We start from the raw sequence: 57671 nt of genomic DNA on the forward strand, positions 1-57671 counted from the left end.
GATGAGACACCAGGCTTGGCCGTTGCAGTCCCGACTGATGTGACCGATGCAGTCCAAGTTCGCCATCTAGTCGACGAAGCGGTTTCAGCATTCGGCCGTGTCGACGGCATCTTGAATAACGCCGGCGTGATGCCGCTGTCTCCCTTGGACCGCTACAAGGTCGAAGAATGGGACGGAACGATCGATGTCAACATCAAAGGTGTGCTCTATGGGATCGCTGCGGCTCTTCCGCATATGCAGGCGCAGAAAAGTGGCCACATCATCAATGTTGCATCAGTCGCTGGACACACGTGGTTTCCGACAGGCACCGTTACTGCGGCACGAAGTGGGCCGTTTGGGGCAATTTCGGAGGGGGGCCGCCAAGAAGTAAAGCCGTACGACATTCGCACTACCATCAGTTGGCCTAGAGCAGTGGCGACGGAACTGCTCGAATCGATAAGCGAGGCGGACGTATTGGAGGCAACCCGGAAAGCCACCTCCATAGCGATCCCCGCCGACTCGTTCGCGCGAATGGTCGCATTTGCAATTAGCCAGCCGGACGATGTCGACGTGAATGAAATCCTGTTCCGGCCGACGCGTCAGCAGGGCTGGGCACGCGCGCGTGTCCAGTTTCTCGTGTTCAGGAAGGACAGGGCAGCCACTAATAGGAGCTTAAAAGTAGTGCAGTATGCCGCAGTTCCAAAAGCCGTCATTGCGCGACGGCCGAATTGAGGCGCAACCTACTCGATGTCAGCTATCGTCGCCGGTCTAATCGTATGTGAACTGCTCTCGATAAGTCTTCTCACTCCTATCGCAAAGAACCTTCACGTCACCGAAGGGATAGCGGGGCAGGCGGTTTCCGCAGCGGCTCTGATGAGCGCGATGGTCGCTTGCATCCTGTCCGGACCACTGTGCCGGCGATTCGATCGCCGACTGGTCTTTCGTGCGTTCGGCGTCTTCCTCGTCCTAACGTGCTTGCTAGCTTCCTTCGCAACGAAATATGAGATGTTCCTCGCCGCGCGGTTCGCCTTGGGCTTAGGCCTTGGCGGATTCTGGTCGATGGCAGCGTCAGTGGCGATGCGGCTGGTTCCTCCAGCCTCTGTTCCGAAGGCTCTCGCCTTCATGTATGGCGGCACGTCGGTCGCGATGCTAATCGCCGGCCCGCTTGGTAGCTATCTGGGTGTCTCCATGGGGTGAAGAGGCGTGTTCTCTCTGGCGCTTATAGCCTGTGTCGCCAGTTCGTCTGGATGTGGCGCGCGGTTCCCGCAATTCCACCGAGCGCGTCGGCGCGATTGAGCACGACCTTTGCACTCCTGCTGCTATCGCAGGTCCGACTCGGTATTCTCGCGACTGTGCTGTTCTTTTGTGGTCACTTCGCGTTCTTCACTTGCTGCCGGCCATACCTCGAGAAAGTGGAGCATTCCGATGCCGCAGAGGCGTCGTTAAGTCTGCTTGGCTTTGGACTTGCCAACATAGCCGGCACCTTCCTATCGGCGTCCATGCTGCGGCGGAATATGAAGCGCTCGCTGGGGGGCGTGCCGCTGGTCATGGCGTTGCTTCCCCTAGGAATGGCAATCTATGGCACCTACACGCTTGTTTCCGCGACCTCGATGTTAGGTTGGAGATTGCTGTTTGGCTTTGTGCCAGTCGCTTGGACCACCTGGCTGACGTGGGGCGTTCCTGACCAGATCGAGAGCGCCGGAGGCTTGCAGATCGCATGTACGCAACTCGCGATCACTTCGGGTTCGGGCGTCGGCGGCATTCTTTTCGACGTCGGCGGAATCAAGGAAGTTTTGATTGGAAGTGGAATCGTTTTTGTCGCTATCGGCGCTGGTGGTTTTGCTCGGTTTGAAGACGACGACCACAGCCACAGCCACAGCCATTAGGTCTGTCCAGCACGAATCCTCTCGTTAACCCGATGAAATTTTCGGCCCTCGCTTTCCTTCTGTTAAGGGACGAGCATCCGCTGGGACGAGCGGGCTGGAGAATAAACAATAAACTCGTCGACACCGGGTTTTTACCGATTTGAAAGCAGAGTTTTCTGACTTAGTGCAGAGGCGGTTAGCTTAGCTTACCCAAAAGACAAGAATAATCAACTGTACGCAGTGCGGGCGACGGCGCAAACTGGCCTTACAAGATGCCCACCATTAGTCGAATAACCACGGAGACGACCCGCCACAAATCCGCACATCCAATCGTCACAGGCACCCACGCCACGCACGGTTTCCCGCATGTTGAATGCAAAACCGAGCGATCTAATTGACCGCGTGTCGGCAACGGTAATCCGGCATTGGACGGCATCGGACGTGGACTGGGTGCCCATTGCGCGATTTGTTTCGGGCGCAGCCAGTCGCATACTCCGCGAGGATTCCGTGATTTGTTCATTTCCGGTCCGCATCGCTAGCTGCACGGAGTTCGGCTGCGGCCCAGCATGTTTTCTTGATGTTATGAGAAATCTTGCGCAGAGAGCGAACACCGCCTGTACGGTGCCGTGAAGCCGCCACGGTAAGTAGATAGTTGAAGCCATTAATAGGGGACTTTAATGAGTAATAGAGTAAATGCCGGTGCGCGACTTGATCGCTTACCTATCGGACCATTCCATACGCGAGTTCTGTGGTTGGTCGGTTTGGGTATGTTCTTCGATTCGTTCGACAATACTCTATCGAGCTCAGTGCTCGCCGCGATGCTAAAGAGCGGCTGGTCGACGTTGCAGTTGAATTCGATCTTCATGTCGTCCACCTTTGTGGGGCTAACCATCGGCGCTGCACTCGCCGGATTGCTGAGCGACAAGTTCGGGCGTCGCTTCGCGTATCAATTTAATCTTGCGATTTTCGGCGGGATGGCTCTTGTGTCTGCCCTGGCGCCCTCTATGCCCTGGCTCATCGCGGCTCGGTTCATTATGGGGATCGGGATGGGAGCAGAGTATGTGATGGGATATGGCCTCATCATTGAATTCGTCCCGCCGTCCCATCGTGGCCGCTATTTGGGCAAGCTCGCGCTGATCGGGGGTTCCGGAGTTTTTGTTACCGCCGTCGTCGCAACGCTCGTCATTCCGTGGATCGGTTGGCGTCCAATGTTCGTGATTGGCGGTATCGGGACCCTTTGGGTCTGGTGGATGCGCCGTCATCTGCCTGAGTCGCCACGGTGGTTGGAGCGCGTCGGGCGCCATGCTGAGGCGGAACAGATCATGCAGGCGATCGAGAGAGATGCAGGCGTCTCTACGCCGCTGCCGTCTTCCTCCGGAGTGCCTGTAAGAGAGCCGCACTGGGTACCGCTCTCAACTCTCTTCTCTCGGCCGGTTATTCGCCGCACCCTGCTTGCGATCGTGATCAATGTTGTCTGTCTGTTCGGATCGTATAGCCTTACCGGTTGGATGCCTACATTCTTTGTTAAGCAGGGCATGAGCGTTACGCATTCGCTCGGCTTTACTGCAGCAATGATGGGTGGCTGGGTCGCAGGACCCCTGTTCCTCTCATATATTTCGGACAGGATCGGACGACGTACCGCGATCATGTCGTTTGCGGCGGTATGCGCGTGTTTGGGATCCATATACCCGTTCCTTACGTCCGCGACAGAGATTATCTTTTGCGGCTTCCTGCTTGTGTCTTCGGTTGCAATTTTCTTGACACTCGGATTGGGGATGACCCCCGAAATGTTTCCGACGGAATACAGATTCCGCGGGGGCGGCGTGGCGCAGATGTTCGGGCGGCTCGGTCTGATCGGTTCGCCTTTCATCGTGCTCGAGTTGTTTAATCGCTTCGGGATCACCGGTGTCGTCTTTGCCATCTCTGGCGCATATATTTTTATCGCGATTTTGATCATGGCGGCTGGCATCGAGACCAACCAGCAATCCCTCGAAGCATTGGAACCCGAGGAGGTGCCGGATACGGATCGTGTGCTCGCGTCGACTGCGACTCGACGCTGACTTTCGGCCGGACCTGAAAGGTGGATGATTGCAGGCGGTCAGCGTGCCAAAGAATGGCCCTCGCAAGAACCTACCGAGAGGTATCGCGTGGGCCGTCTGCGATTGATGGATTAACACAGAAGAGGAAATTGGGATGCGCGGTATTGTCTTTCGCGGTGACTGTACTCTCGAACTTGCTACGTTTCCGGATCCGACTCCTGGCGTCGGAGAAGTTGTCCTGGAAATCAAGGCTTCTGGAATGTGCGGAAGCGATCTGCATTGGTACCGTCGACCAGCGGGCGAGGTTCCCGCCTTCATCGCCGGCCACGAACCGTGCGGTGTGGTCGTCGCGGTGGGGCCCGGCGCGGTCGGACCGCATGCGCGCCTTGGTGCGCGCGTGATGGTGCACCACTACAAGGGTTGCATGGGATGTCCAGACTGCCGTTCCGGTTGGCCACAGATGTGCAGAACAGCGCCGATTGTTGTCTACAGCGCAGATGCTCACGGCGCTCACGCTCCGTACATGAAGGTTTCTGCAGACACCTTGGTACCTTTGGACGAGCGGCTCAGCTTTGAAGCCGGAGCTGCCATCTCGTGCGGAACAGGTACAGCGTGGGGGGCCTTCGAACGCGTCGGTTTGACGGGACGAGACACTGTCGCGGTCTTTGGTCAAGGACCCGTAGGCCTCTCTGCAACGATGCTTGCAAAAGCGCAGGGCGCGCGCGTCATTGCACTCGACATCGATGAAAGTCGTCGCAAAACTGCCAAAGAGTTTGGGGCTGATGCGGTAATCAATCCGCTCGATGGATCAGTTCCTGAGGCAATTGGGGAGCTCACTGGTGGGAAAGGGGTGAGCATTTCGTTGGAGACCTCTGGCGCTGCTGCCGCAAACCGGGATGCCCTTGACTCAGTGAGCCCATGGGGCACCGTTTGTCTGGTGGGGATCGGCTCGGAATTCAACTTTTCGCTGGCAAAGTACCTGCGCACGCAGGTTCGCATCTTGACCTCCTGGACGATGTCGGTCCAAGCGCAGCGTGCTTGTGCCGACTTCGTTGTAGACCGGGGACTGAACCTAGATGCGTTGTTCACTGATCGGTGGCGTCTTGAGCAGGCGGAAGAAGCTTATCAAGCCTTCAATCGTCAAAGCGGCGGTAAGGGCGTGTTCTTGATGTAGTAGCGACGATCAAACCTTTAGGTCGCTCCACAGGAATATGGACACAAGGAATCAGATGAGCATTACCAGAGAAAAAGCGGCCGAGCGATATCCCAGGCTGGGCCAGCTCATCGCAGGTGAGATGAAATATGACGGCGGGTGGTCGACCATAGACGTCATCGATCCCACGACCGGCTCAGTTCTTGGTGCCGTGTCGATGGCGACAGAGGCCGACGTAGATGAGGCCCTTGCGGCGGCGAGCAAGGGATTCGATATCTGGCGAAACACATCGGCCTTTGAGCGCAGCAAGCTTATGCGTAAGGTTGCCGAGCGTATGCGGGAGAGCGCGGAAGCCCTCGCTGAGCTTTTGGTGCTGGAGCTAGGCAAGCCGTGGAATGAGGCGCTTGGTGAAGTGGAAGTTGCCGCCGGTATGTGGGAGTGGGCAGCCGAGGAGGGCAAGCGGGCGTACGGTCGCGTCATCCCGTCCAGGGAGTCAAACGCCCGCCAGATGGTACTCGTTGAGCCGGTGGGTCCTGTCGCCGCGTTTGTCACCTGGAATGGCCCGCTGGTCACACCGTCGCGCAAAATGTCAGGTGCTCTCGGCGCGGGTTGCTCGATCGTTCTTCGCGCATCTGAGGAAGTACCCGCGTGCGCTTTTGCGTTGGGTCAGATTGTCTACGAATGCGGTTTGCCTGCTGGGGCCCTATCGGTTCTGACGGGGGATCCGGTGATGATGTCGAGGAACCTGCTCGAGAGTCCCATCACCCGCGCCGTGACATTCACCGGTTCGACCAACGTAGGCAAGCAACTGTCGCAACTCGCGGTGTCTCATATGAAGAGACCCATTATGGAATTGGGCGGTCATGCGCCGGTATTGGTGTTTGACGGCATCAACATACAGGATTTCGCCAAACGAGCTGTCGCCGCCAAGTTTGCCAACTGTGGACAGGTCTGCTTCGCGCCGACCAGATTCTACGTGCAACGTTCGATATACCCCGACATCGTAGATGCCATGACTGAGGAGGCAAAACGGATCGTCGTTGGTTGTGGGTTTGACCCGAAGACGCAGATGGGGCCGCTTAAAAGTGAGCGCCGTCTTCAGGCGATTGAGCGACTCGTCGACGACGCGCGACAGCGCGGACTTCGCGTCACAACGGGAGGCAGAAGTCTTGATCGTCCCGGGTTTTTCTTTGAGCCAACGGTCGTCGCGGACGTGACTACGGAGCCGAAACTTTCGAATGAAGAACCTTTCGGTCCAATAGCCGCGCTCACTCCGTTTGATACGTACGAGGAAGCAATTGCTCTGGCGAACCGCCTCCCGTACGGTCTGAGCGCCTTCGTGCACGCTCGCGACTTCGAGACGCTTCATCGAGCGACCAACGACGTTGAGGCGGGCAACGTCATCTGTAATGGATGGCGAGTCACATATCCGGAAACGCCCTTCGGTGGTCACAAGGAAAGCGGAATGCTCTCCGAAGGCGGAATTGAAGGCCTCAGAGCTTTTCAGAATGTGAAATACGCTGTTTTGTCTTGACGCCACCGCGCTCTTAGTCTCGGATCTCGGGTCTGCACGGCTAGCTGGAGATGAAGGGATTGAGTGGCTGCGGCCTGAGGTCGACATGCGCCGGGCGGGTCGGCGGCCACGACTCGGCGGCGTGCGATTTAAAAGGGCGGTGCTTACCGAATCTCCGAAGACTTTGCGTTCGCTTTTCGAGGCGTTGAAACCTCGATGCCGTTAGCGCAGCTTACCAGGCTGTCGACGAAAACGAACTGTACTAAAAAGGAGTGCACGCGCAGAATTAATGGGACGATTAAGCGCAGCCGGAAGAACATCGGCGCGGACTTCAATCGAAAGCACACGTTGCAGCACAGTATTCTGAGCAAAAATCTCTTCATGAACGACGACCTGGACATCTGCCATCACTTCGCTAAGTTTGTAGCCGAAACGCGCTACGAGGACTTGCCCGCAGACGCAATCGAAGCCGCAAAGAAGACGATTCTCGACACATTGGGCGTGACACTGGCCGCGAGTGGTATGGAACCGGCGGTCCGGGCGCTGGTGGAGTTGCTGCAGCAGGGCGGTGGCAGCGCCGAGAGCACTGTCCTCGGTTTTGGGGGGAAGCTTCCAGCAATCTCTGCGGCCTTTGCGAACGGCTCAATGGCTCACTGTTTGGACTTCGATGACCAGACGCCGTGGGGCGCACACGCAGCGAGCTCGATTGTCCCGTCCGTCTTTGCGATTGCCGAGCGCATGGGCGGTGTGTCGGGGCGCAGGCTCATCACGGCCGTCGCCATCGGTCAGGATCTGTTTGCACGAGTGCGTTGCAATGTTGGCTGGAACCAGAATTGGAACCTGTCGTCAATGGTCGGTGCGTTCTCCGCGACAGCATCTGCAGCTTATATGCTCGGTCTTTCGGCGGAACAGACCGCCCACGCTCTTGGGATCGCCAGCCAGCAATCGTGCGGAACGATGGAGGTCATATTTGCCACTGGCAGTGATCTACGCGGGATGTACGCTGGCTTTACAGCGAAAGGCGCCGTGATTGCGGCTCTGCTCGCGCAAAAGGGTATCACCGGCATCAACACTCTGTTCGAAGGAAAGGCCGGAATCTTCAACGTTTATTTCGGCGGAAAGTACGATCGGCAAAAGATGCTAGAAGGGTTGGGTGAGCAGTTCTTGGGCAGCACCACGTTGTATAAGGCTTGGCCTGCAGTCGGAAATTCACATACCTATATTCACGCGACGATCGAGTTGATGAAGGAGAAGGCGATCGCGGCGAAGGATATTGAGACGATCCGGACCTTCGTCGGCGATTTCACATACACCATGTGTACGCCGCTGGGCGTGCGGCGCGCACCAGCCACGCTCGTCGATGCGAAGATGAGCCTGCCGTTCATCGTCGGTATCGCGGCGAGCAAGGGAAAGATGGGCATCGCGGACTTCAGCGAAGCGGCATTGAAGGATCCGGACGTGCTAGCCATGGCGGCGAAGGTCGTGCCAGTACAGGACCCGAACCAAAACTGGACGTTCAAGCTTCCCGACGGTCGAATCGAGATTGTGACCCGCGATGGTCAGGTCTTTGAACGGATTGGGGACAGCATTCCTGGCAGCCCAGAAGCGCCGCTCACTTGGGAGCAACTCTCAGACAAGTTTTCGAGTTGTGCCTCCGTTGCAGCCGTACCTTTCCGTGATTCCGCAATCAAGAACGCTCAGGATCTGATCCATCAGCTGGAGCATGTCGCTGACGCTACGGACATCATTCGAGCATTAGCGTAGGACGATTCTGTGCTGCCGGGCAGGGGGAACTAGCTCGCCAGTCCGCAAAAGCGAAGGTGGCAGAGAAGTGGTGAAGTGCTATGTGACGCGTTCTCGAGTGGACCTCGGCTAGCTCCGGCATTGCCAGTCTCGGAACACGAAATCGAAAAGCAGATTCCCGAATGCAAATAGGAGAACTAATTTCGGTTCTCCCTTGAGTTTCTTTCATTAAGCGCCGGCAGGCGTGCATTAATCATCACGCGACCTGCCCGTGACCATAAGGAGGGTCAAATGCGAGTTTCGGAAGCATCAGCGACGGATTTTGGCACAATTGGCAGCAACATGCGGGAGGGGGTACTTGAACAGAAGTTTCTCCTGCAGGGGAAGCCAGGCTCCAAGAATAACTACCTGATCAATGTTGGCCGTACCGGTGCAGGCGGCTGGGTGGCTCCGAGTCATCGTCACAACTTTGATCAGGTTCGCTATGTGATCAAGGGCAATTTTCCCTATGGTCAGGGAAAGAGTTTGCCAGAAGGTTGGGTCGGATACTTTCCGGAGAGCGTCTATTACGGCCCCCAGGACCGCCCTGAAGGGCTGGAAATGATGGTTGTCCAGTTTGGTGGTTCGAACGGCTACGGTTTCGCGAGCGTGGAAGAGCGCGAGGCGGCAAACCAGGAGCTGAAGAAAAAAGGCGAGTTCAAGGACGGCATCTTCACCTGGTACGACGAGTCGGGCAAGAAGCACAACCAGGACGGCTTCGAGGCATGCTTCGAAGCAGTGATGGGTCGCAAGCTCGAATACGCGAAGCCTCGCTACGAGGATCTCGTGCTCATGAATCCGGCAAGTTTCGACTGGATTCCGGAAGCAACGAAAGGTGTCTACTCAAAGTGGCTGGGCTCGTTTACTGAACGCAACACGCGGATCGGATTCGTGAAGATTGAGGCGGGCGCCTCATTCTCCGCGGGTTTGCAGTCGTCGATCGAACTGCTGTTCCTGAGCAAGGGGAAAGTCAGTTTTGAAAGCAAGGAATACGGACTCCACACTGCATTTGAATTCGAGGCGAATGAAGGTCCATCGCCACTCAAAGCAGTCGAAGAGACGGAGTTTTTCCGACTAGTTATGCCGACATTCTGAAGTTGGACTGGGCGCGTGGCTAAGCTGGGCCCCTCAAAACTTTCGGTTGTCTCCTATTGCCCTCCATTTTACGAAGTGAACTGAAGCCATGACGACGATTGCTGTGGTGCACACTGGGCCGGTTACGGTTCAGCCGATCAAGGAGCAAATCAGTGAGCAAATTCCTGAGGCGCGTGTTATCAACATCATGGACGACAGCTTGCTCAACGACGTGCGTGCTGCTGGCCATCTGACTCCAGAAGTTGCGAACCGGATTCACTCGTACATGACCAACGCGCAAGCCATGCACGTTGACATCATTCTTAACGCATGCTCCTCCGTCGGCGAAGCCGTTGACTCGGTACGCAACTTTGTGAGTACGCCCATCGTAAAAATCGATGAAGCGATGGCAGAAGAGGCCAGCTCTATTGGTCGACGTATCGGTGTGGTGGCCACTGTGTCAACCACGCTCGAGCCGACCGTTCGGCTGATCAAGAAAAAGGCCAGCGAACTCAACCGCACTATTGACGTCACCGAGCGGATTGCTGAGGGCGCGTTCGAGGCTTTGCTCAGCGGTGACGCCGCGAAGCACGATGAGATTCTCAAGACGACTATCTCGACATTGGCAGAGACCGTCGACGTCGTTGTCTTGGCTCAAGTATCGATGGCGCGACTGGTTCCGCAGTTGCAGGGCGTTCGCGTGCCGGTGCTTTCCAGCCCACGCAGCGGGGTCGCTGCGTTGAAGCGCGCCCTCGATAGTAACGTGCGTTAATCGGGACGTTCAGAGGGTTTTAGAGCTTGCTTCGCATCTGATGAGGGTCGCCTTCACGCCTTCGAAAGCTTGGGCTTTGCAAACACTGTGGATCAAGTTCTCGGACACGATGAGATGCGACGGAACGACACGCGATGGATACAGTCGCCAGCCGTTTCCGGTTTGGACCGGTTGGATTCTTTGTCAAGTTTGTTTGGGTCCGAGATTAAGGAAACAAAATGAAAGTAGCTGCGCGGGACCTGGTCCGCAACGTTGTTAAAGAAAAGCTGGCGCGCGATGAAGTAGCGCTGTCGATGACGGTTCGCCTGGTCAGGACGGCCGAGATCGTCACAATCGCAAAAACCGCTGGCTTCGATACGTTCTACATTGATTTGGAGCACAGCACGCTGTCGTTCGAGACCGCCAGTCAGATTTGCTTGACTGCAATGAACGCGGGCATCGCGCCGTTTGTGCGATTGCCGAATCTCGCACCAGACGTCATTGCTCGCATTCTGGATGGCGGCGCCCTTGGAGTGATTGCACCTCACGTCGAATCGGCTGAACAGGCAAAGCAGGTCGTTAAGGCCGCGAAGTTCCCGCCCTTGGGCGAGCGTTCCCACGGGGGCGTGCTGCCGCATATGGGCTTTCGCTCGTTCCCCGCCGCTGAAGTTGGCGAGGCCGTGAACGCGGCGACCATGGTCGTCATCATGATCGAGACCAAGGAAGCGCTTGAAGCGATCGACGAGATTGCGGCTATCGACGGGGTTGACCTGCTCTTTATTGGAACCAACGACCTGTGCGCCTCGCTGGGCATCGGGGGACAATTTGAGCATCAATTGGTACACGATGCCTACGCGAAGGGCATTGCTGCGTGTCGGAAGCATGGGAAACATCTAGGAGTCGGCGGACTCAACGCTCATCCTAAGTTGGTTGCCCAGTTTGTTGAGATGGGCGCTCGCTACGTCTCGACGGGTACCGACATCTCGTTCCTCGTTAACGGCGCTAGCACGCAGGCGGCGAGAATGCGAGACCTCTGATTGCCAACTCGAGACTACGGGGCAAGGGATCTGCAGGCGTGAGCTCATCGCCGCTGATGAAGCCGACTCGGGCTCATGGCGGCGCAGGAACGAATAGGAGCGCCGGCGTGCAGTCGCGTTGGTCGAACAATGTCCTGCGCTGTTACTTCTAGAGGAATATCTTTATGACCAAAATCGTAGTTTATAAGCCACTTCCAGACGAAACGATCGAATACCTGAGGTCGCATGCCGATGTGGCGATCGTCGATCCGAAGCAGCCGGGCGCGTTAATCGAAGCACTGAAGGACGCTGACGGTGCGATCGGGACCGGTGCGAAAATGAACGCCGAGACGCTCGCGGGGGCCACCCGACTTAGGGTGCTCTCTACCGTTTCGGTGGGCTTTGATGCCTTCGACGTCGAGTATCTGAATCAGCGTGGCATCGTGCTGACCAACACGCCGGATGTGCTGACCGAATCGACTGCTGACACCGCCTTCTCGCTGGTTCTCCTAGCGGCTCGACGCCTTGCCGAACTCGCAGCATTTGTGAAGGCCGGCAAGTGGACCAAGAAGATCGGCGAGGACAGGTTTGGAGTGGACGTTCACCACAAGACTCTGGGCATCGTCGGCCTTGGTCGTATCGGGACCTCTGTCGCGCGACGCGCCGCTTTGGGTTTCGAGATGAATGTTCTGTATGTCGACCAAGGCGTCAACGAACGAGCTGAACGGGAGTATGGCGCGAAAAAAGTGGACTTGGACGAACTACTGAGAACATCCGACTTCGTTCTTCTGCAAGCACCCTTGACGCCGGAGACGAAGAACCTGATCAGCACCCCGCAACTCAAGGCAATGAAACGCAGTGCGTTCCTTATTAACGCATCGCGTGGACCGATTGTCGACGAGGCTGCGTTGGTCGAAGCACTTAAAGACGGTACTATCGCAGGCGCTGGACTTGATGTCTATGTTGAGGAGCCGCTCTCGTTAGTGTCGCCGCTGCTCAAGCTCGACAACGTCGTGACACTGCCTCATATCGGGTCGGCGACCCACGAGACTCGTGCCGCAATGAACAAGAATGCCGCAGAGAACCTCATCGCCGCGTTGAACGGCACCCTCAAGACGAATATAGTCAACCCCGACGTGCTGAAGCGCTAAGACCACTCGACGGCCCAGGGCAAAGACCCTTGGTCGGCCGATATTCCCCACCCGAACAACGCGGTGAGGTGACCGTGACCTCTGAGACGTCCTCAACGCTCAGAGGTTCGGTGTTTTTTGGGCCTAGAATCTGGCTACTTCGATAAGTCCTTAACAATCTCGATCATCTTCTCGAGGATCGGATCGTTCTGCCTTCGCACCCACCCGAAAATGAAACGGGTTGAATAGTTAATGTTCGTCAGCGGGATAATCGTCAAGTCGCTGGGGTACTGGAAGTTCTTGCCCACCACCGCCAGTCCGACGCCCATGCCTACCGAGATAAGGTTGAGCTGAGACGCGATGGTGCTGACCTCCTGAACGATGTTCGGCTCGAATCCCGCGGCCTGACAGAAGGCGTAGAGCTGCCCGTAGCTTAGGCTACTGCTGGACTTGGGGTCCACTACGAACGGTTCGTCTGCGAGATCCTCAAGCGTCAGTGACTTTCTACGGGCTAAGCGGTGGTCATTCGGTACCGCGACGCCTACATTGCCCGTCTGGATGCAGATTGAATCCAGGACAATGCCTTCGCGCTCCATATTGATTTCGGTACGCCGCTTTCCTGGATGCGGACTGGGGCCTAAATGCATGAAGCCAGCATCAATTTTTCCTTCCGCGAGAGCTTTCGGTTGGAGGGAAGTAGATAGTTCAACCAGCGAGAGGTTGATTTCAGGATAAGTCGCCCGAAATTGCTTGACTGCAGCCTTGAAGATTGAGTGCATCAGGGTTAGGGATCCGTAGCCGATTCGGAGCGTCCCCGTCATGCCTTGTCCCACGCGCTTGGTGAGGACGATCGCTTCGTTTAGATCGTCCATGACACGGACAAGCTGCGGCAGGAGCGTGCGCCCCGCAGCCGTGAGCTTGACCGTATGTGCCAGCCGTTCAAAGAGCTGTGTCCCTAGCTCCCCTTCCAGATCCGCGATGATCTGCGAGACGGCCGGCCTTGTGATGTGCAGTCGTGTAGCGGCGCGCCCGAAATGTTCTTCCTCTGCAGCTGCGATAAAGTAACGTAGATGTCGAAGTTCCATCTCTCTCGTGTCTCCTTCAACAGCGGCCGGTCGGCTCTTCGAGGAGACCGCCGGCATGATTTGTTCCGACACAAAATCTTTGACTTTCGCTGTGTCGGTTAGCTTCGCTTACCAGTCCACCATAATAGCTGACTTGACCCTAAGGCGGGGCGATTTCAAACTCTTATCATTGTCGCTGCCAATGCTGTGCGTTGAGGCTGGTTCTTCTGCATTGGAATACGCGCCTGCGCCGGCTGTCCGAGGCGGCTTCGTTCAACGAGAAATAGCTTTGTCGGAAGGGCACGAATTCCGACAAAGTGGGTGGCATCCATTACGCGGTCATAACTCGTAGAGCAGGAGACATCTGTGAGCCTTTCGGGAAGATCGTTGCGCACCCTTGTGGACAAATGGATCGGAGCGAGGTGCGATATTCGCATTACGCAGTTCAGTCACGGTCGCGATGAGCAGTACAGGTTTGTGCGGATCGAGGGGGCATCGAACGAGTCATCGATAGCGCTAATCTTCTTTCGGCACGATGATGGCAGCTGGTGTGTCTTTCCGCCCGCGCCGAGACGACCTGCCATGAATTTTGGCGTATAGCCACGAGCGGTGTCGATCTGTTGGAGGACCCCACAAGTTCACCCGTTCTCGCGGAGTCGTATGCCGCCGCACTTCACGTGCTTCTGGCGCTGCAACGTCGGTAAGCGAGGGGGATGCGCCGGCGCTTCATCCCGAAGGAAGCAGCGACCCTGCTCGTCGGCGCCCCTCGCGGGAACGCGAGCCATCCTTGCGAATCTCGAGTGAGGACAGCCTTGAGCGCAGGGTTCGCAGACGCTGCGCCAAACGAATTTATTTTCGGTTGAATGGAGCCACGAGAAAAGCCATTGACCAAGTGCATTAACCGGAGACTAGTATGCGATCGTATGAAAAGTGTTACATCAATGGGGAATGGGTTGCCCCCCTTAGTTCTAGAGAATGGACGCTGACTGACCCCGCAACTGAGAAGCCGTTTGCAAGCATCGCGCTGGCCGGTGCGGAGGACGTAGACCTGGCAGTCAAAGCCGCCCGAGCAGCGTTCAAGGAGTTCAGTGAGACTTCGAAGGCGGAACGGATTGACTTGCTCGAGCGGGTCATTGAGCGCTTCGGGAGCCGGGAAAACGAGCTCGCAGACGTCGTGACTGCAGAACTTGGCACGCCCGTCTCCCAGAAGATTCACGCCCCGGCAGCGCTTGCGTCGTTCAAACAAGCTTTGGCGACTTTGAGAGAATACGAGTTCGAGTACCGTCTTGGACCTAACATCGTTCGCCGCGAGCCGATCGGCGTCTGTGGGCTCATCACTGCGTGGAACTGGCCATTGCAGCTTCTTGCGACCAAACTCGCATATGCATTGGCTGTTGGCTGCACGATAGTTTTGAAGCCGAGCGAATTTACGCCACTGAGCGCAATTCACCTCACAGAGGTGCTTCACGAGGCGGGCGTGCCGAAGGGCGTTTTTAATCTGGTCCTGGGCGACGGACCTATCGTCGGCAACGCCATCAGCAAACACATGGACATCGACATGGTGTCGTTCACGGGTTCAACCAGGGCCGGTGTGTTGATCGCAGAGGCGGCTGCTCCCTCGGTCAAGCGGGTGGCTCAGGAATTGGGCGGGAAGTCGGCTAACGTGATTCTCGACGACGCCGACCTCAAAGCCGCAGCTAAATGGAACGTCACTCGAGCATTTTCCAACACAGGTCAGTCATGTCATGCTCCGTCGAGAATCCTGGTTCAAGAGAATCAGGTGGAAGAGGTATTGGCCTTGCTCGAGCAGGAAGCGAAGGCAGTAAAGGTGGGCAATCCGCTCGATCCGCAGGTGACGATGGGTCCCGTCGTCAACAAGCTACAGTTTGACCGAGTGCAGGAATACATCAAAATCGGCATCGAGGAGGGCGCTACTGTTCGGGTCGGCGGCGTCGGTCGACCGGAGGGGCTTGAGCAGGGCTACTTTGTTAAGCCAACCATTTTCTCTAACGTGACGCCTAACATGCGTATCGCGCAGGAAGAGATCTTCGGTCCAGTGCTTGCCGTTATCCCTTACCGCACAGAGGAAGAGGCTATCGAGATTGCGAACGGGACGCCCTATGGCTTGGGTGGCTATGTGTTCTCGTCGAATCGGGAGCGAGGCAAGTCGGTCGGCCGTCAACTTCAGGCAGGCCGCGTCTTCCTGAATGGTGCTGTGAGCAACACCGAGGCGCCGATGGGCGGATACAAGCGTTCGGGGAATGGGCGGGAGATGGGCGTCTTCGGCCTTGAGGAATTCCTCGAGACAAAGGCGATGATAGGGTTTGACTAGGACGCAGGCGCCCGTTCGCGGGCGGTTTGCAGTTCACTGGTGAAAAAATGGACGAAACGCTGCCCACGAGCGCCATTTCGATGTCGCTCGCGGGCCGAGGTGGCCGATGTATTCATGGCAGCGTCGTTCACAGGTAGGGTTTGATCCAGCCAAGCCCATCAGATGTCCCTGCTTTCGGACGATATTCGCATCCGATCCAGCCGTCGTAACCGAGCGAATCGATTAACTCAAACAGGTACGGATAGTTGAGCTCGCCAAGGTAGGGTTCGTGACGGTCGGGCACCCCAGCGACCTGGATATGGCCAATGCCGGCGTTGTGGCGCTTCATGTCACGCTTCAGCTTCACTGCAATATCGCCCTCGACAATCTGGCAGTGGTAAATGTCAAACTGGACTTGCAGGTTGGGCGCGCCGATCTCGTCGCAGACGGCCTGTGCGTCGTCCTGCCGGTTCAGAAAGAAGCCTGGAATGTCGCGGGTGTTGATTGGCTCTATCACGACGGTAATCCCTAGTGACAGTGCTTCTTTTGCCGCGTAGTCGAGATTTTCCAAATAAACCGCGCGGTGTTTTTCGCGCAGTTGCTCCGGCGCGATCAGGCCAGCCATGACGTGGAGTCTTCTGTTACCCAGTACGGCCGTATATTCAAGGGCTTTTTCAATGCTCTTTCTGAATTCTGGCTCGCGCCCGGGCAAGGACGCGATGCCGCGCTCGCCCGCTGCCCACTCGCCGGGCGGGGCGTTGAACAGTGCCTGCGTCAAGCCGTTGTCTGCCAACCTTGTCTTGATTTCCGCGGCTTCGAAATCGTATGGAAATAGAAATTCGACAGCCTTGAATCCGTCCTTGGCTGCGGCGGCAAAACGGTCGAGGAAGGGATGTTCTAAATACATCATCGTGAGGTTTGCTGCGAACTTCGGCATGTGTCTTGTCTCCGGGTCGATATCTCTCGTGTCATGCTTACCAGCGCGCGCCGAATACAGTTCGCAACTCTTCGATCGACGAGTCTCTAAGCGGCTCCGGTCGCGGGACGGCCGACAGATAAAGCCGCGCCGTTTCTTCAAGTTCTTCTAGTGCGTAGCTCGCCTGTGATACTGATTTTTCCCACACGACCGGCCCGAGCCGTTCCAGCAGCACTGCCCGCACCTTTGACGCCAGCACGGCCACTTGTTCCGCCACGGCTACGTCGCCCGGACGGCGATAGCGAATCAGAGGCACATGACCAACTTTCATAACAAAGTAGGGCGTAATCGGCGGCAGCACGTCATCGTCCGTCCAAACACCGGCGACGGTCAACGCGACGAGATGTGTCGAATGTGTATGCACAATGCCGTGTGCATCCGGGTTGTTCTCGTAGATCCGACGATGCAATGCGAGCGTCTTCGAGGGCCGCGCCCCCGATACATGGTTCCCCTGCAGGTCGACCTTGGCAATGTCATCCGGATCTAGAAGACCGAGGCAGGCGTCGGTTGGCGTGATGAGCCAGCCGTCCTCAAGGCGAGAGCTGATGTTGCCCGCTGTACCTACAGTGTAGCGACGGTCGTAAAGACTTTTCCCCGTTCTGCAGATTTCTTCGCGAATGCGTGATTCATTCGATGCCATCACAGTACCTTCAGCGCCTTTGCAAAAAAATCGGTCGTACCAAAGTTTCCAGACTTGAGCGCGAGCGCGAGAGGCATCTCACCGCGTTTTCCGATTGATTGTGTCGCGGGCACACCGGGATCGATTTGCGGCCCGATCCGCAGCGAGCGGACGTCGAGAGCTTGGACGACAGCACCGGAGGTTTCGCCACCGGCGACGACGAACTTACGTACGCCGGCATCGCGCAACTTACGTGCGATAGAGGCGAGCGCATCTTCAACGAGATGCCCCGCCTTCTCAACGCCTAGTACCTTCTGCACTGCTTTCACATCGTCGGGGGACGATGTCGCGTAGATCAGCACGGTTTCATCGTGGCTCCGCGCGAATTCAAGGGCGTTTGCGATCACAGGCTCCCCACGAGACAGCGCGATTGGATCAATTCGGAAACTTGGTTTTGATGCGCGCCATTCCGCCACCTGTGCATTGGTAGCCTTGGATGCGCTGCCCGCGAGGATGACGGCCTTTCCATCCATTTTCGGCAGATCAGCCGCGTCTCCTCCATACACCAGCAGATCCGCGGAGTGAAAATTCTGCGGCAGGCCGAGAGCTATGCCAGAGCCGCCTGTGACGAGCTTGAGGTCGCGGCATGCCTTACCGAGGGCATACAGGTCGCTGTCGGACATCGCGTCGGCGATGGCAAGTCGTACACCGTCCTCCTTCAGTTCTTCGATGCACGCGCGGATTGCATCGGCACCCTTGGAGATCGTGCCGTAGCGGATCAAGCCGACTCTGGACTTCGTCTGGCGTTGCAAGACGCGCACCAAGTTTGGATCGGTCATTGGAGTCAGTGGATGATTCTCCATTCCCGATTCGTTTAACGGTACATCACCTACGAACAGGTTGCCGCGGAAAATCGTTCGGCCGTTCTCGGGAAACGCGGGGCACGCGATAGTAAAGTCCTCACCCAATGCTTCGAGTAGGGCATCCGCGACCGGCCCGATATTACCTTTGTCAGTGGAGTCAAAGGTCGAACAATATTTGAAGAAGAACTGGGTGCAGCCTTGTACACGCAACCATTCAAGGGCCTGGAGCGACTGGCGCACGGCATCTTTCGCAGGAATCGTGCGCGACTTTAGCGCGACGACGAGCGCATCCGCTTCAATCTGCGTGTCCGCGTCCGGAACACCGATGGTCTGCACCGTCCGCATACCGCCGCGCACGAGCATATTGGCGAGATCGGTCGCGCCGGTGAAATCGTCGGCGATACAGCCTAGTATTGCCTGCGCCATTGCTAACTCCCTTCCGGATTTCGATGCCCGGCTTAATTTACTTTACGTTAGTTCTCGTCGCCATGACCGATGGCGAGCGATCGCGCCGATTATCCGAGCACCGCTCTTGCAGCGCAAAAGCGGCCTCTGGATCACCGGACCTCAGGTGTCTCGCTTGTTTCACCACTCGAACAACCCGCATGTCTTCCAGTTCGAAACGGAAGGGTTAAGCGCCACCGCCCGGAACTGCCGCGCGACACGAAAGATTTAAGATGCAGGTACACGAACAACTTCGTCACAGCGCATATTTTGGCGCCTTACGTTGAATGCGTGTTTCCAAGGGGCTTGGTCTTACGCGAGCATGAGCTTTTCGCCGCAAAAAAGGCCAGTGCCGCATATTCGCGCCGGGTTTCGCGCTCGCATGCACTGGCACGCCTCTTTAGCTGTGGGCGACCGTTTGATTATCCCGCACCTTGTGTTGGCAGGCCTGAGTCAACCGCCCAGATGTCGGCAAGTCTATCGACAGTGGCCGACTCACCAAGTCGATTCGAAGCGGCATCCAACGTAGATCGGGTCATCGTCGCGATTAGCATCGGCGCTCCGTAGCGCATTCCGACAGCTGATGCCTTTCTCAGATCATCCGCCCAACTGCCGAGCGTGACGTTGGCCGTTCGCTTGTTTGCGACTAAAGCGGGAAGCACGCGAGCAGCCGCACTGTTGTAGCCAGAACTCTTGTTCAAGACCGTCGCCATGTCGGCAAGGGTGAGTCCATTCTTGGCCCCCATCGCCGCGCATTCATAGGTAATGAGACGGTTACACGCCGCGACCGCCGCTACGACGAGACGCATGGCGTGGCCGCTCCCTGCGTCGCCACAATGGATGATCGTCGGACAGACTGCTTCCAGAATGGCGCGCACCGACTCCAAGACGAGAGTCGGGCCGCCAAAGAGGATGGCCGATGCTTCCAGGATCGCTGCTGTGTTTTCCGTGTGCAGAGGTGCATCTACGAGTGTAACTCCGACCTCGCTCAATTCCCTGGCAAGCGATTTGGTATCGTCCGGATCACCTTGGCTCATATCGATAAGCGTTTGCTTTTCGACAAGATTCGATCTCAGCCCGTCGGGGCTTCGGAGTAGCGCATCTCGTACCTTATCGGAGTCTGTGCATAGAATAACAACGTCCGCTCCCTTGGAGAGCTTCGAAGCGCTGTCCACCTCTTCCGCTCCGTCGCAGCGTAGAGAGTCGTTGCCACAGCCGAGGATGCGAACCGAATGTTCTTTCACCATTTGGCGAGCGATAAACGCGGCGACTTCACCGCTTCCTGCCAATCCAATCGTACTCACTTTGCCTCCAGAGACTCTGCGGTCGTAGCGCCACCGACGAATTTGGTGTCTGCCATGGACTCAATAATCCCAATCATTTGTTCGAGCTGCGCATCCTTACCTAGCGAGTTAAGTCCAATCTGCAGAATGGATCGCGCTGCCGCGCCGATGGGCATCGGAACTTTCTGATCTGCAGCGAGTGCGATTGCCTGGTGAATGTCTTTGACCTGGAGAGCGAGCCAGAACTTCGTCGACTGACGGCCTTCGGCGATAGCGGGTAGCATGCCTTGAGAAGTGTAATTTCGCGCCGTCGTGGCGTTGATCGCATCGGTCATGCGTTCGAGGGGAAGGCCGAGCTTCCGTCCCATCGCAACGACCTCGAGGGTTGCCAGCCGGCAGCTAACATTCATCATGTTGTTCACGGTCTTCATCGTCTGACCGTTGCCAACGCGCTCGCCGCAGTGAAAGACATTCGGACTGATTGACTGCAGCACAGGCAGCGCCTTCTGGAAAGCTGCCTCAGGGCCGGAAGCGATAATGGAGATCGTCCCGGCAATAGCGGTCGCCATGGCTCCAGAGACCGGTGCGTCGAACAGCGAGACGCCCATTTCCTCGAGCTGTTGAGCGAACCCTCTCGTTTCCGCTGGAACTCCACTGGTCTGGTCGACAACAATCTTGCCTGCTGACAACCCCGCTGCGGCCCCGTTGGGTCCGAAAAGAACTGCCTGAACGTCTGAGCTTCTGGGCAAGCAAAGCAGTACCACGTCGCTGTTACGCGCCAGTTCTGCTGGCGTCGCTGCGGCCGTCGCACCGAGCTCGACGAACGAATCTACGGCCTTCTGATTCAAATCGAATACGGACAACGGAAACTTGCCGATCAGATGGCGGGCCAGCGCACCGCCCATGGCGCCCAACCCGATATAGCCGATGCGCATCTATCTCCTCCTTGCTTCGACTGCCGATGCTGTCCTCGGCGAACTGTCGCATTAAAAAGCGACCTTACGCAATCGTGCGCCTTGTGAAGAGGTTCGTCGAGTCGCATTTTCTTCGCTGTATGGTAAGTGGCACTTACCGGACGCCGCTTCAACGTGAAGGCGTACACACCTGTCAGCGGAGAAAAAAGCCTTGAAATATTCGTGGGCGTGCGCATCTGAGGCCGCGGTCTCCAAGCGCACCGCAGGCATCAGTACGGTCCAGGCTGCGCCTCTGAGTGTGACGGTTATTTATCGGCCAACCATTGCACGAGCGGCCGCGGTTGCATGTGGGATCCCCGATTCGACAGCGCGGACCACCGTGTCACTTCGTCGCGTAGCCGCACCTTCCAGCCTGCCCGTCCTCGTTTGAATCGGACAAGGCTCTCGGCGCGGCGGCACATCGTTGTTCAAACAGGCATTTTGCCGGGAAAGCGAAATCAAGCCGGTACGCCGTCGCGAGTTAGCAGGTGGAAGGCGACGCCGGCGGTGCAAAGAACAACCAGAGCGCTGACCAGGAATACAGCACCCAAACTGACGTGCCCGCCGATCCACCCGAGCGCCGGGCTACCCGTAGCCATCGCTACATCGAGGAACGCGGTATACAGTCCCATCGCCAAACCGCGCTTCTGCGGTGTGGTACCGCGAACCGCTTCGACGCCCAGCCCGGGATACACCAACGAATAGCCGACCCCTGCAAGCGCCGCTCCGACGGAAGCGATTAAGGCCGTCCTGGCTAGCCACATCAGCAATAAACCTGACGTCTGTACTATCACAAATATAAGAGCTACTCTGGCACCGCCGAAACGGTCGGGAAGATGGCCCCCAACAGCGCGCGCCAAGATCAGCGCGCCACCGAAGGCCGTAAAGCCCATCCATAGCGGCTCCCAGTGCATCTCCGCATAGAAAAGCGAACTGAATGTCAAAATTGCGCAATACCCCGTACTCGCTAGCGCCGCGCCAAGTCCGGGCAACCAGACCGCTCGGACGATAGTCCCGAATGACGAGTGTTCTCCATGCGGATGGGGCGCAACTGCGGGGACTCGTATCAGGAACACTAAGACGATCAAGGGCACCAGCGTTGTTATCAACGCAATTGCGAAAAAACCGAACGACGTGTAGGCGGTCGTCCCAATCGGGCCGCCAAGGGCTAAGGCGGCGAACATTGCCGTTCCTACCCAAGCGATTACTTTGCCAGCATGTTCCTTGTCGACGAGACGAAGACCCCAGGCAATTCCACCGGTGATTATGAAGCTCTCGGCACCACCGAGTACCGCGCGGCCGGCGAGTAAAACCGCAACGGATAGAGCCGGGCGTTTAAGGAAAGCGAGCGAAAGCTGGTAAAGCAGCCCGGCGGACGATGCCGCAACCAAGCCAATCAGCACGCCGCGCTTGGCGCCATGTCGGTCGGAGTATGTGCCCGCCCATACTCGCGAAAACAGCGTTGCAGCAAACTGTGCCCCCGCCACGAGGCCGACAACCGACATTCCGAAACCGAGATCGTTGCGAACATGCAATGGCAGAACTGGAAGCGCAACGCCAATTATTAGAAAGCCCGCAAGCACAGAGGTCATAAGAGGCAATAGGGGCGTGACAACAGAATACCTGGCTGCTTTGCCCCGACGGAAATCGGACATATCGACGTTCTCTACATTTAATCGAGGTCAAGCCACAATCGAGCTGCGAGACGCTTTGCGCCTCGTCGGATGTCCGATTCAGGAAGCGGCGTCGTGCTGATTCCATTTCTTGCCGCTGGCGGCACAGAGGCCAGTCGGCTGCGGCAAATGACGCTTGTGCGAAAAAAAGCCCGCTGCTACGCGGGCGAACTTGAAGACACATGCGCACAGGAGTGTGTCGTTCCTCAGACCGCGAGTGGAACGGGCGGCCTCGAGCGTATGCAAATGCAACACCTCTAGCGCTGAAGGAACGGATTACTTGGTGGAGTTGCTGAGGTAGATAGGAAGACGCTCTTTGTTTCGAGAAACTCGTGGACGGCTTCAATGCCATTCTCGCGGCCGAGGCCTGACATTTTTACTCCACCAAACGGCATCATGAAGCTGTACGCACGGTAAGTGTTGACCCAGACGGTGCCGGCTCTGAGAGCCTTTGTCATGCGCATAGCTCGACCAATGTTTCCCGTCCAAACGCCGGCAACCAGGCCGTAAATGATACTGTTGCCCAACTCGATGGCGTCGTTTTCGTCGTCGAAGCCGATAATTGAGAGCACAGGACCGAAGACCTCTTCTTGCGCAATGCGCATGTCGTTGGTTACATCGGTGAAGATGGTCGGCTCGACAAACTGTCCGCCCGTTACTCCGGGACCGGTAGCTGGCTTACCACCGAGGACGCAACGAGCACCGTCGCCGTGTGCAATCTCTATGTATTCCAAAACCTTCGCGAATTGTAGAGGCGTTGCAATTGGCCCAACGTTCGTGGTCGGCTGCATGGGATCGCCCAGCCGTACATCTCGGGCGAGGGCGACGAGTCTTTCGGTGAAGCTTTCTTTGATGGAGTTTTGGACAAGGAGCCTAGAACCGGCAATGCACATCTGCCCTGCGGCCCCAAAGATCCCGGACGCCACGCCGATTGCTGCGGCATCAAGGTCTGCATCCTCAAAAACTATATTCGGGGATTTACCACCCAGCTCCATAGCGACGCGCTTCATTCCGCGCGCAGCGGTTTCGTAGATGCGTGCGCCGGTGACGTCAGAGCCGGTGAAGGTGATTTTCGCGACGTCCTGATGCTCAACCAACGCCGCACCGACTTCGCCGCCGTACCCAGTGACAACATTCATAACCCCGTCGGGAAGCCCTGCTTCCTTGGTGAGTGCCGCAAACTCGAGAGAGCTCGCTGACGCAAACTCCGAGGGTTTGATCACCACTGCGCACCCGGCCGCCAGCGCGGGAGCACACTTAAGAGAAAGGAACTGTAGCGGCGAATTCCACGCTGTCAGTGCTGCGACCACTCCCACCGGCTCATGCGTCGTGAAAGCGAAGACGCCCGGTTTTTCAACTGGCATGACCGCGCCTTCGATCTTGTCAGCAAGTCCGCCGTAGTAGTACCAGTATTCGGGGATGGTCTTTAATTGCCCCTGCATTTCCGCGAGGACCTTGCCATTGTCGCGGGTCTCCGTTTCAGCCAAACCCTTAGCGTTGTCAACGATGAGGTCGCCAATGCGACGCATGACCTTTCCACGTTCGGTGGCCGTCATTTTGCTCCATGGACCATCGTACATGGCGCGCTTGGCTGCCCCCACCGCGCGGGACGAGTCTTCTGCGGTACCGCGAGGAATTTTCGCCCAGGGCTCGCCGGTGTAAGGGTTGACTGTGTCAATCCACTCGCCCTTTGCCGGGTCTTCTGGCTTCCCGTCGATCCAGAGCTGATACTTCTTCATCCTTTTATCTCCAAGGGTCGGCTGACGCATCAACCGAAGGGGGCACCTTCTCGCAGCACAGACTGGAGAACTGGGAAGTCGACATGCTCTGCGTTGCTCACAATGTGTGGCCGCTGCACGATTTGGGGCGCTGATATGCGCCATCCTTTTATAAACGGAGCTTCGCTTCTGTGATTGTCTACAGGGCGCGCGTAAGCGTCGAGTTGGATTTGCTTCTCGAAGGGAAAGATCTTCTAACCGATGCTGGGATCCGCGGGAACGACGAAGATGCCGCTAATGGGAGTTCGCTGCGTCGACGATCTTGACGCTTGTGCCAACGATCTTGCCGTGCTCATGCGCGCGGTTCAAGACGGCGCCCGGTGCCGACCACGACTGCGGAGAGGACCAACAGGACTGAACCGCCGATGAATGCCGCCGCGATCGAGTAATGGTCGAGGAGTGTGCCACCTAGCTCAGCACCTACCATGATCGAAAGCTGGATGGAGGCCACCATCAAGCCGCCACCGCTCTCGGGCTTATCCTTGACGCCCTTCGCCAGCCACGTCGACCATGCCACTGGTATTGCAGCGTTCACCGCTCCCCATGCAACCACTAGCGCTGATACCGCCCAGAAGCTGTGTCCCACCGAAAGAATGGACAAGGTCAAGGCGGCCAGCGCGGCTGGCAAGGCCATCAAAAGTTGATAGAGACGCTTGTTCATGATTGCGCTTGCGCCGTAGGTACCGCCGAAACCGGCCAAGCCCATGCACAACAGCAGTATTGATAGCTCAGAGACGTTGGCTCGAGTGTACATCTCGAAGAACGGGCGATAGTAGGTGAAGACGGCGAAAGCGCCGCCGAACGTAAGCATCACAGCGAGCATCGCGAACGCTATGTGGGGGCGCCGGAGCAGTAAGAGCACGTTACCGTTTCGTCGGGATCCGTCGCTCTTCATTGGGGGCAGGGTAATAAAGAGCAGAATTAGATTTGCTGCGACGATTGGTACCAAGGCCAAAAAAACGCCTCTCCATCCGACGATGCTGCCTAAATAGCTGCCGATTGGAGCAGCAAAGGACGTGGCGACAGCGTTGCCTGTGTACAAGACACCCAAAGCCTTCGGCAACGATTCCTCCGGAACCAACCGCATGATCGTCGCTGTGGCGAGCGACCAGAAGCCACCCACTGCGATTCCCAGCAGCGCACGGGCAGCCATCAATGTTTCGAAGTTGCCTGCTTCTGCGATGAGGATCAGTGACATCAACATCAGTCCCGCGAGGCCTGACAAAACGTAGCGTCTGTCGAGACGACTCGTGGCTGCAGGAACGATGAGGCTCGTCACTACCGCGAACAGCCCGGAGATGGAGATGGCCTGGCCCGCCATACCCACGGTCGCGCGGAGGTCCGATGCGATAGGCGTTAGAAGGCTGACAGGCATGAACTCGGACGCGATCAGCATCGCCGCGCACATTGCCATGGATCCAACCGCGCTCCATACCTGCCGTCTTGAAACGGTTGATTGGTCTATTAAAGTGGACATCAAATTTCCTCTTTCAACATGCGCGCGCGCCCCCACTCCAGGCTGTCGAAACACGCCGGAAAAGAATTGGAAAACCCAGCACGGATTACGGTCGAGCTTGCCCCGTGGGGGCTGGCACTTGCGCAGCCTGCGTTTAATGCAAGGCACGTATTGTGGAAAAAGCACGTTGTGCGTGCTCCCAAGCGGGTGACGAGGCACATGTCTGCTTACTACGCCCCGCCAGCTAGATGCTTGACTGATTGACAGTAGTTTAGCTACGCGTGAATTTGGGATAAACCCGCCCCAAGTGATTGGACTTATGAGCCGTTCTTATCAATTGGGGCAAATCCTTGTCACGGCGGCAGTCCGGGGGCGCTGCAGGAGCTTCCGAATGTGTTTTCAAACGCGTACAAGCGGCGTCGAGGCCCGGAAGACAATGTTTGGGGACATCCAACGGCAGCAAATCGCCGATGCCGTTTTCCGATCATTTATGAGTGAACCTAATAGACTCAATGAGTTTTCGACGCCTAGTAGCCAGGGACAGACGTGGTTAGATTACCTCATGAGCGTTTGAAGTCTTGCCATATGGACGCTGTCGTTACCAGAGGACACAATGCTAGCGCAAAGAATCTCCAAGCAGGTTTCGCTTATTTTTATGTCATTCTTAATTCTCGCGCAAGTGAGTGCGGCAGCGGATGCTGCAGACAGCCGATCGAGTTCGTCATCTCCCCGTAGCACAATCAATCGCGACCAAGCCGTCGGCATGACAAAAGTCATCATAAAGGTTGCAGGCAAGGAACTGCCAGGAACGCTTGCCGATAATCCGACGGCACGTGAATTCGCGTCTCTTCTTCCCCTCCACATTGTGATGGATGACCTTTTCGGTCGAGAGAAGACCGGGCCACTGCCACGTGTAATCTCAACGAGAGGGCCAAGCAGCGACGTCTACAACGTCGGAGAAATCGGATATTGGTCTCCGAGCCACGATGTTGCGATCTATTATCACCACGACGGGGACAGAATTCCCTCCCCAGGCGTTATCAATATCGGCCGTGTCGACTCAGGAATCGAGACTTTCAACGTACCCGGCTCGCTTGATGTCATCGTTGAGCGGGCGCCTTAGCGGCGCGATGCGACGTGCAGCCGCTAGCCGGTAATTGGCCACGGGCTGAAGCAGGCCTACATGCGATGCTTCAATGCGTCTATCACGAGAGAAAAGGCGCGGGAAGTCTGACGGCGGCTCGGATAGTAGGCATGGTAGCCGGGCCAGGTTGGACACCAATCCTTCATGACGCTTTGAAGTTCCCCGTTTTGGATATGTCGAATCACTGAGTCCTCGGGGACGAACGCTAGGCCGAAGCCGTCCAAGGCTGCTCGGATCATCTGCGGTTGAGTGTTGAATGTAAGTTGGCCTCCGACCCGCGCCTGCATTGCTCTTTTTCCCTTTGCGAGCTCCCAGGCGTAGAGAGCCTTCGTGGTCGTCATTCGCAATGTGATGCATTCCTGGTTGAGAAGATCCTCGGGCGTCTTTGGAACGCTTCTGTTTGAGAAGTATGACGGGGATCCAACAATCGACATCGGAATATCAGGGCTTATACGGACTGCAATCATATCCTTCGCCACTTGATCTCCAAATCGCACACCTATGTCGTATCGCTCTTCGACAATATTGGAAAGACCATAGTCGACGGTAACTTCCACCTTGATGTCAGGGTAGGATGGCAGCACCTTTCGTAGCTTTGGCCAAATGACGGTTTCTATGGGATGGTCAGTTGCAGTGATGCGGATTGCGCCTGCCGGCTTGTCTCTAAAGTCGGACAGGGCAGCCACGCTGGCATCAATTTCCTCGATACGCGGAGCGACTGCCTGAAACAGCTCCTCGCCCGCTTCAGTTGTCGAGACGCTCCGAGTAGTTCGGGTTAGAAGACGAAGGCCCAATCGTGCCTCTAGGTCTCGAATGCTATGACTCAGAGCAGATTGAGACACGCCAAGCCTTGCGGCTGCACGTGTGAAGCTTTTCTCGCGTGCAACGGCGAGAAATACAAGGATGTCATTCAGGTTTTCTCGAGGCATCTCGCGTGTGTTCCTATGCCGAAGAATCGCGGGCTTGGGAGCCGCCGACGGTGAGATTCATGAACAATTCTAATAAGAGCAAGTGGTCGATCCCACTTAATCGAATAGGTATAAACCCTTAAAGTATCACTTGGAAGGGGTTGCCGACAAGTCCGTGCACGGTACCTCCAAGTAAAAAAATGCGCGGCCAGGAGGAATTTGCATCGTGTGCGAGACGCGCGATCTTGATGTCCATCTCTCTTTCGAAAGCCTCAAGGCGCGTCGTTTAATTATCTTTCTGGAGCTATTAACATGAATCGCAAACTTCAAATGCTTGCTATCGCCCTAGGTCTTTCGGCGCCGCTGCTTGCAACAGCGCAATCGTCCTCAACGCAAGGCCTGACGCGTGAGCAGGTACGTCAGGAGATGGTCGAGTATAAGGCGGCAGGATTCAATCCTGCGCGTATGAATCCGCGCACCTGGGTGGATGATGCGCAGTCAGCTTTGACGAAGGTAACGACTGCGAGAACGGCGCAAACGTCCAATCAATTTGCGGTTAATAAATCGGAGGACGCGAGTCAATGCAACTGATTGGGGCGTCCGAAGCGTGATGCACGCAGCCTCTCGGCGCATCTCCTTTTGTCCCGCGAGCTATGGGGCGGAAATCCCATAGCTTTGGCATGCGACTTGTGTAGGTCAACCGGCATGCCTGCGTTAGACAGTAAGCGCTAAAACGAGCACACCTTTCTTCGAGGGGCGTTAAGAGCGACGATTGCGTCCGCAACCCACATTGCGGACGCAGACCATGAGCGACGATGAGTTTGACTTTCTGCCACTCCGAGTCATCCGAGAATGCTCCAACGGCAAACGAAGGTACGACCCTGAAGGCAAGCGCCGACTGATTCAGGCGTGCTTGCGACCGGGGGCGTCAATTGCCGGACTCGCACTCAGGGCACAGGTAAACGCAAACCAGCTTCACAAGTGGATAGACGGCATCGACATCGACGCTGTACGACGTCATCCGGCCCGGCAGTACCATCATACGAGCTGATGCGGCGCGCCTCGTCCAAGCGACGGTCCCAATAGCTGTTACAAATTTCCGTAAACCCATCGAGCGTTGCCTTTCGCTACCGTGGGTACCATGGATGAACGCGAATTCTCCCAATTGCCTCCTGCCGCGCAGGCTTACATTCGCGAGCTCGAGGCCAGCAACCGCCAGTTGGGCGAACGCGTTCGCCATCTCGAGGAACAATTCCGGCTCGCGCAACACAAGCGCTTCGCGCCAAGCAGCGAGAAGCTCCAAGATCGGGTGTTCGACGAGGCCGAGCAGATCGCAATTGAGGACCTTGATGAGGACGTAGACGAACTCGACTTACCAGACACAGGTCTGCCGGAGGCGGCCGAGCCTGCTCGCCGCAAACGAGGACGCAAGCCTCTGCCTGCAGATCTTCCGCGTCAGCGAATCGAGTACGACTTGCCCGAGGAGCAGAAGATCTGCCCCTGCTGCAGCAACGCAATGCATCGTATGGGCGAAGAAATCAGCGAACAACTGCATATCGAAGTGAAGGCTTCAGTCCTGCAGCATGTTCGTTTCAAATATGCGTGCCGTCATTGCGAGCGTGTCGCTGAACGTACGCCGATTCTTACCGCGCCGATGCCGGCCCAACCATTGCCAGGCAGTCGGGCGAGCGCGGCCATGATCGCCACGGTGATGACGAGTAAATACGTCGACGGCACGCCGCTATATCGGATGGAAGAGGCGCTCGGGCGTGCGAACATTCCGGTGGGCCGAGGCACGCTGGGGCACTGGGTCATCAAGCCAACGCAATTGCATCTCGACCGCCTGTACCGGGAGTTACGCAAGACGTTGCTGTCGCAGCCGCTGATTCATGGCGACGAGACGACCGTTCAGGTGCTGAAGGAACCGGGTAAGGCCGCACAAAGCCAGTCTTACATGTGGCTGTACCGCAGCGGGCAGGATAGCGAAGAGCCTGTTGTGTTGTTCGACTATCAACCTGGACGCGGCAAGCAATACCCTCAGGCGTTTCTTGCGGACTACAAAGGCGCGGTGATGTCCGACGGTTATAGCGCCTGGCGAACAGTCAAAGGTGTGACCCACTTCGGCTGCCTTGCTCATGCGCGACGCGGATTCGTAGATGCTCTGAAGACGCAGAAGAAATTAGGCAAACGCGCGCAGCAAGCACTCGAATTCTTCCAGCGACTTTACCGCGTCGAAGCACTCGCGCGAGAGAAACCTCCGAGCGGGGAAACGCGTGCTAGCTATACCTTACGACTGCGACAGCAGCACAGCGTTGCGCTGCTTGAGGCATTCAAAGCTTGGCTGGATGAGCAAGCACCTCAAGTGCCACCCGAAAGCGCGCTGGGCGATGCGATCAACTACACGCTTAACCAATGGGAGTATCTCAGCCGTTACGTCGGCGACGGGCAAGCCCCAGTGGACAACAACATCGCGGAACGGGACATTCGCCCGTTTGCCACCAGCAGAAAGGTTTGGCTCTTCAGCGACACGGTCGCCGGAGCAAAAGCCAGCGCCGTCATCTACAGTCTCGTGCTTACATGCCGCGCGTGCAACGTCGAGCCATACGCGTACCTGCTTCACGTACTGACCCAACTGCCTCAACGAGCACAAGACGCCGACATAAGCGACCTACTGCCATTTCGGTTCATGCAGTCTCAGGTTCCGATCGACGCCGGCTGAGCAAAGAAAAAAATCACACGCAAACGTCACGCTTCCACGCCAACAGATTTGCGGCGCTCGGCGAAATTCATGCGCGCGCCGGTGCGCTCAAATTAGCGCTTACGTTAGACAGATGCGGGAAAAGAACGTTGGTCGCGGGTTAATGGAGACTCAAACCCCTACGCGGTCTTACCTTCACGGGCGACAGCGCCTTGTGGGTGAGGCAGAACTCGTGGGGGATCAAAACAGACGCTTTGTAACGTCCGGCGGATCCTCGGGCTAGCGCTGCAGTCTTGCTGGGACCGGTGACTTAACCAGACACCGCCGCCGTGGAATAAAGCGTGGTCGAGGTGCGGCGACTTGCGATTATCGGTCTTAGATCGAAACGGGGAGCTTACGGCCGGGCATGGCCGGTCGCATGCGACTGAGACGAGTCTGATAGCAAGGTCCAACGCTGGACACTATGGGACGCGCGATACGATCTTGAGAGGCCGCACCGACGCTGGGAGGCAAAATTAGTTTCGTACCGCGGAAAAGTCCTGCATCCGCGAACGTCCTGATTCGCTCCATCGCGCCGATGAGTGGCCCGCATTCGATTACAGCCCGGCTGTCTGCCCACCGTCAACGACGACAGCGTGGCCGATGGCAAAGCCCGAAGCATCGGAGCAGAGCCAAAGAACCGTGTTGGCAATCTCCTCTGGCCGACCCAGGCGACCAATCGGCTCTTGCGCAATCATCCGTTTTCGATTTTCTTCGGTACCTTGCGTGAATCGACCGATCATCGGGGTGTCGATGATGCCCGGACACACTGCGTTGATGCGTACTCCGTCCTTCCCGTACTCGAGCGCTGCTGACTTCGTTAAGCCGATAACGCCGTGCTTGGCGGCACAGTAAGCGGCCTGACCACGAATTCCGACGATACCCGCGCCTGATGACGTGTTTACAATCGAGCCGCCGCTCTTGAGCATGATGGGAATCTGATACTTCATGCAGTAAAAAACGCCGCCGAGGTTGACGCGGAGATTACGCTCGAACACCTCGTCGCTGATGTCGGCAGTGTATGCGAGCGGTTGTTCAATGCCTGCATTGTTGAATGCAAAATCCAGGCGACCCAATTTATCGATGGTCACCGCAAGGGCCGCCTGGACGTCTTCAGGCTTCGATACGTCGCACCTGACAGGCACCGCGCGTACGCCCTGTGCCTCGATCATCTGCGCCGTTGCTTTTGCGCCCTCTTCTGAGAGGTCTACGACGACGACGTCCGCACCCTCCTGCGCAAAGGCTAATGCTGTTGCTTGCCCGATACCATTCGCCGCACCGGTAACGAAAGCCACTTTCCCTTCAAAGTTCCACCTACGATGAATCGTCATTGATTCTGTCTCCATTAGGTTACTAGCTAAAACCTCACGATCCTTTCAGGAAGTGCGCGCTCTTACGGGCGCCATTACATCGGATTGCCAATCCACAACGGAGTGGTGCCGACGCTCTTCCTGGGCTCGTCTCACCCGGCCGGATCAAGCGCGTAGTTCGACTTTGTAGATAGCACTGCGCGGCTGGCGCTCTCTCAGCTGCTCATCCGTTCCGAGATAAACGCAGCAATACAGTGTGTTTCCATTGCTGCCGCCCAAGGCGCATGAAACTGCATTTCCATAGAATTTGACACGATCCGTGATTTCGCCACCCTCGAGCACGCGGACGAATTCACCGGTGTTATAGCAACCAGCCCAGATGGCCCCATGCTTGTCCACGCAAATCCCATCGGGTTGTCTGCCGTTCAGATCAGCGAACAGGCGCCTATTGGACAGTTCGCCGTCTTCTGACCGGTCATAAGCGGTCAGATTTCCACGCCAAGTCTCGGCTACAACCAATGTGCGTCCATCGTCCTTGATGACCGCTCCGTTTGGAAATTCGAGCCCGGCAGCCGCTACACGAACGGAGCCGTCCGGTTCGACCGCATGCATGTCAGTTAGTTGTATCGGCGCACCGCCGAACAGGTCGTATCCGAAATTGCCTACGTAAATCCGGCCTGCGTCATCTATGACGAGATCATTGAGATCGCCAGTTGCGACGTCAGTCAAATCGGCATAAACCGAGATGGCGTTCTCAGATACCTTCATCAGCTTCTTCTCAGCGCAGGACACCACGATAGGCGTATTGTCCGGCAGAAACCCGATCCCAGCCGGACGCCCCGGCACGTTACAAACCAGCTTACGAATGCCGTCTTCGGTAACGGTATAAAGCTTAAGGTCGAAGACGTCTGATACCCAGAGGCGATTGTCGTGCCAGCGCGGCGCTTCCAGGAACACGAACCCGTCAGCCACGAGCGCCGCCTGATGCTCTTTCATGAATATTCTCTTCTGTTGAAAATGACGCGGTGAAGTGTCTCCTTCCAAGCTAGGTTATTGCCTTGCAGGCAGTTAGGTCTAGTTCGTTTTTATTGCCTCAAGGTAAGCTTGGCTGACAAACGCCGGTAGGAGCCGGCGATCGACGAGTCGTCGGTCCAAGGTCGTCGTGTAAGCGCGCGCTTACTTCGAACGACTGGAGCTCACCGTCTGTTGAGGCCGGGCGGACGTTCTGGATTGGTACGTCAGCGTTTGCTACTTTCCCTTCCGCAGAACGTGAATCTTGTTGCTCTCTACCCAGCCGTCCGTTTTCTGAAGATAAGCGATGACATGTGGCGAGTTGCAATGCGCGTCGAAGGTCTCCTCATCCTCCCACCGCTCGATAAATACGAAGCATCGAGGCTCTTTCATATCTCGATACATCTCATACTGTAGAACCCCTCGCTCCTTGTGGGTGGGCGCAAGCAGACCTTCAAGCGCCTCGGCCAATATCTCCTCGAACCCTGGGTTCGCAACAGAGATGGCAATTGCGGATACCTCGGACATGCTGTTCTCCTAATGAGTGAAAAGGAAACGCGAGAATAACCGCGGGTATCTGATAAGGGAAGCGCATGCGGGTCTGCCCCAAGCCGGATCGCGTCGGTCGGAGTAAGGCGGAGCAGCGCGCGCACTAGGTCTTTCCCTTAAGCGCAGAAATCCTCGCCATGGCGCCGATCCGCTAGTGGTGGGCAAAAGGCGCTGGAACGGGCGTCTGAAGGGAGCCCAGCCAAGGCTTGGGAGCCGGTTTAGCAATACTTACCCTCAACGCCAGAAAAACCAACTAGACCTAACCATGGGACCGGAAATAACCTTCAAACAACGGGGACACCCTTCTGAGCAAGTTACTCATCGGCATGCAAACCTACCATTACATAATTATCGGAGCCGGATCTGCGGGCTGCGCCCTCGCTCGAGATCTCAGCGACAGTCCCAACAACAAGGCGCTACTGCTTGAAGCGGGGCCGCCTGCCGACAAATCTGGGTGAACACCAGTTGCGCGTGTTCAATGAGCCGCGGACAGAAGCGTCTGTCCTGTCGATTAAGTGAGGATTGACGAACGGCATCTCGGCATCCAAATCGCGTGCACTAGCACAGCCCACTGTACAGATTTAACTGAATTGAGGATCACAACGATGTCTACTACAACTCTCCCAGCCGATGTAAGCACGACGCAGGCGCAATATCCTCGCGTTGGACTCTATATTGACGGTGAGTGGATCTACAACCGTGAGGTGGCGGTTGAAGTAAGAAACCCAGCGACCGAAGAAGTGTTGGGCAAGGTGCCGAAGGCAACCAGTGACGACCTCGCGCGCGCCTTGGATGCTGCGGCGCGTGGTTTTTTAGTTTGGCGAGATACGCCGCCCCAGCAGCGCGTGAAGGTCATCCAAAGAGCAACGGCGCTCATGCGCGAGCGACTTGATCTCATTGCTACAACGATCACGTTAGAGAACGGGAAGCTGTATTCCAATTCGTACGCGGAAGCCGACCGCTCGCTGAATTTCTTCGAATGGAACGCGGCGCAGTCATTGCGGGACTACGGCTTGATTATTCCTGGCGAAGCGCAGATGCAAAAATTCATTCTGCGACAGCCCATCGGCCCCGTGGCGGCCTTTACTCCTTGGAATGTGCCTATTAGCTCCGCGGCCCGCAAAGTGAGCGCGGCGCTTTCGGCAGGCTGTTCGGTCATTCTCAAACCGGCGGAGGAAACACCAGCTACCGCGTGCCTGTTGGTCAAGGCCTTCGAAGATGCGGGCCTACCGCCTGGAGTGTTGAATCTCGTCTTTGGCAATCCCTCAGAGATCTCATCGACGTTGATTGCTTCTCCCATTATTCGGCTGGTGACGTTCACTGGTTCGGTAGGGGTCGGAAAGCATTTGACTCAACTGGCCGCAGCCGCCATGAAGCCGGTTCTCATGGAGTTGGGTGGTCATGCGCCGGTACTCGTCTGCGAGGGCGTCGATGGCGCCGCGGTGGGTCGACTCGCAGCCATCGGAAAGACGAATGCGAGTGGGCAAATCTGCGCGTCGCCGTCTCGTTTCATCGTTCATCGAACAGTGTACGACGATTTTGTTGCGGCTTTCTCTGGCGCAGTCAAAGAGGTGAGAGTCGGCGACGGTTTCAGTAAAACCGCACAAATGGGCCCCGTTGCCAGTGCCCGCCGGCTTTCCGCCATGCAGTCGTTCGTGGAAGACGCAAAGCAACGCGGCGCGCGCATCGCTGCGGGAGGCAACCGCATTGGTGATCGCGGTTATTTCTTTGAACCCACCGTTTTGGCTGACGTGCCGATAGATGCCGACGCAATGACGATCGAGCCGTTTGGCCCCCTCGCTGCTTGCGTTCGCGTTGACGATCTGGGCGAGGCAATTGCACTTGCGAACAGTCTTTCGGTCGGCTTGGCAGCATACGCGTTTACCAATTCCTTGCAAGACTCGGAGCGTGTTAGCCGCGAACTTGAGTGTGGGATCTTATCCATCAATCATTTTGGTACGCCGGATGCGGATACGCCCTTTGGCGGAGTCAAGGACAGTGGCATCGGAAGGGAGGGAGGGCCGTCGACACTGGACGCATACATGATCACGAAGACGGTGTTGCAGAAGACCGTCCGCATCTGACAAAAGCATTGCAAATCAGACTCGTCTTGAACCGAGCAAAAACAGTGTTGAATCTATTAAAAAACATATTGGAGACAAACGATGAGCGCTCTTCAGAGAGGTCTTTTCGGCATAGGAGTAGCAGGTCTTTTTTTGGCGGTAGCCGGCGCATCAGAAGCAAAGGAGATCACGGTCGGCTACGTCGCCGCAGGGTTGCAGTACCCGTTTAATGTCGCGGTAGCGAAGGGTTTCGAGGATGCCGCTAAGGCGGCAGGAGCCAAGGCGATTATCCTGGACCCAAAAACCAGCGTCGAAAAGCAGGGCAACGCTATCGATGACCTCATCTCGCAAAAGGTGGATGGCATCGCGTTTCTCCCCCTCGACGGCGTCGTCGCTCAAAGCTGGGCGGACCGGGTAGCCTCGCACAATATTCCTCTGGTGTCGGTTGCGACCGAATTAGGTGACCCGCAGAAGCGTTCGATCCACGACGTCTATCCGAAATTGGCCGCGCTTGTGGCAAGCGACGAGGTACATACCGGCTATAACGCGGGAGTGATCGCTGCAAAGCTGCTTCCGAAGGATCGGATCTCCAACATCGCAATCGTCGAAGGGGCACCTGGCTACCCACAGGTGTGGCAGCGCACAAAGGGTTTCAAGGATGCCTTGGACAAGGCAGGGACAAAGTATCGCATCGTGGCGTCCCAGCCCACCGACTGGACAGCAGAAAAGGGTGAAGCTGTCTGTCAGAACATACTAACTGCACATCCCGACGTCGATCTCTTCTACAACCAAGCTGATGACATGGTCATCGGTTGCGCGCGCGCTGTTCACGCAGCTGGCTCGAAGGCCAAACTCGTGGGCTGGGGCGGTTCTCGCCTTGGTATCAATGCAATCAAGGCGGGAGATGTCGATGGCACGGTCTGCGTCGAGCCAGAAATGATGGGGCAGCAGGCATTTAAGGCGCTTTACGCCGCTGTGACAAATCCCCAGACGCCGAAGGGAAAGTTCATCGAAATTGATACACCTGCGGTTACAAAAGAGAATGTATCCAGTTGCGTCCCCCAGTGGTGACAGCGGCATACGCATTCCATAAATCAGCGCTGCGCCTCGGTTGGTTGAATTGGAGAACCAGCAAAGAGAGTGTCGTATGGTTCGTCCGTAATCTGACGGCTCTGCGATCGACATAAAACTTGAGTGGAGACATGAAATGAAAACGAGTATCAAAGGATGGGGATGGGTTGGTCTCGTAGGCGCGCTGGCCTTTGTCACAAACGCCGCTGTAGCGAAGGACATCACGTTGGGATACGTGGCCGCTGGGATGCAGTATCCATTCAACGTCGCGGCAGCCAAGGGCTTCGAAGCGGCGGCAAAAGCAGCGGGCGTTAAGACGGTCATCCTCGATGCAAAAACGAGCGTGGAACGCCAAGGTAACGCAGTCGATGATCTGATCGCCCAGAAAGTCGATGGAATCGCCGTTCTACCAATCGATGCAGTAGTGGCGCAGTCATGGGTCGACCGGGCCGCGTCACACAATATTCCTTTCGTCGCGGTTGCTACCCAGATTGGGGACCCGCAGAAGCATCCTGTGAAGGACGTTTATCCCAAGTTGACCGCGCTTGTCGCAAGCGACGAGGTTCATGCTGGATACAACGCGGGTCAGATCGCAGCAACGTTGCTCCCGAAAGATCGGACGGCAAACATCGCCATTGTTGAAGGCGCCCCTGGCTACCCAACCGTGTGGCAAACAACTCAAGGCTTCAAGGAAGGGCTCGAGAAGGCCGGCATCAAGTATCGGATCGTCGCGTCGCAACCGACTGATTGGACGCCGGAAAAGGGGGAGTCCGTTTGCCAGAATATGTTGACGGCACATCCTGACATCGACCTGTTCTTCAATCAGGCCGATGACATGGTCATCGGTTGCGCTCGAGCAGTACACGCAGCAGGTTCGCACGCAAAGCTTATCGGGCGCGGTGGTTCGCGGCTGGGCATCAACGCGATCAAGGTGGGTGACGTCGATGGAACAGTCTGCATCCAACCAGGCAAGATGGGGCAACTCGCGTTCAAGGCGTTGTACGCAGCGGTAACTAATCCCGGCACGCCGAAAGCGCAGTTTGTTGACGTTGACACGCCTCAGGTCACGAAAGCCAGCTTGGCGCAATGTGTTCCCGAATGGTAAGCAAGAGCGTGGCCAACCGAAGTCGAAGGAGACGTTCAAATGGCAAATGAAGTCCCACTCTTGCAGCTTCAGGGGGTGACCAAGACCTTCCCGAATGGGCTCACAGCGCTGCGTGGAGTCAATCTGGAGGTCTCGCGCGGCACCGTTCACGGACTGCTGGGTGCAAACGGCGCTGGTAAATCGACACTCATCAAGATACTTTCTGGCTCGTTGCCGGCAACGGGCGGACAGATTGTATGGAAGGGTGCCGCAGTTGACTACTCCAGTCCGAAAGCCGCGAATGACATGGGGATTGCCACGATCCACCAGCATATTCCGCTGGTGCCGACGCTGTCGGTCCTCGAGAATGTGTTCCTGAGCGAGGAAGGTCGTTGGCGCCGGAACGCTTCGATTCGACGCCGGTTCTCCGAACTTTGCCAACGAGTGGGCTACTGGCTTAATCCGGAGAGCCTCGTAAGCGAATTGTCGATTGGTCAACGCCAGATGGTCGCGATTCTTCAGGCGCTAGGAACGGGAGCCGAGTTGATTGTGATGGACGAGCCGACCGCGTCCCTTGCCGGTAACGAACGCGAGGTCGTGTACAGGATCGTGCGGCACCTAGCAAGCGTCGAAAACAAGGCCATCGTGTTTGTCTCCCACTTCCTTGATGAGGTCGTGGCGCTTACAGACCGAGTCACGATATTGAGAGACGGTCAAGCGGTCGTAGATGCTGAGACTCGCGACCTCGACGAGTCGCGTATTGCCGAGGCTATCGTCGGGCGCCAGATTGTCGCGCTCGAGCGGGCGGCGTTGAAGCGAGTCGATGCCGGCGCTCCGGTGGTTCTGGAGCTAAGGGACCTCGCTTCTCCGGACAAGCTCGAACCAATCTCTTTGAAGGTTCGAGCGGGCGAGGTGGTAGGGATAGCAGGGCTCCTCGGTTCGGGTCGTAGCGAGCTTTTGCATGCGATCTTTGGAGCAGACCCGGACGCGACAGGTGAGGTGCGAGTTGACGGCCGACTGCTTGGCAGGTCGACGGCAGCAGCTGTCAGGGCAGGACTGGGTCTAGTCCCGGAAGACCGCATGGCGCAAGGCCTAGTGCCCGGCTTCGAGATTTGGCGCAATACAACCCTTCCCGCGCTCGATGGCGTATCGCGAGGCGGTTGGTTGCCGGACGGCGCTCAAGAAAGAAAGCGCGGTGCCGAGGCCATCCGCCGTTTGTCAATTAAGGCAAATTCGCCGGACATCTTGGTGACGGAGCTCAGCGGCGGGAACGCGCAGAAGGTGACTATCGCCAAGTGGCTGTTCAGCGATGTGAAGGTATTCCTTTTGGACGAGCCAACGGCCGGTATCGACATTGGAGCGAAGACCGACGTGTTGCTGCTTGTTCGCGAGTTGGCCGCGGAAGGAAAGGCGGTCGTCATCGTTTCTTCTGAATTCGAAGAGATTCTGGCTGTAAGCAGTCGGATCTTGGTCATGCGTGACGGACGTTGCATCGCTGAGCGTGCTGGGCACGACACGTCCGAACATGAGCTGATGTTGTTGGCGGGCGGCAAGAGTGCGAACTCAGCTGGCGCGCAACAGGCGGACGCGCAATCTTGAGAGTGAGTAATCATGAATCTGACGACTTCGACACATTCCGGCCCGTCTCATGATGGCAGCGGATCCCCAGGTGGACCTTTAGACGGCGCTTCTTCAATGGCACAAGGACAGACGACAGACTGGCGTCGATTGCTCAGTCTCCGCGAAATGGGCGTGTATTATGCCCTGATCTTGCTGGTACTCGCGATCTCTGCGGTTACGGCCTACACGGGCAGGCCTAGCTATCTGAGCGTAGCGAACATTTCGAACGTCCTTTATCAGTCGTCTCTGGTCGCCATCATTGCTGTCGCAATGACAGTTATTTTGATTACGGGAAACTTCGACCTATCGGTTGCATCAGTGGCTGCTCTTTCGGCGGCGGTGGTCGTTGGCCTCGCAGATTCACTTGGTTTCTGGCCAGCAGCGCTCGTCGCGATGATCGTCTCGATTTTGGCCGGTCTCCTGAATGGGGCGATTGTGCAATACCTTGGCATCAACGCATTCATCGTGACACTCGGCACTTTGACGGCGATCCGAGGCGTGGTTCAGATCTATACCGACGGACGTTCCCTGTCCGTAGATACGCCTGAGGCCCTGCAGGCTATGCGACTGTTCGAATCCGGACGTCTGCCTGTTGCGATTCCGCTCATTATCGTTGGTGCTGCTCTGATGCTGGGGGGAATCTGGTTGTTCTTACGGTCCCGGCGAGAAGCACAAAATGTCCCTGCAAGCGCTCTCGGCATGATTGTTGGCGGTATCTGTTGTCTCGCTCTTGTTGGCGCCGGAGGGTTGTCGCTGGCAATGCCGAAACCGGTCGTGTACATGGTCATCTTCACGTTGATCGTCTGGTTTGTCCTAAGCATGACGAACGTGGGTCGACGCGTCTACGCGGTGGGCGGCAACCCTGAGGCGGCTCGCTTGTCCGGTATCAACGTGAAGCGTTACAAGATGGCAGGATTCATTCTGTGCAGCGCGGCAGCAGGTTTCGGCGGTGTGTTGTTCGGTAGTCGACTTGGTGCTGTCAATCCGACGGCGATGCAAGGCGCTGAATTGACTGTCATCGCCTCAGCCATTCTTGGCGGGACATCGCTGTTCGGCGGAGCCGGTTCGGTCATTAAGACCCTTGCAGGGGCGCTGCTCCTGTTCACTCTGACGAACGGATTCAATATCCTCAATCTCGGAGCGAACTATCAGGGCGTCATCGAAGGAACGGTAGTCGTCACGGCTGCCGCGATCTATACCGTCGGTGGAAATCGTCGGCGAAAGAGGTAATAGAGGACAACTCGGTCACAGCGCTTCTCCATTTATAGACGCCGAAGAGTCGCGCTTATTAGGCCCGAGTTAGCTCGATCCCGCGCGGTCCCAGCTGACTGGAGCGTGTTCTTGACAACAAGAACCGTGCGGATTAACCCGTATCGGCATGTGCAAACGTGCTCGAACTAATCCTGGATCGCACATGCTTCAGGAGCCGTTCATGACCAAGAACAATTTCTCCGACCGCGACGCCTTGACGCCGGCAGACAGGGAAATCATTTCACAAGGGCTGAATGCGCTCTTGCGCGAACGGTCGGTGGCCTATGAGATTGCGGTGAGAGTGGCGCTTTCTCGGGGACAGACTCAGCCAAACGTGAGCGATTTCGGCCTTCCGGATATCCTCAGGCTTAGCCGGATGATCTAGTCGCGGCACGGCTTTCGAGCAGACGCCGAGGGTGCCCTAGGGACTGAGCTGCGGACACAGGGCTGTTGGTTGCCCGTCGACGTGTGAAGCGATGAGCGCCCTGCCGTTTCGAATATACAAGCATATGTGGAGGAGAAACGTGGCAAAACAAAGCTCAATCCGAACGCTTTCGGCGGGTTCCATTGGAAACTTCGGGGAAATTTATGACTTCGCGGTTTTCGGATTTTCCGTTCCGATTTTGTCAATCCATTTCTTTCCTGGAACCGATTGCACGGCAGCCCTTCTGAGTACTTTCGCCGTCTATGCAGTAGCGTTCTTCGCTCGGCCGCTCGGCGGACTGATGTTTGGCGTGATGGCCGACAAGGTGGGGCGGGTAAGAGTAATGGCGATGACCGTCTGGTTGATGGCGCTTGGCACCGCTGTGATTGGACTCTTGCCTACGTACGGCACTGTAGGCATTGGAGCTCCCATATTGCTGGTCCTATGTCGAATTGCCCAGGGTCTTGCCCTCGGTGGCGAGACGACCGGCACCACAAGCTTCATCTTAGAGTCGGCGCCGGATGACCGAAGAGGCGGATGGATTGGTCTAACCTTGATTTTCTCGCATCTTCCGAATGCTCTCGTGGCAGTCCTCCTGATCGGACTTCAACTTGCCGCCGGCGCGACAGCATATGCTGATTGGGTTTGGCGGGTACCATTCCTTGCAGGGGGCCTTATTGGCGTTGTCGGCTTCTGGTTGCGCCGAAATCTCGATGAGCCGGACGAATTCAAGCAGGCGACCCGTAAGACAGGGTCCAAGAATCCTCTGCGCACAGCGATTCGAGCTGGAGGTCTGAAAGGCATGTTGAACGTGGCGATGATTCAGCCAATACAGACTGTGGGGTCGTACCTTCTTCTGGGATTCATGTACACGTTTCTGGTGCGGGTCGCTAAGCTTGATCCGACCTCTGCACTTTTCACGAACGCAGCTGCCATCGTTGTGTTGTCGTTCATGATTCCGCTTGGAGGGGTATTGAGCGACCGGTTCGGTAGAAAGCGCATCCTGTCTATCGGAGCGGCCTGGCTTGCATTCGCTGCCTACCCTGGTGTGTACCTTGCCGCTACAGGCACCATTACAGGTGCGCTCCTTGGTCAGCTCTTGCTGGTGCTCGGCGTCGGCCTCTATGGGGGTGCCTGTTTTGTCGCGGCGCCAGAGTTCTTTCCAACGGCGTTTCGGGCAACCGGGCATGCGATTTCCTACCAAGTCACGGTAGCCATTTTTGGAGGGACCACACCGCTCATCGGGACGCTTCTAGTCCAGGCATTCGGATCGCCGCTTGCGCCCGCATATTACGTGGCGTTAGTAGCGGTGGCTTGCCTGGTTTCGATTCAGTTCGTGCCGGAAACGAGGGGCGTGAGGTTGCGTACGTCTGCGAGTTCCGCTGCTGGGGGTGAGGCGTCCGGCGTGATCCATGAATTGAGATGAGAACCGTCAGCCTCCGTTTCGCAAGCATCAAGTGGAGCGGAGACGGTTGAGAAGGGAGGGGGGCGATAGTCGTGTCCCTTCCGTCGGAACGAGACTCAGCTACTGCTTAGTGTGCAGGGGCACAAAGCAGAATTTAAACGTTGAGACGGTAGCTCTTGATAGCGTTATCGCGGAAGATTTTACGCCGGTCGGCCTGCGCCAGGTGTTGGGTAGCGTGATCCAACACGTCGACCCATTCGCGATAGCTCGCGGCGAGTTCGAGGACTGGCCAGTCGCCGCCGAAGAGCACTCGGTCGACAGTAAAGCAATCGATGACGTGGTCGATTAGCGGTATCACTTGCGCTTCGCTCCAGCTCGAATGGTCGGCCTGCGTCAAGAGACCTGAAATTTTGCAGACCACGTTGGGCAGCGCCGCAAGCTCCGCAATGCGCTCGTGCCACGGAACGAGCCGGTCCTCTTTAACATCCGGTTTTCCCATGTGGTCCAAAATGAAGGACACGGCTGGGCACCTCGCCACCATTTCGATGGCGTGTTCGAACTGATGCGGGTCAATGCAGATGTCGAAGGAAAGGCCATACTTCGGGAGAAGCTTTACCGCGTCGAGGAAGTCGTCCTGCAAGATGACTGCTGAGTCGGGCATGTTCTGTATAAGGCGTCTGATCCCACGGACAGACGCCAGGCTTGCGAGACGCGCGATCTCTGGTTCGATGGATAAGCCTTGTTCTAGCGGCAGACATGCAACGCACGCCATAATCCGGCGATCTTCAGCGGCGCTGGAGGCGGCCCAATCTGCCTCTGCCCGATATTGTGGCATGTCGACATCTGCTTCAACGAACACGAATCCTTCTACGTTGTAGGGTTTCGAGTAACTGGCGAGGTCTTCGGCGGTCCAATCCCGATTTAGTTTTGTCGCCCCGGTCGCCCACGAAGAGCCGCTAGACCACGAGTAGTCGAAACGGCGCCTGTCCAGGAGGTGGATATGCGAGTCAATAATCGGGAAATCAATCATTGCTGAGATGCTCAATGTGGAAAGACTCGTTGCTTGGCAGCTGGCATCTAAGTGCCATGCTTTAGGAGCCTACCGGATGTCTCGACTAGATTAATTAATAATCCCAAATCGTTGTGAAGATTCTTCATCGAAAGGAGTGGTATCGTCGGCATCGGCATCTATCGATAGTGCGTCTTCACCGACCGAGGTCATCTTTACCGGCTAGCCATGCGATGAGGTGCTCGCGAAAGCCTTCAGCCGCTGGGGACAGCGTGCGGATTGACGAGTGATAAAGGCAGACTTGGCGCATTACCTCAGGCTGAACAATTGGCCGCATGACGAGTCCAAACCGCCGCCCAAGCAGACCCACATAGGTGGGCGCAATCACCAGGCCTAGCCCTTCGGCTGCCATGCCGAAGGCCGTGCTGATGTTATCGACCATGTCCACCGGCGTAATCTGTTCGTTCTCGTGGTGCTCGCCAAGTGTCAGAGAAATCGTGCGTTCGTAATCTCGTCCGGCGACAACCAGGGGATACTGCCTCAATTCTGCCCACGAGACCTCGCTTCGCTCAGCTAGCGGATGATTCGGAGCGAACCATAAAACCCATGGGCTTCTGAACAGATCGAGACGTACAGTACCTTCGTTTACTGCCTGGTCAGGACCGACTGCCAAATCTACTACGGCGCTGTCGACCATATCGATAAGATTTTCGACCGACGCGTCACGTATACGGACGAGAACTTTCGGTTGCTGACTCGTATAGGCCTTGACTGCTCTAGGCAGAACTGTACTTGCCAGAATGAGCGGGGCAGCAATTCGTACAATTCCGGCGGCGCGATTGAGAATATCATCCGCGGCTGCTTGCGCGAGCTCTATATGGCTCAACACGCTTTTTGCAGAGGCATGAAATTCTCGCCCCGCAGGAGACAGGGAAACGCTGCGCGTGGTGCGGTCAAAAAGCCGAAATCCGATTGAAGACTCTAATTCGCTAACGAGTTGACTAACGGCAGAGGCGGACAAGGAAAGCCGTTCGCCAGCTTTGGCGAAGCTCCTGACATCGGCGACGGCGACGAAAGCGTAAAGCTGTCTCGGCGTGAATTTAGGAAATGCCATGAGGGAGGCGATGTTTCGCTATTGCTAAGAGTTCCTTAAGAATACATCAGAATTCATAGCTTGTTGATTCGTAAATCTCCTATCAAACTGATCCTAGAGCTGTTGCTTACCTATCCGGCCGGTGCGCACTGCGCGGTTCAGGTTTTAAGTCCCTATCAAAAATCACCATGTCCCCTCATTCCGACATTTGCCAGGTATTCGCTGATCATGTCGCAAACGCTCGCTTCGATGACCTTGCCGAAGGAGCAGTTGAAGCAGCCAAGAAGTCGATCCTCGATATAGTTGGCGTGACGCTTGCCGGCAGCGGCATGGAACCGGCGGTACGAGGGGTGGCTGACCTTGTGCTTGACGCGGGCGGACGTCAGGAAGCGTCTTTGCTCGGCTTCGGGGGCAAGGTGCCGGCGCAGTCGGCCGCCTTTGCGAACGGTGTCATGGCTCATTGCCTCGATTTTGATGACCAGACGCCTTGGGGAGCACACCCAGACAGTTCCGTCGTTCCAGCTGTTCTTGCGCTGGCTGAACGCAAGGGAAACGTCTCCGGACGAGATCTAATTACCAGCGTAGCGCTAGGCCAAGATCTCTTTGTGCGATTGCGTTGCAACGTAGGGTGGCGGCAGGACTGGAACCTCTCGTCAGTGGTCGGTGCATTTTCCAGCGCCGCAGCAGCCTCATTCGTGCAAGGCTTACCGCAAGAGCGGACCGCTCATGCGCTGGGCATTGCAAGCATGCAGTCGAGTGGGACCATGCAGGTAATCTTTGGAATCGGCAGCGACTTGCGCGGTATGTACGCTGGGTTCACGGCTCAGGGCGCCGTGATGTCGGTGCTTCTAGCTCAAAAGGGCATCACAGGCATCGCCGAACTGTTTGAGGGGAAGGCCGGCATTTTTAACGTCTATTTTGGTGGGAAGTACGAACGAGAAAAGATGCTGGAAGGCTTGGGCAAGGAATATCGGGGCGCCTCGATGCTGTACAAGGCTTGGCCGGCCGTCGGGAACGTTCATACATACATCCATGCCACGATCGAGCTGATGAGAGAGCATGCTCTGAAGGCGAGCGACATTGAGCAGGTCAGGGTATTCGTTGGAGATTTCCATCAACGCATGTGCTATCCGCTGGAGCTGCGTCGTGCACCTGCAACCCTCGTTGATGCCAAGTTCAGCCTTCCATTCTGTGTGGCGTTGGCCGCCGTCCGTGGAGGAATTCGGATCGCCGATTTCAGCGCAGTGGCGCTGAAAGATCCTGAAGTTCTTGCTGTCGCGCGAAAAGTAGTGCCGGTTGAGGACAGCAGTCTCGACTGGAAAATGAAGATTCCTGACGGACGCATGGAGGTCACTACTCGTGACGGTCGCCGATTCGAACGCGTGGGCGACAAGGTGCCCGGTAGCCCCGAAGCACCATTGTCATGGGACGCAATCGTCGCAAAGTTCGGCGACTGTGCTTCTGTCGCCGCCCGACCTATCGCACCAGACAGAATCGAGCAGGCACAAGAGATGGCACGCAATCTTGAGTCGCTCGACGATGCCACGATGCTGTTGAAAGCCTTCACACAATAGTCAACGGCACCTTCGACCGTGTGCAGATGCCATTGTTTTACCGGGACTCTTTTTGATTACGAATTTTAACTTAATAAAAGTCGATGATTCATTGCTTGTTGACCAAACGATCTCCGGCGAGACTGATACCACATTTAAAACTATTCGCATCTGCCGGAGATGCTTTATGACGGGGCGGTGATTTCGGTCGACGGTGGACAGACTGCGCGCATTCCCCCCGCATACGTTCTCAGTTCGGCCCAACGGAAAGGACAGGCATAAGGCGCGCGCTGGTACTAGGGACTAACGACGTGCGTGCCTCTTGATCTGAATCGACACACTTACATTAGCGATAGGCGAAATGAAGACGTACCAGCATTGGATTAACGGAGCGTGGGTGGGTCCAGCGCGCGCTGAATGGCTCGAGTCGGTGGATCCATATCATGGCGGAGCGTGGGCCAGGATCCCACGAGGCAACAGCGAAGATGCCGATCGCGCGGTAGCGGCGGCGTACGATGCGATGCACCACGGACCGTGGAGCCGCATGACTGCGACGGAGCGTGGCAAAATTCTCCGGCGCATCGGCGACCTGCTCGCGGACGCCAAAAACGCACAGCGATTGGCCGAGATTGAATCCCGAGACAATGGCAAGCTTCTCGCGGAAATGGAAGGGCAATTGAAGTACCTTCCTGAACATTGGTACTACTTCGCTGGCCTGGCCGACAAGATTGAAGGGAGTGTGGTCCCTGTGGACAAGTCCGATATGCTCGCTATCACTTACCGCGAGCCCGTCGGGGTTGTGGCAGCGCTCACTGCCTGGAATTCCCCGTTGATGTTTTTCACCATCAAATGCGCTCCGGCGCTCGCTGCGGGTTGTTCTGTCGTACTGAAGCCGTCCGAGTACGCATCGGTGAGCTCCCTCGAACTCGCGGCTTTGACAAAGGAAGCCGGTTTGCCGGACGGTGTGATCAACGTCGTGACCGGGCTCGGACAGGAACTCGGTGCACCGCTGGTCGAGCATCATGACGTGGCCAAGATCACGTTCACCGGCTCCGATGTAACGGGCGCCAAAGTATATGAGACCGCGGCACGTACGATGAAGCGAGTCTCGATGGAACTGGGTGGTAAATCGCCGAACATCGTATTCGAGGATGCCGACCTGGGAAGTGCCTGTATCGGTGCCGTCTCCGGCATCTTTGGGGCGTCCGGGCAGATGTGTACGGCAGGTTCGAGACTGCTGGTGCAGAACACTATCCGACATGCATTCACGGAACGTTTGCTCGGTATTGCACGCAAACTTAAGCTGGGCGATCCGATGCGCACGGACACGGAAATCGGCCCGATTGCTACCCGGCCTCAGTTCGAGAAGGTTCTGCGTTACATCGAAATCGCCAAATCCGAGGGCGCTCAATGTGTTCTCGGGGGCAGGGCTGCGACTGGTGATGGGTTGACCGGCGGCCAATTCGTGGAACCCACGATTTTTACTGAAGTGTCGAGCAGCATGCGCATTGCCCAGGAAGAAGTATTTGGCCCCGTACTATCGATTATCGGCTTCGATACCGAGGACGACGCCGTGAAGATCGGCAATGACGTGATCTACGGGCTGGCGGCCGGAGTATGGACGCGAGACGTGGGGCGCGCGATTCGGATGTCGAAGGCGTTGAGGGCTGGGATGGTTTGGGTCAACACCTACCGAGCCTACAGCTTCACGGTGCCAATTGGTGGAATGAAACAATCGGGCCTTGGGCGCGAGAGCGGAATGGAGGCGATCAACGATTACCTCGAAACAAAGAGTGTCATGATTTCAACCGCGTTGAGCGCACCAGAAAATGCTTTTGTTCAACGATGAACCGATATTCAATTGTGGACTCGCTTCGAATTTCTTCGAGCTGGGTGCCTCAATGGTGATAACAAGGGAGCGCGACACAAGGGGGACATAACTCCGAACAGGCGCCGGCCTTGAAAGCTGTAAGCGTGCCACCCGTTTCGACCTACGCCGCCGGCCGTGAGCCGTCTTTAGGATATTCGCTCCAGTCTTGTCTTAAAGGATTGCATCGAGAGATGGGTACTGCTGCCATGAGGCGAAACGCGCCTTTTCTGGGAATTTCTGCCGTCCCAACCTCTGAACACTGCTACACGCACGGATTAGACACAAAGTGAATTACATGGATAGAGATTCAAACTTGTGGGACGACATCGTCGTCGGAGCGGGAAGCGCTGGCTGCGTAGTGGCTGCTCGCCTCAGTGAAAACACGTCGCGGCGCGTTCTCGTTCTTGAGGCGGGCCCTCCGGATGTGTGGCTCATGAAGCCGTTCGGCCTCAGCTATTATCTTGACTTCTCGCGCTTCGAATGGGGCTACTGGTCCCAATCAGACTCCACTCGCAATATGCGAACCGACCATTGGCGGCGCGGACGCGTCGTGGGTGGCAGCGGCAGTATCAATGGCATGAACTACGTGCGCGGCACTCGTGCCGACTACGACCGTTGGGCTGCCATGGGGAACGTCGGCTGGTCGGCCGATGACGTCATGCCCTTGTTTCGCGACATGGAGCGTTGCGAGCCCGGCTACCATTCACCGCCTGACTACTCAATTCGCGGCGATTCTGGGCCGCTGCCCATCCGTGAGGTGCGGCACTGCCATCCGCTCACGAACGCCTTTCTCGAAGCCGCACAAGCGGCCGGCATTCCGCGTACACACGATTTCAACGGTGCTCAGCAAGAAGGGGTTGGCTACGGACAATTCAACCAGCGCCGAGGAATGCGAGTGAGTTCGGCCGATGCATGGCTCAAACCGGCGTTGCAGCGCAAGAACCTGAAGCTGGTCACGGATGCACTCGTACACAAACTCTTGGTAAAGGAAGGTAAGGTCACGGGCGTCACCTACGAGCGCGATGGCGTAATGCACGAGGCCCGGGCCGGCCGCGTCATCTTGTGCGGAGGAGCGATCAATACGCCGCAGCTTCTAATGCTATCGGGCGTCGGCGACGGAGAGGAACTGCAAGCCCGTGGCATTGATGTTGTGTTGCACCAGCCTGGCGTTGGACGGAACTTGATGGAGCATCCTCTCATCAGGCCGAGTTGGCGCGTGAAGGGGCCTAGCTACAGCCCCACAAGCAACTGGCTGCGAATGGCGGGCTTTGGAGCCAAATTCTTGTTGACGGGGCAAGGACCGCTTGCCACGATCACAGAGGCCATGGGATTCCTGAGGACTTCACCGGCGGAGACCGTGCCGGATGTACATATGCTTTTCTCGGTCGCAGGCGCAGTCAACGACGACGAACTCAAGTTCTACAAGAGCCTGAAGGTGCTGCCTTATCCGTCGTTTTCAATGGTGCTCGACAAGAGCTATCCCTTGAGTCGGGGCACCATCCGTCTCGCCAGCACGGACCCTAAGGCGGCACCGCTAATCGAACCCAATCTTCTGGGAGATTCCCGGGATGTGGAAACGTTGGTGAAAGCGATAAGACTTCTGCGACGTATCGTCTCCAAGTCTCCGTTGACCGATATGGTGATGGAGGAGGTAGAACCAGGCCCACACGTCACCTCCGAAGCAGCGTTGGTCGAGTACGTTAAGGCCCGCGCCGGGCTCGCGTACCACGCGTCGGGCACCTGCCGCATGGGAGTCGACGAAACGGCAGTAGTGACGCCCGACCTCAAAGTAAGAGGACTGGAAAACCTCTGGATCGCCGATGCGTCGGTGATGCCCGACCTTATCAGCGGAAACATCAACGCAGCGTGCATGATGATCGGCGAAAAGCTGGGGCGGCAACTCAGAAACTAAATCGTCGACAACATCAGCACAGCCTTCGCATGGCTGTTGCGGTGCTTGCGCTAACTTCCGCGCCTGGCCTATGTCTCCGGCATCATCGAGGCGTCCGCGCGGAGACGTAAGGCAGGTTCGAAGCTGCCGGTGCAGAACTCCATCCGACACGCATTCACGAGACGTTCGCGCAAACTGAAACTCCGAGATCTGATGCGAATGGGCACGGAATCGGACCTATCGCTACCCAACCGCAGTTCGAGAGAGGTTCTGCATTACATCGATCCCGCCTTATCCGAGGGCGCGATGTGTTCTCAGAGGCCTCCGGTGAGTGAAGATCTGGGACGGCGGGCGATTCGACCGACACTTCAGTGGTGGACTAGCTTCGACTCTTTTGAGCTGCTTGCCTCAATGGTAATAACCAGGGCGCGCAATACCTCGGTGCACCGAGGACGCAAGTTCGAAGAGACATCGGCTTGGAAGATATAAATATTGGAGACGAAACATGAGAATCCTCGATGACGCGCCGGTACGGAAGGCGTTTTTTCGGCTGATGCCGCTGCTTGTGCTCTGCTACTTCGTTGCTTATCTCGATCGCGCGAACGTCGGCTTCGCCGCGGTTCATATGAGTCACGACATTGGACTAACTGCCTCCGCGTTTGGGTTTGGCGCGGGATTGTTCTTCCTGACGTATTTTTTGCTCGAAGTGCCTTCTAACCTCTTGCTCGCACGATATGGCGCACGTCGCTGGATTGCGCGCATCATGTTGACTTGGGGCGCGATGTCGGGGGCGATGGCATTCGTCACCAACGAAACGGGCTTCTACACATTACGTCTGCTTTTAGGCGCGGCGGAAGCTGGATTCTTCCCAGGCATCACGTACTTTGTCACGCTTTGGTTTCCGGCCGCGTACCGCGCTCGCATCATGGCATTCTTTCTTTGCGCTGCGCCTATTTCGCTGTCACTCGGAGGCCCGGTTTCAGGTGCGCTTCTCGGTCTGGATGGATTTCTGGGCATAGCCGGCTGGCGATGGATGTTCATCATCGAGGCGGTCCCCGCAATGGCCCTTTCAGTTGTCGTCCTCCGATACTTGACTGACCGTCCCTCTGACGCAGCATGGCTGGCTCCGGATGAACGGATAGAACTCAGCGAACGCCTTGCCACCGACGCTCAGCAAAGCTCGCAGTTAGCGGAACAAGGGATTTTTCAGGCGCTGTTTAATCCCCGCATATTGCTTTTCGGTGTCGCCAATTTCGCAATCGTCGTGGCTGCTTATGGGGTAAGCTTTTTTCTTCCCAGGATCATCAAGGAGTTCGGGCTGAGTGACCTGCAGACCGGCTTCCTTTCGGCCGTACCTTATGCGCTTGCTGCGATCGGTCTGGTTTGGTGGGGAAAACGTTCGGATGCGAGGTTGGAGCGCCGCTATCACACCGTCATCCCCATCGTGTTCGCGAGTGTGGGGCTTGCAGCGGCTGCGCTGCTGACCAATCCAGCCGCAAGAACGATTGCATTCAGCTGCGCAGCGATTGGTTGCTGGGCCGCCATGCCGGTATTCTGGTCGTTGTGCTTTGGAAACATTCCAACTAAGAACGCGGCGGGCGCTATCGCCGTCATCAATGCCATCGCCAACCTTGGTGGCTTCACCGGACCGTCCATTATGGGCTTTTTCCGTGACCACACTGGCGACTTCGAGGTGGGTCTTCTGGTTTTGGCCGGAGTGAATCTTGTTGCTGCGGGGATCGTGGTCCTTGTCGGCAGAAAGCCCACTACTCCGGATATACTCGAACGAGCTATGCATGTTTGAATAAGTCTGCGCTCCTGTATGAACCCTCCAATCACAACCTTTAGCTAAACGTGTTGCTCGCGAGCTCGGGTGCGCTTCGCTTCCTGAAAAACTTAATCGCAGAATTGGGCGCGTTTCAGCACACTTATTGTTCCCCTGTCAGATGACAATTCCGAATACCGAAAAGGGGAAGTTGGTCGAGGCAGATACTCTGGAAGTTTCCAAAGCGAACGTCCCGAGTTGCGTGTCCCATGGCGCGTCCTCAGCAAGTTGAGAAGTGTCGGCCACCTGCATTGAGCGCCAGGCGGTTTTGTTCGCGAGACATACGCGGAGAGTAAATCCGAACATCCGTGGCGGCCTGTCGCTAACTGTCCGACGCCGGCCGAGCCTCCAGATAGCAGGGGAAGCCGGTAGTAAGGGTGTCTCGAACCGTCGAAGGACACGCCATAGCGTTGCGCAAGCCGGGTCTTACGGATAAGTGTTGCACCCGTGCTAGTTGCGCCGGTGTAATTGACTCGCTCAATTCACCAGACCTATGCATCTATCTCACTAATCATCGCTTATTACGGCTTTATAGTATGTGTTCCGCACGCTCAGCTTCAAAGGGGAACTCATGGCCGATAAGGCGGGCAACACGAAACCAGTCGATGACGAAGCTGCTGAGGAAAACGGCGGCTTTCGGATCAGTCGACGAACTCTTCTCAAAATGGCCGGCTCTAGCGCGGCATCGGTGGGGATTATGACGGTGACTACTGGCGCAGGGGCGGCACGAGAGCAGCGTAGTGAAACGGACGGCGTTGCCACAAGCGTTTCGCTGTTCATCAACGGCCAACAACATCAACTTTCTCTCGACACGCGTACAACTTTGCTTGACGCACTGCGCGAGCATCTGCATTTAACCGGCACCAAGAAAGGCTGCGACCACGGACAATGCGGTGCCTGCACCGTCATCGTCGACGGGCGGCGGATTAACTCCTGTCTGTCCCTTGCGGTAATGCATGACGGGAACCACGTAACAACAATTGAAGGTCTCGGTACCCCGACGACGCTGCATCCGATGCAGGCAGCATTCATCAAGCATGACGGCTTTCAGTGCGGCTACTGTACGCCTGGGCAAATCTGCTCGGCCGTAGCCGTGCTAGATGAGATAAAGGCTGGCATCCCGAGCCATGTCAGCGCGGATCTGGTCGTTGCGCCGCGTGCGACGAACATGGAAATGCGCGAGCGCATGAGCGGCAACATCTGCCGCTGCGGCGCGTATTCCAACATAGCGGAAGCAATGGCGGAAGTCGCAGGAGGTCAGCTATGAAGCCGTTTACCTACGAGCGCGCGCACACGCCTGCCGCCGCGGCGGCGGCGGCCCGCCAACCCGGCGCCAGGTTCATCGCTGGCGGAACAAATCTGCTTGATCTGATGAAGCTGCAGATTGAAACGCCGGTTCATCTCATCGACATTAACGGCCTGGCATTCGACCGTATCGAAACGACGCCAGACGGCGGTTTGCATATTGGTGCATTGGTTCGCAATACCGATCTGGCGGCCGATTCGCGTGTGCGTCAAAGCTATCCGCTGCTGTCGCGCGCATTGCTCGCGGGCGCGTCGGGGCAGTTGCGCAACAAAGCGACAACTGCCGGCAATCTGCTCCAGCGCACACGATGCCCATACTTTTATGACACGAATATGCCTTGCAATAAGCGTGCGTCGGGCAGCGGTTGCTCTGCGATCGGCGGCGCGAGCCGGTCCCTTGCTGTAATTGGTGGCAGTGACGCTTGCATCGCGACGCATTCCAGCGACATGGCAGTGGCGATGCGCGCACTCGATGCGACCGTCGCGACGGTGAGCGACGATGGCTCGGTGCGTGTTATTCCGATCGCTGACTTTCACCGCTTGCCGGAGAGCACACCTCAGCTGGAGAACGCGCTTCGTCCAGGCGAGCTCATTACCGGCGTCACGTTGCCGAAGCCTGTAGGTGGGACGCAGCTCTATCACAAGGTGCGTGACCGCGCTTCATATGCCTTCGCTTTGGTTTCGGTCGCAGCGATCGTGCAGAAGGACGGGACTGGACGCGTCGCACTGGGCGGTATCGCTCCCAAACCTTGGCGAGTGGAAGCCGCTGAGGCACAAATGCCGCACGGAGCAGGGGTCGTTGCATCGCATCTTTTGTCCGGCGCAAAGCCGACTCGCGACAATGCCTACAAGCTAAAACTCGTCGAGCGCACACTCGACGCTGTGATGAACGAAGCAAGGAGCTGATTTATGAAGTTTGATACGCCCGCCGGAACAAATCCGATAGATCAGCTCACGCACATTGGCCGCGCCACCGATCGCATCGACGGGCGTCATAAGGTCACAGGCACGGCGACCTATGCGTATGAATGGCACGACAGTATGCGCCATCCTGCGTACGGCTTTATAGTTGGCGCCGCGATTGCTAAAGGCCGCATCGCGTCGCTAGATCTTCGTGCGGTGAAATCGTCGTCGGGCGTACTCGCGGTTGTTACTGCGGAAAACGCCGGACCGCTGGATAAGGGCGACTTCAACACCGTGAAGTTGCTGGCCGGGCCTGATGTCGATCACTACCATCAGGCAGTCGCTGTCGTCGTCGCCGAGACGTTCGAGCAGGCACGCGACGCTGCGCAGAAAATTGAAGTTCGATATGTCATAAGCGACGATGGTGACTTTGACCTAGCTGTAGCCAAGGATTCCGCACCGATAGCAGGTAGCGGCTACTGGGGGGAGCCTGCAACATCCATAGGCGACTTTGACGGTGCGTTGGCCGCCGCGCCCGTCCGGCTCGACGCCACCTATACGACGCCAGATCAGGGTCACGCTATGATGGAGCCGCATGCGTCAATTGCTGCGTGGAACGGCGACAGATTGACCCTCTGGACTTCAAACCAGATGGTCGCGTGGGGAGCAGGGGACGTCGCAAAGACGCTTAAGATGCCGCGTGAAAAGGTGCGTTTAATCTCGCCGTTCATTGGGGGAGGGTTCGGCGGCAAACTGTTCGTGCGTTCGGACGCGATTCTCGCAGCGCTTGGCGCGCGAGCCGCAGGGCGGCCGGTGAAGGTTGCGCTGACACGGCCACTTATGTTCAACAACACTACGCACCGCCCTGCAACGATCCAGCGCATTCGGATCGGCGCGACGAAGGACGGGAAGATCACGGCAATCGGACACGAAAGCTGGTCTGGAGATCAGCCACATGGCAACCCCGAGACCGCTGTCGGCCAGACTCGATTGCTCTACGCGGGACCAAACCGGATGACTGCAATGCGTTTGGCAACGCTGCATCTGCCCGAGGGCAATGCCATGCGCGCGCCGGGCGAAGCGCCAGGATTAATGGCCCTTGAAGTCGCAGTCGACGAAATTGCCGAAGAGTTGAATATGGATCCGATCCGGTTCCGCTCAATCAATGACACACAGGTTGACCCAGAAGACCCGAGTCGGCCGTTTTCGCAACGCCAACTGGTCGAATGTTTTCGGGTAGGTGCAGAGCGATTCGGCTGGAGCCAGCGCAATCCGGTGCCCGGGAAGACGCGCGATGGCCGGTGGTTGATCGGAGTTGGGACTGCCGCCGCGTTTCGTAACAATATCGCGATGAAGTCGGGTGCGCGTGTGCATTTGGACCGGCGGGGAAAAGTCACTGTCGAGACGGATATGACAGACATCGGCACCGGGAGCTACACAATCATCGCGCAAACCGCTGCCGAAATGATGGGTGTGCCGCTCGAGAGGGTCGTCGTTAGATTGGGTGATTCAACATTTCCAGTCTCGTCTGGTTCAGGCGGGCAGTGGGGAGCAAACAGCTCGACAGCAGGTGTCTACGCTGCTTGTGCGATGCTTCGTGAAGCAGTGGCCAAAAGACTAAACATGTCAGGCACCGATGCTGTGTTCGCCGACGGCTACGTGCGTGCAAACGGTCGGCGCGTCGCCATTGCTGACGCCGCAGCGTCAGGCGATCTCGTCGCTGAAGACACGATGGAATATGGTGATCTCTCGAAGCGCTATCAGCAATCCACGTTTGGCGCGCACTTCGTAGAGGTAGGCGTCGACGCTGCAACGCTTGAAATTCGAGTACGACGCATGTTGGCTGTGTGTGCGGCGGGACGCATTCTCAATCCGAAGTCGGCTCGTAGTCAGGTCATCGGTGCAATGACAATGGGGGTGGGTGCTGCGCTGATGGAAGATTTAGTGGTCGATAAGCGATATGGCTTCTTCGTAAACCACGATCTAGCTGGCTATGAGGTACCGGTTCATGCCGACATTCCTTACCAAGAGGTTGTATTTCTTGATGAGACAGACCCGACTTCTTCACCCATGAAAGCAAAGGGCGTCGGCGAACTGGGCCTCTGTGGAGTTGGTGCGGCAATCGCAAATGCAATCTACAACGCGACGGGCGCTCGCATTCGTGACTATCCGATCACGCTCGATAAGCTACTGTCCCAGATGACCTAATGAGCGAGCCGAGTCTCATTTGGATGGTCGCCACACCGAATGCGCGATTGGCAGCACCAACGGCAGCCAGAAGCGGATTCGGCCGACCTACGGAGCTTGATGCAGACGAATGACTATCAGCATGCGGGACCGGTAGATTCGGTTGGCTGCGTACCCGCGCAGGTACGTATGCGAGAAAGCGTCGGGCGTGGTCGCACCTGGCAACCGTGATGGATCTGCACATGCGCTGCATCGTAGGCTGCGCGTTCTGCATGCGGGCGGATATAAAACTGGTCATCCAGCCGCTACAGCAGGCACGCCAGAGGCGGCGCCCGGGAGCTGGGCTAGTATCCACTCTAATCAGGATTGCCAGTACATGAGCGAGCGGGATCCCGCTCATCGTTTTCGGAACTCGCGGCTTGAGTTCAACTGGAAGTATCGTTGATCCAGTTCCATATGCTCGATCCGCACGTTTGGTAGGCGTTGACGAACGATCTCAGTTACGTCGTTCCTTCGGTCGTCTGGCATTTGCGCTCCGAGGCACACCACTCGTATTGCTGACGGCTCGAACTCATAATGCCCCGGTCCTCCTTCAGACGCTAACACATCAGCGATGTCATTAAGTGCGTCAGGACTCTCCGTCAACAGCTGTTTGTAGTACGTCTTCTCATCATCGGAGACTGGACGCCTGATGGCTCGCCACTCGTGTTCATAGCTCCAGTGCAACGACTTGGTCAGGAGCGCGAGGTCAATGATCTGGTCGTCGTCACTCTCAGCATCTTGCGATATGACAGCGCGCTGCTGGGAATATACAACGGCACGAGCTGTGTTGAAAGGCGTGGCTCCAGAGTCAAATCCAACGCAGATTCCTCGGTGACTATCCGCGTAATGTGCCCACATCAGGACGTCTGCTTTCTCCGTCGTCAGGCAGAGGACGCCCAGAGAGTCAACCCATCTGCGCTCAAGCGCCCTGGGCGCCAAAGCCTGCATTCGGCGGAGGTAATCCCGGTAAATCGCTCGCTTGCTAGAAGTCGATGTCAATAGATTTGTTATCCCGGCATCGCGGAGAGCAGAATCGAAGCCTGCGACGGTTCGTGGGGCTCGCAGCGAAGTCATCTCAAACGGGTCGTTGAAGTGTGCCGGCGACGAGAAGTAGACATGTCCATTCAAGATGCGTTTTAGCCGCTCGATCTGGTCGTCCGAACCGCACGGCATAAATTTGTATAGCGTAGGCTGCATGTTTTTTTGCTGTCAAAAGCGGAAGCGAAAGAATGAGGCTTTCTGCGCGATTCGTCGGATGCGAAGTTGTATGTTCTTGACACTGGGCATTTCGCGTCTGAACTCAAACTCAATGAGATCAAACTGTTGTTGCTCGATTCCTGTATCGGAAGGTCGCGGCGTTTTGAGGACGATGACCGATACTACGGCGGACTGTCAGGACACAGCTTCCGGCTGGACCGCCATCACGAAGTCTTGTTTAAAGGACCGGACGGACCCGAAGTCCCAAAAACCGACCAGTTCACCGTGGACCTCAGCGACGACGCGAGGATAGCTGCCGTCTCCCACGATGCAACAACCGCCTACCTCGATTCGCGGCGCGTCGGACAAATCCCTGCTCCAGAACCGGCCGAACTCGTTAATGAGCCGAATCCATCTGTCCGCGCGCGCGGCGTCCAAAGGATTAGGCCGAAGCGTCGCCGCGGTGTAGCGCTTGAGTTGGTCGCTCGCAGCGTCGT

At 56.9% G+C, this 57671-nt stretch carries 46 protein-coding genes and 1 pseudogene (2 of these 47 running past the window's edge); 30 read left to right on the plus strand and 17 right to left on the minus strand.

Annotated elements, in window-relative coordinates; all coding sequences use genetic code 11:
* The 11 genes from LMG28727_RS03510 to LMG28727_RS03560 all read left to right on the plus strand — a co-directional run.
* Positions 1-711 carry the 3' portion of an SDR family oxidoreductase gene (locus tag LMG28727_RS03510; protein ID WP_201640928.1) on the plus strand. It extends 156 nt beyond the left edge of the window, so only the last 711 of its 867 coding nucleotides appear in the window; its start codon lies off the left edge, out of view; its stop codon occupies positions 709-711.
* A 15-nt stretch (positions 712-726) separates the two neighbouring features.
* The gene (locus LMG28727_RS03515; protein ID WP_201640929.1) at positions 727-1176 is read left to right on the plus strand and encodes an MFS transporter; all 450 of its coding nucleotides are present in this window, start codon (positions 727-729) and stop codon (positions 1174-1176) included.
* 95 nt (positions 1177-1271) lie between these two features.
* Positions 1272-1865, plus strand: coding sequence for an MFS transporter (locus tag LMG28727_RS03520; protein ID WP_201640930.1), 594 nt, complete (start codon positions 1272-1274; stop codon positions 1863-1865).
* 656 nt (positions 1866-2521) lie between these two features.
* On the plus strand, positions 2522-3904 hold the full coding sequence (locus tag LMG28727_RS03525; protein ID WP_201640931.1) for an MFS transporter: 1383 nt from the start codon (positions 2522-2524) through the stop codon (positions 3902-3904).
* A 133-nt stretch (positions 3905-4037) separates the two neighbouring features.
* The gene (locus LMG28727_RS03530) at positions 4038-5057 is read left to right on the plus strand and encodes a zinc-dependent alcohol dehydrogenase family protein (RefSeq protein ID WP_201640932.1); all 1020 of its coding nucleotides are present in this window, start codon (positions 4038-4040) and stop codon (positions 5055-5057) included.
* A 55-nt stretch (positions 5058-5112) separates the two neighbouring features.
* Entirely contained in the window at positions 5113-6570 is a 1458-nt protein-coding gene (locus LMG28727_RS03535; protein WP_201640933.1) for an NAD-dependent succinate-semialdehyde dehydrogenase, read from the plus strand.
* 360 nt (positions 6571-6930) lie between these two features.
* Positions 6931-8313, plus strand: a complete 1383-nt coding sequence (locus LMG28727_RS03540) for an MmgE/PrpD family protein (protein WP_201640934.1) — start codon at positions 6931-6933, stop codon at positions 8311-8313.
* Between the two features lie 270 nt (positions 8314-8583).
* Complete coding sequence (locus tag LMG28727_RS03545) at positions 8584-9426, plus strand: hypothetical protein (RefSeq protein WP_201640935.1); 843 nt, start codon at positions 8584-8586, stop codon at positions 9424-9426.
* Positions 9427-9514: 88 nt separating this feature from the next.
* A complete protein-coding gene (locus tag LMG28727_RS03550; protein ID WP_201640936.1) occupies positions 9515-10177 on the plus strand; it encodes an aspartate/glutamate racemase family protein in 663 nt (220 codons plus the stop codon).
* Positions 10178-10395: 218 nt separating this feature from the next.
* Complete coding sequence (locus LMG28727_RS03555; RefSeq protein WP_201640937.1) at positions 10396-11193, plus strand: HpcH/HpaI aldolase family protein; 798 nt, start codon at positions 10396-10398, stop codon at positions 11191-11193.
* Between the two features lie 164 nt (positions 11194-11357).
* On the plus strand, positions 11358-12323 hold the full coding sequence (locus LMG28727_RS03560) for a 2-hydroxyacid dehydrogenase (protein WP_201640938.1): 966 nt from the start codon (positions 11358-11360) through the stop codon (positions 12321-12323).
* A 134-nt stretch (positions 12324-12457) separates the two neighbouring features.
* Here the strand turns inward: LMG28727_RS03560 and LMG28727_RS03565 are convergent, their stop codons facing one another.
* The gene (locus LMG28727_RS03565; RefSeq protein WP_201640939.1) at positions 12458-13387 is read right to left on the minus strand and encodes a LysR substrate-binding domain-containing protein; all 930 of its coding nucleotides are present in this window, start codon (positions 13385-13387) and stop codon (positions 12458-12460) included.
* 892 nt (positions 13388-14279) lie between these two features.
* On the opposite strand from LMG28727_RS03565, the gene LMG28727_RS03570 reads away from it, so the two are divergent.
* Complete coding sequence (locus tag LMG28727_RS03570; protein WP_201640940.1) at positions 14280-15698, plus strand: aldehyde dehydrogenase family protein; 1419 nt, start codon at positions 14280-14282, stop codon at positions 15696-15698.
* 127 nt (positions 15699-15825) lie between these two features.
* On the opposite strand, the gene otnI is transcribed toward LMG28727_RS03570, so the two are convergent.
* The 8 genes from otnI to LMG28727_RS03610 all read right to left on the minus strand — a co-directional run bounded on the left by otnI (position 15826) and on the right by LMG28727_RS03610 (position 25680).
* Positions 15826-16614: a 2-oxo-tetronate isomerase gene (gene otnI / locus LMG28727_RS03575; RefSeq protein ID WP_201640941.1), complete on the minus strand. Its 789-nt coding sequence runs from the start codon at positions 16612-16614 to the stop codon at positions 15826-15828.
* Between the two features lie 37 nt (positions 16615-16651).
* Complete coding sequence (gene otnC / locus LMG28727_RS03580; protein ID WP_201640942.1) at positions 16652-17293, minus strand: 3-oxo-tetronate 4-phosphate decarboxylase; 642 nt, start codon at positions 17291-17293, stop codon at positions 16652-16654.
* A complete protein-coding gene (otnK, locus tag LMG28727_RS03585; RefSeq protein ID WP_201640943.1) occupies positions 17293-18561 on the minus strand; it encodes a 3-oxo-tetronate kinase in 1269 nt (422 codons plus the stop codon). The genes otnC and otnK overlap by 1 nt, the downstream gene beginning before the upstream one ends.
* A gap of 440 nt (positions 18562-19001) precedes the next feature.
* Entirely contained in the window at positions 19002-19883 is an 882-nt protein-coding gene (locus tag LMG28727_RS03590) for an NAD(P)-dependent oxidoreductase (protein WP_201640944.1), read from the minus strand.
* A complete protein-coding gene (locus LMG28727_RS03595; protein WP_201640945.1) occupies positions 19880-20797 on the minus strand; it encodes an NAD(P)-dependent oxidoreductase in 918 nt (305 codons plus the stop codon). The genes LMG28727_RS03590 and LMG28727_RS03595 overlap by 4 nt, the downstream gene beginning before the upstream one ends.
* 476 nt (positions 20798-21273) lie before the next feature.
* Complete coding sequence (locus tag LMG28727_RS03600) at positions 21274-22470, minus strand: MFS transporter (RefSeq protein WP_201640946.1); 1197 nt, start codon at positions 22468-22470, stop codon at positions 21274-21276.
* A gap of 275 nt (positions 22471-22745) precedes the next feature.
* Positions 22746-24227, minus strand: coding sequence for an aldehyde dehydrogenase (locus LMG28727_RS03605; RefSeq protein WP_201640947.1), 1482 nt, complete (start codon positions 24225-24227; stop codon positions 22746-22748).
* Between the two features lie 331 nt (positions 24228-24558).
* Complete coding sequence (locus LMG28727_RS03610; RefSeq protein ID WP_328810108.1) at positions 24559-25680, minus strand: MFS transporter; 1122 nt, start codon at positions 25678-25680, stop codon at positions 24559-24561.
* A gap of 805 nt (positions 25681-26485) precedes the next feature.
* On the opposite strand from LMG28727_RS03610, the gene LMG28727_RS03615 reads away from it, so the two are divergent.
* The gene (locus tag LMG28727_RS03615; protein WP_236591584.1) at positions 26486-26845 is read left to right on the plus strand and encodes a cyclophilin-like fold protein; all 360 of its coding nucleotides are present in this window, start codon (positions 26486-26488) and stop codon (positions 26843-26845) included.
* A gap of 56 nt (positions 26846-26901) precedes the next feature.
* Here the strand turns inward: LMG28727_RS03615 and LMG28727_RS03620 are convergent, their stop codons facing one another.
* On the minus strand, positions 26902-27795 hold the full coding sequence (locus LMG28727_RS03620) for a LysR family transcriptional regulator (protein ID WP_201640950.1): 894 nt from the start codon (positions 27793-27795) through the stop codon (positions 26902-26904).
* 291 nt (positions 27796-28086) lie between these two features.
* On the opposite strand from LMG28727_RS03620, the gene LMG28727_RS03625 reads away from it, so the two are divergent.
* From LMG28727_RS03625 to tnpC, 3 genes and pseudogenes are all read left to right on the plus strand, one after another.
* On the plus strand, positions 28087-28365 hold the full coding sequence (locus LMG28727_RS03625; protein ID WP_201640951.1) for a DUF4148 domain-containing protein: 279 nt from the start codon (positions 28087-28089) through the stop codon (positions 28363-28365).
* Positions 28366-28579: 214 nt separating this feature from the next.
* A pseudogene (locus tag LMG28727_RS03630) lies at positions 28580-28762 on the plus strand (transposase); the annotation flags it as partial.
* 153 nt (positions 28763-28915) lie between these two features.
* Complete coding sequence (tnpC, locus tag LMG28727_RS03635) at positions 28916-30493, plus strand: IS66 family transposase (RefSeq protein WP_201640953.1); 1578 nt, start codon at positions 28916-28918, stop codon at positions 30491-30493.
* 575 nt (positions 30494-31068) lie between these two features.
* Here the strand turns inward: tnpC and LMG28727_RS03640 are convergent.
* The 3 genes from LMG28727_RS03640 to LMG28727_RS03650 all read right to left on the minus strand — a co-directional run bounded on the left by LMG28727_RS03640 (position 31069) and on the right by LMG28727_RS03650 (position 33360).
* Positions 31069-31842: an SDR family oxidoreductase gene (locus tag LMG28727_RS03640; RefSeq protein ID WP_201640954.1), complete on the minus strand. Its 774-nt coding sequence runs from the start codon at positions 31840-31842 to the stop codon at positions 31069-31071.
* A gap of 144 nt (positions 31843-31986) precedes the next feature.
* Positions 31987-32817, minus strand: coding sequence for an SMP-30/gluconolactonase/LRE family protein (locus tag LMG28727_RS03645; RefSeq protein WP_201640955.1), 831 nt, complete (start codon positions 32815-32817; stop codon positions 31987-31989).
* A gap of 252 nt (positions 32818-33069) precedes the next feature.
* Positions 33070-33360 carry a putative quinol monooxygenase gene (locus LMG28727_RS03650; protein ID WP_201640956.1) on the minus strand — a complete coding sequence of 97 codons (291 nt, stop codon included), beginning with the start codon at positions 33358-33360 and terminating at the stop codon, positions 33070-33072.
* Between the two features lie 626 nt (positions 33361-33986).
* Between LMG28727_RS03650 and LMG28727_RS03660 the strand changes: the two genes are divergently transcribed.
* The 7 genes from LMG28727_RS03660 (at position 33987) to LMG28727_RS03690 (ending at position 42320) form a co-directional block, all read left to right on the plus strand.
* Positions 33987-35465, plus strand: a complete 1479-nt coding sequence (locus tag LMG28727_RS03660; RefSeq protein WP_201640957.1) for an NAD-dependent succinate-semialdehyde dehydrogenase — start codon at positions 33987-33989, stop codon at positions 35463-35465.
* An 81-nt stretch (positions 35466-35546) separates the two neighbouring features.
* A complete protein-coding gene (locus tag LMG28727_RS03665) occupies positions 35547-36515 on the plus strand; it encodes a sugar ABC transporter substrate-binding protein (protein WP_201640958.1) in 969 nt (322 codons plus the stop codon).
* Positions 36516-36651: 136 nt separating this feature from the next.
* Entirely contained in the window at positions 36652-37620 is a 969-nt protein-coding gene (locus LMG28727_RS03670) for a sugar ABC transporter substrate-binding protein (protein WP_201640959.1), read from the plus strand.
* A gap of 39 nt (positions 37621-37659) precedes the next feature.
* Positions 37660-39198 carry a sugar ABC transporter ATP-binding protein gene (locus LMG28727_RS03675; RefSeq protein ID WP_201640960.1) on the plus strand — a complete coding sequence of 513 codons (1539 nt, stop codon included), beginning with the start codon at positions 37660-37662 and terminating at the stop codon, positions 39196-39198.
* A 12-nt stretch (positions 39199-39210) separates the two neighbouring features.
* Positions 39211-40449 (plus strand): ABC transporter permease, encoded by a 1239-nt coding sequence (locus LMG28727_RS03680; protein ID WP_236591586.1) that lies wholly within the window; start codon positions 39211-39213, stop codon positions 40447-40449.
* A gap of 202 nt (positions 40450-40651) precedes the next feature.
* Entirely contained in the window at positions 40652-40855 is a 204-nt protein-coding gene (locus tag LMG28727_RS03685; RefSeq protein WP_201640961.1) for a hypothetical protein, read from the plus strand.
* Between the two features lie 139 nt (positions 40856-40994).
* The gene (locus LMG28727_RS03690) at positions 40995-42320 is read left to right on the plus strand and encodes an MFS transporter (RefSeq protein WP_236591587.1); all 1326 of its coding nucleotides are present in this window, start codon (positions 40995-40997) and stop codon (positions 42318-42320) included.
* Positions 42321-42453: 133 nt separating this feature from the next.
* Here the strand turns inward: LMG28727_RS03690 and LMG28727_RS03695 are convergent, their stop codons facing one another.
* Together LMG28727_RS03695 and LMG28727_RS03700 are read right to left on the minus strand one after the other, a co-directional pair.
* The gene (locus LMG28727_RS03695; protein WP_236591588.1) at positions 42454-43344 is read right to left on the minus strand and encodes an amidohydrolase family protein; all 891 of its coding nucleotides are present in this window, start codon (positions 43342-43344) and stop codon (positions 42454-42456) included.
* A gap of 160 nt (positions 43345-43504) precedes the next feature.
* Positions 43505-44422, minus strand: coding sequence for a LysR family transcriptional regulator (locus LMG28727_RS03700; RefSeq protein WP_201640962.1), 918 nt, complete (start codon positions 44420-44422; stop codon positions 43505-43507).
* Positions 44423-44589: 167 nt separating this feature from the next.
* Here LMG28727_RS03700 and LMG28727_RS03705 point away from each other — a divergent pair, with 167 nt between their 5' ends.
* From LMG28727_RS03705 to paoC, 7 genes are all read left to right on the plus strand, one after another.
* Positions 44590-45975: an MmgE/PrpD family protein gene (locus LMG28727_RS03705; RefSeq protein WP_201640963.1), complete on the plus strand. Its 1386-nt coding sequence runs from the start codon at positions 44590-44592 to the stop codon at positions 45973-45975.
* Positions 45976-46315: 340 nt separating this feature from the next.
* Positions 46316-47803, plus strand: coding sequence for an aldehyde dehydrogenase (locus LMG28727_RS03710; RefSeq protein ID WP_201640964.1), 1488 nt, complete (start codon positions 46316-46318; stop codon positions 47801-47803).
* 316 nt (positions 47804-48119) lie between these two features.
* Positions 48120-49736, plus strand: a complete 1617-nt coding sequence (locus LMG28727_RS03715) for a GMC family oxidoreductase (protein ID WP_236591589.1) — start codon at positions 48120-48122, stop codon at positions 49734-49736.
* Between the two features lie 484 nt (positions 49737-50220).
* Positions 50221-51519 carry an MFS transporter gene (locus LMG28727_RS03720; protein ID WP_201640966.1) on the plus strand — a complete coding sequence of 433 codons (1299 nt, stop codon included), beginning with the start codon at positions 50221-50223 and terminating at the stop codon, positions 51517-51519.
* A 592-nt stretch (positions 51520-52111) separates the two neighbouring features.
* Positions 52112-52807 (plus strand): aldehyde dehydrogenase iron-sulfur subunit PaoA, encoded by a 696-nt coding sequence (gene paoA, locus LMG28727_RS03725; protein WP_201640967.1) that lies wholly within the window; start codon positions 52112-52114, stop codon positions 52805-52807.
* On the plus strand, positions 52804-53751 hold the full coding sequence (locus LMG28727_RS03730) for an FAD binding domain-containing protein (protein ID WP_201640968.1): 948 nt from the start codon (positions 52804-52806) through the stop codon (positions 53749-53751). The genes paoA and LMG28727_RS03730 overlap by 4 nt, the downstream gene beginning before the upstream one ends.
* A gap of 3 nt (positions 53752-53754) precedes the next feature.
* A complete protein-coding gene (paoC, locus tag LMG28727_RS03735) occupies positions 53755-55956 on the plus strand; it encodes an aldehyde oxidoreductase molybdenum-binding subunit PaoC (RefSeq protein ID WP_201640969.1) in 2202 nt (733 codons plus the stop codon).
* Between the two features lie 375 nt (positions 55957-56331).
* Here paoC and LMG28727_RS34730 read toward each other — a convergent pair whose 3' ends face one another.
* Together LMG28727_RS34730 and LMG28727_RS03745 are read right to left on the minus strand one after the other, a co-directional pair.
* Entirely contained in the window at positions 56332-57174 is an 843-nt protein-coding gene (locus LMG28727_RS34730; protein ID WP_201640970.1) for a DUF2971 domain-containing protein, read from the minus strand.
* A gap of 195 nt (positions 57175-57369) precedes the next feature.
* Positions 57370-57671, minus strand: the end of a protein-coding gene (locus tag LMG28727_RS03745) for a phospholipase D-like domain-containing protein (RefSeq protein ID WP_201640971.1). It continues 2251 nt past the right edge of the window; the window shows 302 of its 2553 coding nt (coding positions 2252-2553); the start codon falls outside the window, past its right edge — the gene reads right to left on this strand; its stop codon occupies positions 57370-57372.

Origin of the sequence: Paraburkholderia metrosideri (assembly GCF_904848625.1) — a bacterium.
In the GTDB taxonomy this organism is placed as follows: Bacteria; Pseudomonadota; Gammaproteobacteria; order Burkholderiales; family Burkholderiaceae; genus Paraburkholderia; species Paraburkholderia metrosideri.

Coding starts and splice junctions, on each gene's coding strand:
- paoC (WP_201640969.1), top strand. CDS start 53,755: ATGAAGTTTGATACGCCCGCCGGAACAAATCCGATAGATCAGCTCACG.
- tnpC (WP_201640953.1), top strand. CDS start 28,916: ATGGATGAACGCGAATTCTCCCAATTGCCTCCTGCCGCGCAGGCTTAC.
- LMG28727_RS03615 (WP_236591584.1), top strand. CDS start 26,486: ATGACAAAAGTCATCATAAAGGTTGCAGGCAAGGAACTGCCAGGAACG.
- otnK (WP_201640943.1), bottom strand. CDS start 18,561: ATGGCGCAGGCAATACTAGGCTGTATCGCCGACGATTTCACCGGCGCG.
- LMG28727_RS03525 (WP_201640931.1), top strand. CDS start 2,522: ATGAGTAATAGAGTAAATGCCGGTGCGCGACTTGATCGCTTACCTATC.
- LMG28727_RS03620 (WP_201640950.1), bottom strand. CDS start 27,795: ATGCCTCGAGAAAACCTGAATGACATCCTTGTATTTCTCGCCGTTGCA.
- LMG28727_RS03660 (WP_201640957.1), top strand. CDS start 33,987: ATGTCTACTACAACTCTCCCAGCCGATGTAAGCACGACGCAGGCGCAA.
- LMG28727_RS03710 (WP_201640964.1), top strand. CDS start 46,316: ATGAAGACGTACCAGCATTGGATTAACGGAGCGTGGGTGGGTCCAGCG.
- LMG28727_RS03610 (WP_328810108.1), bottom strand. CDS start 25,680: ATGGCAATGTGCGCGGCGATGCTGATCGCGTCCGAGTTCATGCCTGTC.
- LMG28727_RS03560 (WP_201640938.1), top strand. CDS start 11,358: ATGACCAAAATCGTAGTTTATAAGCCACTTCCAGACGAAACGATCGAA.
- LMG28727_RS03535 (WP_201640933.1), top strand. CDS start 5,113: ATGAGCATTACCAGAGAAAAAGCGGCCGAGCGATATCCCAGGCTGGGC.
- LMG28727_RS03705 (WP_201640963.1), top strand. CDS start 44,590: ATGTCCCCTCATTCCGACATTTGCCAGGTATTCGCTGATCATGTCGCA.
- LMG28727_RS03570 (WP_201640940.1), top strand. CDS start 14,280: ATGCGATCGTATGAAAAGTGTTACATCAATGGGGAATGGGTTGCCCCC.
- LMG28727_RS03515 (WP_201640929.1), top strand. CDS start 727: ATGTCAGCTATCGTCGCCGGTCTAATCGTATGTGAACTGCTCTCGATA.
- LMG28727_RS03680 (WP_236591586.1), top strand. CDS start 39,211: ATGAATCTGACGACTTCGACACATTCCGGCCCGTCTCATGATGGCAGC.
- LMG28727_RS03670 (WP_201640959.1), top strand. CDS start 36,652: ATGAAAACGAGTATCAAAGGATGGGGATGGGTTGGTCTCGTAGGCGCG.
- LMG28727_RS03645 (WP_201640955.1), bottom strand. CDS start 32,817: ATGAAAGAGCATCAGGCGGCGCTCGTGGCTGACGGGTTCGTGTTCCTG.
- LMG28727_RS03550 (WP_201640936.1), top strand. CDS start 9,515: ATGACGACGATTGCTGTGGTGCACACTGGGCCGGTTACGGTTCAGCCG.
- otnI (WP_201640941.1), bottom strand. CDS start 16,614: ATGCCGAAGTTCGCAGCAAACCTCACGATGATGTATTTAGAACATCCC.
- LMG28727_RS03545 (WP_201640935.1), top strand. CDS start 8,584: ATGCGAGTTTCGGAAGCATCAGCGACGGATTTTGGCACAATTGGCAGC.
- LMG28727_RS03555 (WP_201640937.1), top strand. CDS start 10,396: ATGAAAGTAGCTGCGCGGGACCTGGTCCGCAACGTTGTTAAAGAAAAG.
- LMG28727_RS03530 (WP_201640932.1), top strand. CDS start 4,038: ATGCGCGGTATTGTCTTTCGCGGTGACTGTACTCTCGAACTTGCTACG.
- LMG28727_RS03605 (WP_201640947.1), bottom strand. CDS start 24,227: ATGAAGAAGTATCAGCTCTGGATCGACGGGAAGCCAGAAGACCCGGCA.
- LMG28727_RS03700 (WP_201640962.1), bottom strand. CDS start 44,422: ATGGCATTTCCTAAATTCACGCCGAGACAGCTTTACGCTTTCGTCGCC.
- LMG28727_RS03715 (WP_236591589.1), top strand. CDS start 48,120: ATGGATAGAGATTCAAACTTGTGGGACGACATCGTCGTCGGAGCGGGA.
- otnC (WP_201640942.1), bottom strand. CDS start 17,293: ATGGCATCGAATGAATCACGCATTCGCGAAGAAATCTGCAGAACGGGG.
- LMG28727_RS03540 (WP_201640934.1), top strand. CDS start 6,931: ATGAACGACGACCTGGACATCTGCCATCACTTCGCTAAGTTTGTAGCC.
- paoA (WP_201640967.1), top strand. CDS start 52,112: ATGGCCGATAAGGCGGGCAACACGAAACCAGTCGATGACGAAGCTGCT.
- LMG28727_RS03665 (WP_201640958.1), top strand. CDS start 35,547: ATGAGCGCTCTTCAGAGAGGTCTTTTCGGCATAGGAGTAGCAGGTCTT.
- LMG28727_RS03565 (WP_201640939.1), bottom strand. CDS start 13,387: ATGGAACTTCGACATCTACGTTACTTTATCGCAGCTGCAGAGGAAGAA.
- LMG28727_RS03720 (WP_201640966.1), top strand. CDS start 50,221: ATGAGAATCCTCGATGACGCGCCGGTACGGAAGGCGTTTTTTCGGCTG.
- LMG28727_RS03650 (WP_201640956.1), bottom strand. CDS start 33,360: ATGTCCGAGGTATCCGCAATTGCCATCTCTGTTGCGAACCCAGGGTTC.
- LMG28727_RS03640 (WP_201640954.1), bottom strand. CDS start 31,842: ATGACGATTCATCGTAGGTGGAACTTTGAAGGGAAAGTGGCTTTCGTT.
- LMG28727_RS03595 (WP_201640945.1), bottom strand. CDS start 20,797: ATGCGCATCGGCTATATCGGGTTGGGCGCCATGGGCGGTGCGCTGGCC.
- LMG28727_RS03730 (WP_201640968.1), top strand. CDS start 52,804: ATGAAGCCGTTTACCTACGAGCGCGCGCACACGCCTGCCGCCGCGGCG.
- LMG28727_RS03675 (WP_201640960.1), top strand. CDS start 37,660: ATGGCAAATGAAGTCCCACTCTTGCAGCTTCAGGGGGTGACCAAGACC.
- LMG28727_RS03600 (WP_201640946.1), bottom strand. CDS start 22,470: ATGTCCGATTTCCGTCGGGGCAAAGCAGCCAGGTATTCTGTTGTCACG.
- LMG28727_RS03625 (WP_201640951.1), top strand. CDS start 28,087: ATGAATCGCAAACTTCAAATGCTTGCTATCGCCCTAGGTCTTTCGGCG.
- LMG28727_RS03685 (WP_201640961.1), top strand. CDS start 40,652: ATGACCAAGAACAATTTCTCCGACCGCGACGCCTTGACGCCGGCAGAC.
- LMG28727_RS34730 (WP_201640970.1), bottom strand. CDS start 57,174: ATGCAGCCTACGCTATACAAATTTATGCCGTGCGGTTCGGACGACCAG.